Origin of the sequence: Streptomyces incarnatus (assembly GCF_001027185.1) — a bacterium.
Lineage (GTDB): Bacteria > Actinomycetota > Actinomycetes > Streptomycetales > Streptomycetaceae > Streptomyces > Streptomyces puniciscabiei.
The window spans coordinates 4,448,364-4,503,984 of record NZ_CP011497.1 but is presented as its reverse complement, the minus strand read 5'-3'; the positions used below and the strand labels follow the sequence as shown (position 1 = coordinate 4,503,984).

The window sequence follows — 55,621 nt, the reverse complement described above, 5'->3', positions numbered from 1 at the left end:
TCTATCCGCTGGACGACGTCGTCGCGTTCTCCCCCGCGACCCCGCAGATGCGGGCGGTGCAGCAGGGCAGCGGGGTGCTGGAGCCGGACCTGTGGCGGGCGCGCGGCTGGCGGGAGCAGGATCCCGAGCGCACCGGCCGGGCCCTGGAGCTCGGCCTGCATTCCCTGGTGGCCGTGCCGCTGCGGGCGCGGAACGTGTCGCTGGGCGTGGCGAACTTCTACCGGACCCGGGCGTCCCAGGCGTTCGAGCCGGAGGACCTGTCCTTCGCCGAGGAGCTCACCGCGCGGGCGGCCGTGGCCATCGACAACGCCCGCAGGTTCACCCGGGAGCACACGACGGCCGTCACGCTGCAGCGCAGTCTGCTGCCGCGGGGGCAGCCGGAGCAGGACGCGCTGGAGGTGGCCTGGCGGTATCTGCCGGCCGAGGCCGGGGTGGGCGGGGACTGGTTCGACGTCATCCCGCTGCCGGGCTCCCGGGTGGCGCTGGCGATGGGCGATGTCGTCGGTCACGGGCTGCACGCCGCGGCGACGATGGGGCGGCTGCGCACCGCCGTGCACAACTTCTCCGCGCTGGACCTCCCGGTGGACGAGGTGCTCGGGAACCTGGACGACCTGGTCGTCCGCATGGACAACGAGGAATCCGGCAACTCCACCGGCGCCCACCTCGACGGCCGCGAGGGAGAGGGAGAGGGGGTGACCGGGGCGACCTGCCTGTACGCGATCTACGACTCGGTGACGGGGATCTGCACGGTGGCCCGGGCCGGGCACCCCGTCCCGGTGGTGGTCGGCCCGGACGGAACGGTCCACTGCCCCGACGTGCCGCTGTCGGCGCCGCTCGGTCTGGGCGGCTACCCCTTCGAGACCGCCGAGCTGCACCTGCCGGAAGGCGCCCAGCTGGTGCTGTACACCAACGGCCTGGTGGAGGACCGCAGCCGCGACGTCGAGGCCGGACTGAACGCACTGCGCCGGCTACTGGGCGGAGCCCCGGGGCGCACCCCGGACGAGACCTGCCAGGCGGTGATCGACGCCGTGCGACCCGCGCCCCGCGCCGACGACATCGCCCTGCTGGTGGCCCGTACCCGGCTGTTCCCGCGCTCGCACCTGGCCGAGTGGGACGTGCCGCCGGACGCGGCGGTGGTGCCCTCGGTACGGGCGCGGTGCCGGGAGCAACTGGACCGGTGGGGGCTGGAGGAGGTCGCGTTCAGCCTGGAACTGATCGTCAGCGAGCTGGTCACCAACGCGATCCGGTACGGCGCCCCGCCGATCACCGTACGGCTGCTGTACGGGCGCTGCCTGGTGTGCGAGGTCGCGGACGCCAGCAGCACCTCTCCGCGCATGCGGCGCGCGGCCACCACGGACGAGGGCGGCCGGGGCCTGTTCCTGGTCGCGCAGTTCGCCGAGCGCTGGGGCACCCGGTACACCGCCGGCGGCAAGGTCATCTGGGCGGAACGGACCCTCCACGACGGCGCGTCCGCCGCCTCCGCCCACACGCCGGTCGACGTCCTCCTGGAACAGTTCGGCGACCTGTGAGCCGGAGCCCGTCCCGGACATGACGGCGGCCCGCGCCCCCCAGGGTGACGCGGGCCGCCGTCGACGCGGGCCGGTCAGGCCAGCAGCGCCGGGATGGTGCCCTCGTGGGCCTCGCGCAGTTCGGCGAGGGAGAGGGTGAACTCGCCCTGGACCTCCACCGCGTCACCGTCCACGACACCGATCCGGGTGGCCGGCAGGCCCCGCGCACCGCACATGTCGTTGAAGCGGACCTCCTCCGAGCGCGGCACCGCGACGAGGGCGCGGCCCGCCGACTCGGAGAACAGGAAGGTGAACGCGTCCAGGCCGTCCGGGACGACCAGCCGGGCGCCCTTGCCGCCGAGCAGCGCGGACTCCACCACGGCCTGGACGAGACCGCCGTCGGACAGGTCGTGCGCGGAGTCGATCATGCCGTCGCGGGAGGCGGAGATCAGGATCTCGGCCAGCAGCCGCTCGCGCTCCAGGTCGACCTTCGGGGGCAGACCGCCCAGGTGGTCGTGGATCACCTGGGACCAGGCCGAGCCGCCGAACTCCTCGCGGGTGTCGCCGAGGAGGTAGAGCAGCTGGCCCTCCTCCTGGAAGGCGACCGGGGTGCGGCGGGCGACGTCGTCGATCACGCCGAGGACCGCGACCACCGGCGTCGGGTGGATGGCCGCCTCGCCCGTCTGGTTGTAGAGCGAGACGTTGCCGCCGGTCACCGGGGTGCCCAGCTGCTGACAGGCGTCCGCGAGACCGCGCACCGCCTCCGCGAACTGCCACATCACCGCCGGGTCCTCGGGGGAGCCGAAGTTCAGGCAGTCGGAGACCGCGAGGGGCTTGGCACCGGTGGTCGCCACGTTCCGGTAGGCCTCGGCGAGGGCCAGCTGCGCGCCCGTGTACGGGTCGAGCTTGGCGTAGCGGCCGTTGCCGTCCGTGGCGATGGCCACGCCCAGGCCGGTCTCCTCGTCGACGCGGATCATGCCGGAGTCCTCGGGCTGGGCGAGGACGGTGTTGCCCTGCACGAAGTGGTCGTACTGCGAGGTGATCCACTTCTTCGAGGCCTGGTTGGGGGAGCCCACCAGCTTCAGGACCTGGTCCTTCAGCTCCTCGCTCGTCGCCGGGCGCGGCAGCTTGTTCGCGTCGTCCGCCTGCAGCTCGTCCTGCCAGGACGGGCGGGCGTACGGGCGCTCGTACACGGGGCCCTCGTGGGCGACCGTGCGCGGGTCGACGTCCACGATCTTGCCGCCGTGCCAGTAGATCTCCAGCCGGTCGCCGTCCGTCACCTCGCCGATGACGGTGGCGATGACGTCCCACTTGGCGCAGATCTCCAGGAAGCGGTCGACCTTCTCCGGCTCGACCACCGCGCACATGCGTTCCTGCGACTCGCTCATGAGGATCTCCTCGGGCGAGAGCGTGGAGTCGCGCAGCGGTACGTCGTCCAGGGTGACGCGCATGCCGCCGGAGCCGTTGGAGGCCAGCTCGGAGGTGGCGCAGGACAGACCGGCGGCACCGAGGTCCTGGATGCCGACGACCAGCTTCTCCTTGAAGGCCTCCAGGGTGCACTCGATGAGGAGCTTCTCCTGGAAGGGGTCGCCGACCTGGACGGCCGGGCGCTTCGACGGCTTGGCGTCGTCGAAGGTCTCGGACGCCAGGATCGAGGCGCCGCCGATGCCGTCGCCGCCGGTCCGGGCGCCGTACAGGATGACCTTGTTGCCCGCGCCGGAGGCCTTGGCGAGGTGGATGTCCTCGTGCCGCATCACACCGATGGCACCGGCGTTGACCAGCGGGTTGCCCTGGTAGCAGGCGTCGAAGACGACCTCGCCGCCGATGTTGGGCAGGCCCAGGCAGTTGCCGTAGCCGCCGATGCCGGCGACGACGCCCGGCAGGACGCGCTTGGTGTCCGGGTGGTCGGCCGCGCCGAACCGCAGCGGGTCGACCACGGCGACCGGGCGGGCGCCCATCGCGATGATGTCGCGGACGATGCCGCCGACACCCGTGGCCGCGCCCTGGTAGGGCTCGACGTACGACGGGTGGTTGTGCGACTCGACCTTGAAGGTGACCGCGTAACCCTGACCGACGTCGACCACGCCCGCGTTCTCGCCGATGCCGACGAGCAGCGCGTCCGACTGGGGCGCCTTCTCGCCGAACTGGCGCAGGTGGACCTTGGAGGACTTGTACGAGCAGTGCTCGGACCACATGACCGAGTACATGGCGAGCTCGGCACCGGTGGGCCGGCGGCCGAGGATCTCCACGACCCGCTCGTACTCGTCCTTCTTCAGGCCGAGTTCGGCCCAGGGCAGCTCGACGTCGGGGGTCGCGGCCGCGTGCTCGACCGTGTCCAGAGGCGTCCGGCTCATGCGTTGACCAGCTTCTTGAGGATCGAGGTGAAGAAGGGGAGGCCGTCGGTGCGGCCGGTGCCGATGAGCGGCTCCACGGCGTGCTCCGGGTGCGGCATGAGGCCCACGACGTTCCCGGCCTCGTTGGTGATGCCGGCGATGTCGTTGAGCGAGCCGTTCGGGTTGAAGTCCAGATACCGGAAGGCGACCCGGCCCTCGGCCTCCAGCTTGTCCAGGGTGTACCGGTCGGCCACGTACCGGCCGTCCATGTTCTTCAGCGGGATGTGGATCTCCTGGCCGGCGCGGTAGTCGGTGGTCCAGGAGGTCTCCGCGTTCTCCACCCGCAGCTTCTGGTCGCGGCAGATGAAGTGGAGGTGGTCGTTGCCGAGCATGGCGCCCGGGAGCAGGTGGGCCTCGGTGAGGATCTGGAAGCCGTTGCAGATGCCGAGGACCGGGAGTCCGGCCTTCGCCTGCTCGATGAGGGGCTCCATCACCGGCGAGAAGCGGGCGATGGCACCGGCCCGCAGGTAGTCGCCGTAGGAGAAACCACCGCACAGGACGACGGCGTCGACCTGCTTGAGGTCCTTGTCCTTGTGCCAGAGCGCGACGGGTTCGGCCCCGGCGATACGGATCGCACGCTGCGTGTCCCGGTCGTCGAGACTGCCCGGGAAAGTGACGACGCCAATACGAGCGGTCACTTCGCCGCCTCCGCGACTTCCGCGGCCTCTTCCACCTTGACGGTGAAGTCCTCGATCACGGTGTTGGCGAGGAAGGATTCCGCAAGATCGTGGATGCGGGCGAGCGCGGCCTCGTCGACCGGCCCGTCAACTTCCAGTTCGAAACGCTTTCCCTGACGGACGTCCGAGATCCCCGCGAAACCCAGGCGCGGCAGCGCACGCTGGACCGCCTGGCCCTGGGGGTCGAGGATCTCCGGCTTGAGCATGACGTCGACTACGACGCGTGCCACTGGCACTCCCGGTGGTGTGGTGCTGAGCAGGTTCCTGCAGTGCGTCTTCAGACTACCCGCACAAAATTTCTACGCGAGTAGAGTTGTAGGAAACTACGTGAGGCGCATCACGATCGGGTGTCGAAGCCGGACCACCATGAAAAGTTCTGGGAAAGTTCCACGGTCCGCCCCGTTCACCTATTGTCTTCGGACACGCGGACGGATTTAGTCGGGCTTCACTTTGCATTGCCGAGCACTGTACAAATGAATTGGCAATAGCCGATACTCGGCACGTCATCGCCGGTGAGCTGTATCGACGTGCCGCACGAAGGGACCGATATTCGTGGCGCAAAAGGTCGTGGTCACGCTCTTTGACGACATCGACGGCTCGGAAGCGGCGGAAACGATCGCCTTCGGACTCGACGGCAAGTCGTACGAGATCGACCTGAACGAAACCAACGCCAAGAAACTGCGCAAGGCGCTCGCGCCCTACGTCGAGGCCGGCCGCAAGCGGTCGCGGTCCGGCAAGGCGTACAAGCAGACGGAGGTCGCCCCCGACCCGGCGGCCGTCCGCGCCTGGGCCCAGGCCAACAAGATGGACGTGCCCGCCCGCGGACGCATCCCGAAGAAGGTCTACGAGGCGTTCAGCGCCGCGCAGTGAGGCGCGCCGGAGCCGCACGGGCACAACCGGCGAGCACGAGCCCGCGAAGGGGCGGTCCTCAGGGTCCGTCAGAGGACCCTGAGGACCGTGCACTTGGGCATACCGGGCACCAGGGGAAGCCGACTTGCGCGACCCCCCTGCTGATCAGCTAATGTCTGGGACACGCCGAGGGGCGACGCCGAAAGGCGGAAACCCCGAGGAGCGTGCGGGTGTAGTTCAGTAGCAGAACATCCCCCTTCCAGGGGGAAGGCGCAGTGTGCGATTCCTGTCACCCGCTCCGGCACCGGTCGTCACGACCACTCCTGTGGATCAGGTAGGCTGGTGCTCGCACCGATCGGTGGGAGCCGGTCGGGAGCAGTGCGGACGTAGCTCAGTTGGTAGAGCGCAACCTTGCCAAGGTTGAGGTCGCGAGTTCGAGCCTCGTCGTCCGCTCGGGAGAAAGACCCCGGTCCACCGGACCGGGGTCTTTTCGTTGCCCAGCTGCCCCACCGCCCCGCTGCCCGCAGTCCGCAGTCCGGCTGTCCCGCAATCCCGGATCCTCTTCTGACATTTGTCATGCCGGGCGATGACACCGCGCACTGCCGGTCCGGCCCTCCCGCCGGAACGCTGAAGGCATGGACATCGACGAACACGAGCACGTGATCGAGGTCACCGACCTCCGGCGTGTGTACGGGGGCGGGTTCGAGGCCGTACGCGGCATCAGCTTCTCCGTGGCCCGCGGGGAGATCTTCGCGCTGCTGGGCACCAACGGGGCGGGCAAGACGTCCACGGTCGAGCTGCTGGAAGGGCTCGCGGCACCCGCGGGCGGCCGGGTCCGGGTCCTCGGCCGGGACCCCTACCGCGAGCGGGCCGCCGTACGGCCCCGCACCGGCGTCATGCTCCAGGAGGGCGGCTTCCCCTCCGAGCTGACCGTCGCCGAGACCGCCCGCATGTGGGCGGGCTGCATGAGCGGGGCCCGGCCGGAGGCGGAGACGCTGGCCCTGGTGGGCCTCGCCGGAAAGGCCGGCGTACGGGTCAAGCAGCTGTCCGGGGGCGAGCGGCGGCGCCTGGACCTGGCGCTCGCGCTGCTCGGCGACCCCGAGGTGCTGTTCCTGGACGAGCCGACGACCGGGCTCGACGCCGAGGGGCGCCGCGACACCTGGGAACTGGTGCGCCGCCTGCGCGAGTCCGGGACGACCGTGCTGCTCACCACGCACTACCTGGAGGAGGCGGAGGGCCTAGCCGACCGGCTCGCGATCCTGCACGAGGGGCGCATCGCCGCCTCCGGGACCCCGGCCGAGGTCACCGCGGACCGGCCCTCGCGGATCTCCTTCGAGCTGCCCGAGGGCTACTTCCTCGGCGACCTGCCCCCGCTCGCCGACCTCGGCGTCAGCCGGCACGAGACGGCCGGGAGGGTCGTACGGCTGCACACGGCACACCTGCAGCGGACCGCCACCGCGCTGCTGATCTGGGCCGACCGGACCGGACTCGCACTACGGGGCCTCGACATGCGGTCGGCCTCACTGGAGGAGGCGTTCCTCGAGATCGCCCGGGAGCGGGAGGCGGCGGCGTGAACGGGGTGAGCGGGGTGAGCGGGGTCAGCGGGGTGAACGAGGTCAGCGAGGCGAGCGGGGTGAACGGGGTGGACGCAGGAGCGGCGGGTACCGGCGTGAAGGGCCTCACCGGGGTCCGGGCGGGCGGCCGGGGCCGCGGCGGAGTCGCGTGGGCCGCCGTCGGGCGGCGGATGCGGGCGTTGGGGCGGGCCGAGCTGGCCCTGCTCGGGCGCAACCGCGGCGTCGTCCTCACCGCGCTCGTCATGCCGCTCACCCTGCCGTTCAGCGTGCGGCCGGCCCTCGGCCAACTGGACCTGAGGAAGCAGGGGCTGAGCATCGGGGTGGTGACAGTGACCGCCGCGATCGGCTTCTCCTTCCTCTTCGCCGTCTACACCTCCCTGGTCAGCACCTACGTCGCCCGTCGCGAGGAGCTCGTCCTCAAGCGGCTGCGCACCGGCGAACTCACCGACGCCGAGATCCTCACCGGCACCGCCCTGCCCGCCGTCGGCCTCGCCCTCGCCCAGGCCCTGCTGCTGTGCACCGGCTGCGCGGTGCTGCTGCACACCGGCGCGCCCAGGGCGCCGTACCTCATCCTGCTGGGGCTGGTGGCGGGGCTCGTGCTGAGCGCCGCGCTGGCCGCGCTCACCGCGTCCTTCACCCGGAGCGTGGAGAGCGGACAGGTCACCGCGCTGCCCCTGGTGCTGTTCTCCATGATCGGCTCCGGCATGGCGATCCCCACCGAGGTCCTGCCCCACCCGCTCGCCTCCGTCTGCGAACTGCTTCCGCTGTCCCCGGCGATCCGGCTCGTCCGCGCGGGCTGGACCGGCCAGTTGAGCGTCCACGAGACTCTGGGCACGGTGGCGCTCGCGGTGGCCTGGATCATCGTGGCGGTGGGTGGGGTACGGCGGTGGTTCCGGTGGGAGCCGCGGCGCTGAGGAACGAACGGGGGACGCGCGGATGGTGGGACGCATACGGCGCTGGCAGCAGCGGCACTGGGGCGAGCGCAGCAAGGCCGAGCGGGTCGAGCTGTTCAGCGTCGTGACCTGGTACTGCACGGTGTGGTTCATCATGGGCTGCTGGGTGCTTCTGCCGCTGGTCGGCGGCGGTCTCGCCCACCGGCCCGCGGCCTTGGTCCTCGGCGCCCTGCTCGCCCTCCTGGCGGTGCTGCAGTGCGCGCTGTCGAACCGGCTCACCCGGCCCGCGCTCGACCACTACCTGGGCCGCACCGAGCTGCCGGCCGGCACGCACCGCGCGCCGGCCGTCCTGCTGGCGCTGGCCTGCGCCCTGCTCGTGGCGCTCGCCGCACTGGACGCGGCCCAGGCGATGACGGTCCGGTTCGCGATCGGCGGCCTCGTGCTGCCGTACGCGCTGCTGTACGGACTCACGGTCCCGGTCGGGGTGTTCCTGCGCCGGTCGGCGGTGTTCACCGTCCTGCTCACGGTCGCCGTAGGGCTCGCCGATCACGACGGCGTCGGTCTGGTGGCGACCGCCGCGGTGAGCATGTTCCAGGCGGTCTTCGCGCTGCTCGCAGGCCGCTGCGGCGCCTGGACCCTCGCCGTGCTGTGGGAGGCGGAACGCGCCCGTGAGGCCGAGGCCCGGCTCGCCGTCGCCGAGGAGCGGCTGCGGTTCGGGCGGGATCTGCACGACGTGCTGGGGCGGAACCTGTCGGTGATCTCGCTCAAGAGCGAGCTGGCCGTCCAACTGGCCCGGCGGGGGCGGCCGGAGGCCGTGGAGCAGATGATCGAGGTGCAGCGCATCGCGCAGGAGTCCCAGCGCGAGGTACGGGCCGTCGTGCGCGGCTACCGGGAGGCCGACCTCGGGGTCGAACTCGCCGGTGCACAGGGCGTGTTGACGGCCGCCGGGATCGACTGCGAGGTCCGCGTCGCCGAGCCGGCCGGGCTGCCCGCCGACGTGCAGTCCGCCCTCGGCTGGGTGGTGCGCGAGGCGACCACCAACGTGCTGCGGCACGGGGACGCCGGGCGCTGCACGCTGTGTCTGCGGGTGTCGCCGGAGGGGCATGTGGTGCTGACGGTGGAGAACGACGGGCTGGCCGGAACCCCCGACGGGGGTGGGGGTTCCGGGCTCGCCGGACTGCGCGAGCGGCTCGCGGTCGTCGGCGGGACCCTTGAGGCCGGGCCGGTCGACGGGGGACGGTTCCGGGTGGTGGCCCAGGTGCCGCTGGGACGTGACGGCGAGAAAGTGAGCGAAGTCATCTCATGAGCACTCAGGTGCGGCTGTTGCTCGCCGACGACGAGCATCTGATCCGGGGCGCGCTGGCCGCGCTGCTGTCGCTGGAGGACGATCTCCTGGTCGTCGCGGAGGCGGCGAGCGGCCCGGAGGCGCTGGCGATGGCACGGGCCCATGAACCCGATGTGGCCGTGCTGGATCTCCAGATGCCGGGCGCCGACGGTGTGAAGGTCGCCACATCCCTGCGCGCCGAACTGCCCGGCTGCCAGGTGCTGATCGTCACCGGGCACGGGCGGCCCGGCCACCTGAAACGGGCGCTCGCGGCCGGTGTGCGCGGGTTCGTCCCGAAGACGGTCAGCGCCCAGCGGCTCGCCGAGATCATCCGCACGGTGCACACCGGAAGCCGTTATGTGGACCCGGAGTTGGCCGCCGACGCGATCTCCGCCGGGGACTCCCCGCTGACCGCGCGGGAGGCCGAGGTGCTGGAGCTGGCGGCCGACGGCGCGCCGGTCGCGGAGATCGCCGAGCGGGCCGCGCTGTCCCCGGGGACCGTGCGGAACTACCTCTCCTCGGCCGTCACGAAGCTCGGCGCGGAGAACCGTCATGCGGCAGTGCGTCTCGCACGCGAGCGAGGTTGGGTATAGTTGCTCTCGCGCCACGGCGCAACGCGGACGTAGCTCAGTTGGTAGAGCGCAACCTTGCCAAGGTTGAGGTCGCGAGTTCGAGCCTCGTCGTCCGCTCGGGAGAAAGACCCCGGTCCACCGGACCGGGGTCTTTTCATGTCAGCTCCAGCTGAGGCCGGTGAGCCGCTCGTACGCCTCCACGTACTTCTGCCGGGTCGCCCGGACGACCTTCTCGGGCAGCGGCGGCGGGGGCTGCTCGCTCTTGCGGTCCCAGCCGGACTCGGCGGAGGTCAGCCAGTCCCGGACGAACTGCTTGTCGTACGACGGCTGGGCGCGGCCCGGCTGCCACTGGTCGGCCGGCCAGAAGCGGGAGGAGTCCGGGGTGAGGACCTCGTCGGCGAGGACCAGGGAGTCGCCGTCGAAGCCGAACTCGAACTTGGTGTCCGCCAGGATGATCCCCCGGTCCCGGGCGATGTCCCGGGCCCGCGAGTACACGGCCAGGGTGGCCTGGCGCAGCTGGGCGGCGGTGTCGGCGCCGACCTGGCGGGCGACCTCCTCGTAGGAGACGTTCTCGTCGTGCTCGCCGACCTCGGCCTTGGTGGCCGGGGTGAAGATCGGGGCGGGGAGTTCCGAGCCGTCGACGAGGCCTTCGGGGAGGGCGAGGCCGCAGACCGTGCGGGACTCGTTGTACTCCAGCAGGCCGGAGCCGGTGAGGTAGCCGCGGGCCACACACTCCACCGGGACCATCTTCAGGGACTTGCAGACCAGCGTGCGGCCCGCCCAGTCGGCGGGGGCGCCCGCGGGCAGTTCGGTGCTGAGCACATGGTTGGGGGCCAGGTCCCGCAGCTGGTCGAACCACCACAGGGAGAGCTGGGTGAGGACGCGGCCCTTGTCGGGGATCTCCGTGGGCAGCACCCAGTCGTAGGCGGACATGCGGTCGCTGGCGACCATCACGAGGTCGCCCGCCTCGTTCTGGTACAGCTCGCGCACCTTTCCGGTGTGCAGGTGCACCAGGCCCGGAACCTGGATCGGCTCGGGCTTTTCTACGAATCCGGACACGGTTCCTCCCCGTGGTTCTGTCCAATGACCTCGATTCTCCCTTATGGGGACGATCGGATTCGGCCAGGGGGCGGTGGCGGGTGTCCGGTGGCGGCCGGCCGCGGTGTCCGGTGGCGGATGTGGCGGTGTCCGGTGCGGGCGGTGGCGGAGTCCCGGTGGCCGGGTGGCCGGGTCAGTCGCGTTTGCAGATGCGGTCCAGGAGGTTGGCCGTGGCGCGCTGGATGCGGGGGTCCACGTGGCCGGGGCGGTCCAGGGCCGGGGACCAGGCGAAGGTGCCGGAGGCGAACACCCAGGCGCCTGAAGGGGCGCGGTAGAGGGACGTCTCCTGGTGGCGCAGGACGCCGTCGTTGTCGGTGTACGGGGAGTGGGCGAGCAGGATGCGCTCCTCGTGCGCGGGCAGCGGGGTGCGCGGGAAGTACCGGTCGGCCTCGCCGGCGACCAGGCCCTCGATCTCGTCGCCCTCGTGCGCGCCGGTCGCGTCCCACAGCCAGTGGCCCGCGTTGCGGACCACCAGCGGATGCGGCTCGGGCACCCGGCCCGCGTACTGGATGCCGACCAGCTGCTGCTCGGGCCGGTCGATCTCCCGCCACAGCACCGGCTTCCCCGGCCCCTTGCGCTTGCGGCAGGTCAGCAGCCGGTCCGGCACGCCGGAGGGCGAAGGGCCGAGCTCCACCTGCCAGTACATGGTGTTGGCGGAGAGGAAGACCAGCGAGGTGCCCCGGTCGCGGGCGTCCTCCACGGCCCGGCGCATCGGCACCGACCAGTACTCGTCGTGCCCGGGGAAGACCAGGCCCCGGTAGCGGCCGGGGTCGACGCGGCCGGCGTGCAGATCGCGGGCGTCGGCGTAGGCGAGGTCGTAGCCGTAGCGCTCGGCCCAGCGGATGAAGTCGTAGGCGTGCCCGACGTGCAGGGGCAGGCCAGCCCCCGCGTACGGCCGGTCGAAGGAGACCGTGGTCGCCGCGTCCGCCTCGCCGAGCAGCCGGCCCTTGTCGTCCCAGGCGTGGTAGAGGCTGGCGCCGGTGCGGCCGTCCTCCGGGTAGAGGTTGTACGCCTGCCAGGTGATGTCCGGCAGCAGCAGGAGCAGGTCGGCGGGGTGGTCGTCGCGGACCGTGAACGGCACGTGGGAGCGGTAGCCGTCGGCGGTGGTGAGGACGGCCACATAGGCGCCGATGGGCCAGTGGGAGGGCACCTGGAGGCGCCAGGACAGCCACCAGTGGTGGCAGGAGACCGTGCGGTCGGCGGCCAGCGGCGGGGGCTGGACGATGCCGGACAGGCGCGGGCTGGTGGTGATCTTCGCGGCACCGTCGCCGCCGTAGTGGCCGATCCGGTAGATGTCGACGCCGAACTCCTGGGGCGGGTCGACGGTGATGTGGAAGTCGATCGCCTCGCCGGGCGTGACCGCGCCGGTCGCGGTGAAGCCCTTGATCTGGCGGTGCACGTCGTCGGCCGAGCGGGGTCCGGGCACGCGCGGGGCGGCGCCGACCGCTTTCAGCGGCTGCGGGCTCGGGTCGACGTACCAGGGCACGACATGACCGGTGTCGTCGAAGTAGGTCTCGCTGCCGCGCAGCCAGGGCACCGGGCCCTGACCGAAGGGGTCCGTGACGGCGTGCGCGAGCGCTCCGGACTCCCAGCGGCGGATGTGGTCCGAGGCCATGGTCCCTCCCCTCCCTGCCCCCGTGTCGTCCTGTCTCGGTGGTGCTCGCCGTGCTCGCTGTGCTCGGTGGTACGCGCGGTCCCCGGCGTGCTCGGCCGTGCTGTCGTATGTCGCACGCCCTTGCCAGGTGCGTGGTCGCTCCCAGCACATCACATAACGCACGGGCTCGGTCACTACTCGTTGCGAATTGACCTGAACTGGAAGACAGGGCTCCCGTTCCGGGCGGTGTTCCGGGTGGTCCTCGGCCGAGCCGTGCAGGACCCCTGGACGAGCCGTACAGGAGCTCTAGACGAGCCGTACGGGCTTTTCCGGGCGTATCCCGGTCGCGGCCAGCCAGTCGCGCAGCGGGCCCGGGTCCCCCTCCTCGATCAGGCTGAGCACCTTGGGGGTGAGGTCGGCGGCCCGCTCGCCGCCCAGCAGCAGGGAGGGGCCGTCCAGCCAGTCCAGGGCGGGGACCGCGCCGGCGGTGTCGACGGCCGCGCAGCAGACCATCGCCGTGACGTGATCGGTGAGCAGGTCGCGGGGCGTGCGGGGAGGCTGCAGCGGGAAGAGGGGCAGGCCGCCGTCGTCCCACAGGGCGCTCTCGGGGGTTCCGCCGGTGGCGGTCCCGGTGGCGGTCGCACCGGAGGTCGGCGCGCCGGCCTCTTCGCGGGCCAGCTCGGCGGTCAGGCCCGCGGCCAGGGCGGCGCTGCGTTCCGTGCCGGGGTCTTCCGGTGCCGGTTCCGCCTCGGCTTCGCGGGGTGCCTGCGGCGCTTCGGCGTGGGCGGCGTCCGCCTCGGCTTCGCGGGGTGCCTGCGGCGCTTCGGCGTGGGCGGCCTTCGCCTCGGCTTCGCGGGGTGCCTGCGGCGCTTCGGCGTGGGCGGCCTTCGCCTCGGCTTCGCGGGGTGCCTGCGGCGCTTCGGCGTGGGCGGCCTTCGCCTCGGCTTCGCGGGGTGCCTGCGGCGCTTCGGCGTGGGCGGCCTTCGCCTCGGCTTCGCCTTCGGCGTCCGGGTTCCCACCCGCACCACCCGTACTGCTTTCGTCGTCGGGTGCGGGTGGCCCCTGTGGGGCGTCCTCGCCGTCGGCGGCCTGCGGGGCGCGTTGGGCTGCGGGAACTTGCTCGCCGTCGGCGGTCGGCGGGGCGGTCGGTGGGGCGGGTGGGGCTGCGGGAACTTGCTCGCCGTCGGTGGGCTGCGGGTGGTGGTGCGGTGGCTTTGGTGCTGCTGGTCCTGGGGCGGGCTCCGTGAGGTGGTCCAGGATGCGGGCCAGGGTGGGGCCGCCGGGGTCGGGGGTCGTGGGGTCGAGGGAGGGGCGGACGCCCAGGGCGTCGAGGACGCGGTGGAGGCGGGCGGCGTCGGCGCGCCAGGTGCGGTCCACGACCTCCTCCGGGTACGCCTGCCAGTCCACCGGCGCCCAGTCCGGGCCGGACTCCGCGGGGCCGCCGTGGAAGAGGCGGGCGGCGAGGAGGGACGCGGCCTCGTCCACCGCGCCCGGCTCCTCCAGCAGGTCACAGGCGGGGCGCTCGCCGAGGCGGGAGGTGAAGCCCTCGGCCAGGCGGTCGCGCCGGGACAGCTCGGTGAGCGCCGCCACCACGCCCGCGTCCAGCCGCGAGGGCCAGCGGCCCATGCGCCAGGCGGGCAGCGCGACCCTGGTCAGCAGCCGGTCCCAGCCGGCGTAGGCGAGGCCCACCTGCTCCTGGGCGACGATCCGCAGGCCGTAGTCGACGGCCTGGGCCCGCTCGGCCGCCGCCGCGGCGACCCCGCGCTCCATCTGCGTCGCATGCTCCCGGCAGCTACGCAGCAGCAGCCGGGCCACCCAGCCGAGGGCCGCGCACACACCGCGCGCTGCCGGACAGCGGCCCGGTGTCGCGGCGACCGCGACCGCCGCGTCCAGGCCGCGCACGAAACGCCGGGCGGCGGCTATGTCCGGGTGCGCCGAAGGGCCCGTACCGGCGATGACCGGGGCGAGGACCGCGCGCAGCTCGCCGACCCGCATCCACCACAGGAACGGGGAGCCGATGACGAGCACCGGCGCGACGGGCGCGCGACGGCGGCCCGGGCCCGCCAGCTCGTCCTCGCCGGGCGCGGGGCGCGCGGGCGGGCCGTGGGCCGAGTGCGCGCGGTCCTCCAGCCAGCTGTCGCAGTCCGGCGTGAGCGCTATGGCCGAGGGAGCCGGCACGTCCAGCCGGTCCGCGAGGTCGCGCACCATCCGGTACAGATCCGGGGCGGACTCCTCCGGGATCGGCACCGTGGGGCTCATGGCGGGGCGGGCCCGGGCCACGACCAGGGCGATGCCGGCGGCGGCAAGCAGCACCAGCACGGCGAGCACGCCCACGATCCAGCGGGCCACGTCCCAGCCCCGGCCGACGAAGTGGCCGGTGGAGCCGCCGGTCAGCAGGATCACCGCGGCCGCCGCGGGCAGCAGGGCCACGGCCAGCGCCCGGCCCCGGACGCGCAGTACGGCGAGGGCCCGGGAGCGCGCGGCCTGCGCCCCCGCCTCCGCACCGATTCCGGTCACGTCCCGCCCTCACCCCCTCGCTGCCGATGGCGTGCTGTCCTGGTTGTGCTCACTCCCCCACTGTGGCACCCGCCACTGACATCGCAATGCCGGTGGGCCAAGTGCCGGAACGCTTGCGCGGCACCCTAGTTGGGGCCCCGGCCCCCGTCAGCCGTATGGCTGATTGCTCACTCGATGGAATGGCTTTGGTCAGAGGTGGGTGACAGAAAGCAAAGATCAGGCCCCGGATCAGGGATCCGGGGCCTGTGCCGTGTCAGCAAGGGAAGGTCAGGCGTTCGCCGCCTGCGCCGCCGCCTTCGCGGCGATGTCGGTGCGGTGCTGGGAGCCGTCCAGCCGGATCCGGCCCACCGCCCGGTACGCCCGCTCGCGCGCCTCGGTCAGGTCCTTGCCGGTGGCGGTGACGGACAGCACCCGCCCGCCCGCGCTGACGACGGCGTCGCCGTCCCGCTTGGTCCCGGCGTGCAGCACGTACGCGTGCGGGGCGTCCTCGGCGGCGACCTCGTCCAGACCGGTGATCGGGTCGCCGGTGCGCGGGGTGGCGGGGTAGTTGTGCGAGGCGACGACGACGGTGACGGCGGCGTCCTCGCTCCAGCGCAGGGGCGGCAGGTCGGCGAGGTTGCCGGTGGCGGCGGCCAGCAGGAGGCCGGCCAGCGGGGTCTGCAGCCGGGCCAGCACGACCTGGGTCTCGGGGTCGCCGAAGCGCGCGTTGAACTCGATCACCCGGACACCGCGGCTGGTGATCGCCAGGCCCGCGTAGAGCAGACCGGAGAAGGGGGTGCCACGGCGGCGCAGTTCGTCCACGGTCGGCTGCAGCACCGTCTGAAGCACCTCGTCGACCAGCTTCGGCTCCGCCCACGGCAGCGGCGAGTACGCGCCCATGCCGCCGGTGTTCGGGCCCTCGTCGCCGTCCAGGGCGCGCTTGAAGTCCTGGGCGGGCTGGAGCGGCAGGACCGTCTCCCCGTCGGTGATCGCGAAGAGGGACACCTCGGGGCCGTCGAGGAACTCCTCGATGACCACGCGCTCACAGGCGGCGGCGTGGGCCGTGGCGGCCTCGATGTCGTCGGTGACGACGACGCCCTTGCCGGCGGCCAGCCCGTCGTCCTTGACGACGTAGGGGGCGCCGAAGGCGTCCAGGGCCTCGGCCACCTCCTCGGCGGTCGTGCACACGTAGGAGCGGGCGGTCGGCACCCCGGCCGCCGCCATGACGTCCTTGGCGAAGGCCTTGGAGCCCTCCAGCCGGGCGGCCTGCCCGGACGGGCCGAACACCGGGATGCCGGCGGCGCGTACGGCGTCGGCCACACCGGCGACCAGCGGGGCCTCCGGGCCGACGACGACCAGTTCGGCGCCGAGGCCGGCGGCCAGCTCGGCGACCGCCTTGCCGTCGAGCGCGTCGACCGGGTGCAGCTCGGCGACCTCGGCGATGCCGGCGTTGCCGGGGGCGCAGTGCAGCGCGGTGACGTCGGGGTCGAGGGACAGGGAACGGCACAGGGCGTGTTCGCGGGCGCCGCTGCCGATGACGAGGACCTTCACGGGGCCAGCCTAATGGCAAGGTTGCCGAAGGTCGGGGGCCGGGTTTGTTGGGGTTTCCTCCAAAGGGGGTGCGGAAGGGCCCGGAACGGGCTGGTGAGAGCTGCGCGCTGGGACGCCCGTGAGCACCCCCTGCCCGTTACTCGTCGCCCGTTGCTCGTTGCTCGTTACTCGTTCGAGAACTCCTCCACCACCGTCGCCCCCAGCTCCCGCACGATCAGTTCGTGGCCGGAGAGGGCCGACTCGTCCAGGTCCGGGTCGTCGTCCTCGGGGATGTCGTCCTCGGGGGCGACCGGGGGCGGCTCGGGCGCGGCGGCGGGCTGCGGGGCGGGGGTGGCCGCGGCAGGCCGGGCTCCGGGGCCCGGCGACGGTGACCCGGGTGCCTGGGGGGCGGGCTGGGGAGCCGCGGGGCGGGCCGCGGCCGGGGCGCCGTAACCAGCGCCGCCCGCGGCGGGAGCGCCGTAGCCGCCTCCGCCGCCGTAGCCGGAGCCGCCAGTCGGCTGAGGCGCGGAACCGCCGCCGGACGGATCGACGACCGCCTCGATCTTCCACTGGACGTTGAACTGCTCGGCCAGCGCCGCCCGCAGGACGTCCTCGCTGCCGCTGCCGGCGAAGTTGTCCCGGGCACCGGCGTTGACGAAGCCGAGCTGGAGGGTGGTGCCGTCGAAGCCGGTGACCTGCGCGTTCTGGCTGAGCAGGATCCAGGTGAAGCGGCGGCGGTTCTTGACGGCTTCCAGGATGTTCGGCCAGAGCATGCGGGGGTCGAGCCCACCGGCGGGGGCGGCCGCGGGCGGTACCGGAGCCGCGGGGGGCGCCGGGGACGCCGGGGATGCCGGGGCCTGCTGCTGGCCCGGGGCACGGCCGGCGGTCTGCCCCTGGGGCGCGCCGCCCGCTGGTGCCGCTGCCGTGGGCCAGCCACCGGGGCGTCGGCCGCTTCCGGCGGTGGCGGCGGTGGGCCAGGCACCGGGTGCGTTGGTGGCCGGGGTGGAGGGGCCGGCCTGGGCGGAAGGACCGGCCTGGGCGGGGGTGCCGGTAGGCGGCACCTGGGCCTGGGTGGCGGCGGGCGCGAGGGCCGACGGGGTGGCCGGGGCGGCGGCTGCCGGAGCGGGCGCGGGAGTTGCCGGAGTGGCAGGGGCTGTGGGCGCGGGTCCGGCCGGAGCCGGACCACCGGCACTGGGACCGCCAACGCCCGCTCCACCCGCACCGGGGCCACCGGCGCCGGGACCGCCAACGCCCGCTCCACCCGCACCGGGGCCACCGGCGCCGGGACCACCGACGGCCCCGCCGGTGCCGGGGCCACCGGCACCCGGGCCGTTGGAGGCTCGTACGGCCGCGCGGGCCGCCGCCGGGCCGCCGCCGGGCGGTACGGAGGCGGTGGCAGGCGGCAGGGCGGCGCCGCCTCCATGGGCCTCGGGCCCGGGGACGTAACCCATCGCGGGCGCACCGGCGCCGCCCGAGAAGTGGACGCCGCGCTCGAGACGGTCGAGGCGGGCCATCACGGACCGCTCGTCTCCGTAGGCGGCCGGGAGCAGCACGCGCGCGCAGATCAGTTCCAGCTGGAGGCGGGGCGAGGTGGCACCGCGCATCTCCGTCAGGCCCGCGTTGACGAGGTCGGCGGCGCGGCTCAGCTCGGCGGCCCCGAAGGTGGCGGCCTGGGCCCGCATGCGCTCCAGGACGTCGGCCGGGGCGTCGAAGAGCCCCTTCTCCACGGCGTCCGGCACGGCGGCCAGGATCACCAGGTCACGCAGTCGCTCCAGCAGGTCGGCGACGAAGCGGCGCGGGTCGTTGCCGCCCTCGATGATGCGGTCGACGACCTCGAAGGCGGCGGCTCCGTCCCCGGTGGCGAAGGCCTCGACGACGGAGTCGAGAAGAGAGCCGTCGGTGTAGCCGAGGAGGGAGGTGGCCATGGCATACGTCACACCCTCCGCTCCCGCGCCGGCGAGGAGCTGGTCCATCACGGACATGGAGTCACGCACGGAACCGGCACCGGCGCGCACGACGAGGGGCAGCACGCCCTCCTCGACCGGGATGTCCTCCTTGCCGCACACCTCGGCGAGATAGTCCCGCAGGGTGCCGGGCGGCACGAGCCGGAAGGGGTAGTGATGGGTCCGGGACCGGATGGTGCCGATGACCTTCTCGGGCTCGGTGGTCGCGAAGATGAACTTCAGATGCTCGGGCGGCTCCTCGACGACCTTCAGCAGCGCGTTGAAGCCGGCCGACGTGACCATGTGGGCCTCGTCGATGATGTAGATCTTGTACCGGCTGCTCGCGGGTCCGAAGAACGCCTTCTCGCGCAGCTCACGGGCGTCGTCCACACCACCGTGAGAAGCCGCGTCGATCTCGATGACGTCGATCGAGCCGGGGCCGTTCCTGGCGAGGTCCCGGCACGACTGGCACTCGCCGCACGGCGTCGGAGTGGGACCTTGCTCACAGTTCAGACAGCGGGCGAGGATGCGCGCGCTGGTCGTCTTGCCGCAGCCCCGCGGACCACTGAACAGGTACGCGTGATTGACCCGGTTGTTCCGCAGCGCCTGCTGCAGCGGGTCGGTGACATGCTCCTGCCCGATGACCTCGGCAAAGGTCTCCGGGCGATAGCGGCGGTACAGCGCGAGAGACGACACGCATACGAGGTTATAGGCGCCCGCTGACAACCGGCCCCGCCGCAGAACCCGGCCCCGGACCACGGACGCCGCCCCCGGGAACGCAAGGGCCCCCCACGCACCCGCCAGAGCCGACCTACCCTTGCTGCCTTCCGGCCCTGGGGGAGTTCAGTCAGATAGCGCCGCGTGAGGGGCTGCGCCCCACAGTACCCGATCGCGGCCCGCGCTCCGAACCCGATCGCATCCCGCCGGCCGCCCCGATGTCGGCCTGCGGGAACGAGTTCGCGAGCACTCCCCTCGGTCATGTAATGTTTCCGGCGGAGGATTCGCCTAGAGGCCTAGGGCGCACGCTTGGAAAGCGTGTTGGGGGCAACCCCTCACGAGTTCGAATCTCGTATCCTCCGCCAGCTCAGAGGGCCGGACCGCGAAAGCGGTCCGGCCCTCTGGCGTTCGTCCGCCTCAGGGGCACTCTCGAGTGCGGGTACTACGGCGCCGACTTCCGCGGCCACCTCGAAGCCGTAATTCACGCACTGCCAAGGAAGAGCGCGCGTGAGCTACGCGATCCCAATCCTGGGTGGCGAGGGCAGCTCCCGCTGAGGGCCTGGTGACGAAGCGCACACTCGCGTGACCGCGGACGCCTCGCGCGAGGAGATCGCCAGGCGTTCGCCCCGTCCACAGCCTGTGCACACGCTCCCGAACTCGGGGTGCAGGGAACCCCGGGGCGGAACGGGTCATCTCTTATCGCGGCCGACCGTGCCGACCGGTTCCCCGGGCGGGCGGAGGCGTGTGGGAGGGCGGTCAGCCCGAAGCGGTGTACGACATGTACACATCAATTACAGTTGCGCCATGATCACCCCCCTCACTCCACCCGGCCTCCTCGGCGTGCTCGTACGGCGAAAGTCCGGTGCCTGATGGCCACCGCCGTTCGCGCGCAGGAGCCGGGCACCGGCACCACCGCCGCCGCCGAGTCGCCGCGCGTCGCGCGCCGGTGGGACTGGCCGGTGCTGGTGGTATGCGCCGTGTCCGCGCTCGTCGTGGGCCTGCTCTCGCCCGCCGACACCTCGCAGGAGGCCTGGGGACTGGCCGCCGCGGTGGGTTACGGCTGTGCCGCACTGGTCGCGGCGAGGTCGTCCGCACGGTGGGCGCCGGCTCCCGCCGTGGTCGCGGTCGCCGGCGCGATCGTCGTACCCCTGCTGTACCTGACGGTGATCAGCAAGGAGCAGATGGAGGTCGGTGTCGTGGAACGGGCGGCCGATCTGCTGTTCGCCTCCGGAAACCCGTACAACCCCGCGCCGCACGTGGTGCGGGACTTCAATCCCTATCTCCCCGGCATGGCGCTCTTCGGCATCCCGCACATGCTCTTCGGCGACGCTCCCTTCACCAGCGCCCGGTTGTGGTTCCTCGCCGGTTTCCTGGCGGCCGTGGCGGCCGCGATACGGGTGCTGGCAGGCGGCCGGGACGGGGGCGCCGGCCGGATCGGCACCCCGCGCGGAGTCACCGGCACCACGGGCGTGTGGTGGCTGTGCGCCTGTCCCGTCGTCGCCCTGCCGCTCACCATCGGTGGCGTGGACCCGCCGGTCATCGGGCTGATGTGCCTGGCCCTGGCCTTCACCCAGCGGGGCGACGCCGCACGGGCCGGACTGGCCCTGGGCGCGGCGGCCGCGCTGAAGTGGACCGCGTGGCCGGCCATCCCGGTGCTCGTCGCCGTACTGGCGGTGCGCGGCGGGCGGCGGGCCGCGGTCAGGTGCGCGGCGGGAGCCGTGGGCGTCGCCGTGCTCGCCGTGGTGCCGGTGGCCCTGGCGTTCAGCGACGCCTTCTACCGCAACGTCGTCCTCTACCCGTTCGGTCTCGGTCCCACGGCATCCTCCGCGCAGAGCCCCCTGCTGGGCCATCTGATCGCCGTGCTGGTTCCGCACGGCGACGCGGTCACCATGGCGCTCATCGCGCTGAGCGCCGCCGGTGTGGGCCTGTCGCTCCTGATCCGCCCGCCGTCGAGCGCCGTGGCCGGTGCCGACCGGCTGGCACTCGGTCTGATCCTGGCGATCGTGCTGTCCCCGGCCACCCGCATCGGCTACGCCATCTACCCGATCGTCCTGCTGACGTGGCCCCGCTTCACCGCCGCCCTGACCGCGGCGCGCGGCGCGGCGGATGGTGGCCGTGCTTCGACCGCGAGCTGACGGTCGCCTCCCTCGCCGAGAACGCGCAGGCCTCCGGACACGGCGTGCGCCCCGAACGGCCGGCCTTACTGGAAGAGTTGGTGCGTCGGTTCCTCGCCGCCCCCGCCCGGCCTACCGCGCCACCCGCACCGGAGCCGACACCGTCACCTGGTCCAGGTCCGACACCCGGACCGTCGCCTTCATCGTCCAGGTGCCCGGAAGGGGCAGGTCGAAGGAGTCGCTGGACCAGTAGCCGCCGCGGTCGGTGACGCGGGTGTCGAGGGGGCCCAGGCGCTGGGCGGGCAGGGTCAGGGTGATGCGGAGTTCGGGGACCGTGGACAGGCCGCCGTCGGGGCCGTAGACCACCGCCTGGACGGAGGTGCGGCCGACGCGGCCCGGGTCCAGGGTGATCTGGACCTTGCCGTGGCCGCCGGGGGTGCCGACGTCGAAGGGGATCGTGGTGACGGAGGCCATCGGGATGCCGGCCGACGGGGTCGCGCCCTCCGTGGCGTTCTCGGCCGCGCGGCCGGGCACCGTGCTCGTCAGCAGGGTCGTCAGCGCCAGCACCACCAGACCGGCGGCCGCCTCCGCCAGCACCGAGCGGCGCAGGATGTGGACGGGCGGGGGCGGAGCGGGGCGTTCCGGGGGCTGCGGAGCCTGCGCGGGCCGCGTGAGCGGGGGGAACGCGGGGACCGTGGCCGGTTCGGGGACGCGGGCGGTGACCGGCCGGGGTTCCCGGGCCGACCGGGTCGTCCAGGTGCGGGAGCAGGCCGCCGCCAGGAGCAGCACGGTGACCGCCGCGAGTTTGACCAGCAGGGTGCGGCCGTACGCCGTGTCCGAGAGCGCCTGCCAGGAGCCGAGGCCCCGCCAGGACTGGTAGAAGCCGGTGACGACCAGGACCGTCACCGAGGCGAAGGCGAGGCGGGAGAAGCGGGCCACGGTGGCCGGGGAGGTGCGCCGCAGGGTGCGCAGGAGGGCCGCCAGACCGCCCAGCCAGGCCCCCATGGCCAGCAGGTGGAGGGTGGCGGCGGCGATGGCCAGGGGCACCTGGATGCCCACCGAGGCGTGTTCGGCCGCCGTCCAGGTCAGGGCGAGGGGGAGACAGACGGCCCCGGCCACGGTGAGCGTCGTACGGCGCGGGAGCCTTCGGCGGCGGGCCCGCAGGAGCGCCACCCCGGCGCCGGCCCCGAGCATCAGCGCCAGCCGGGCGAGCAGGAGGGCGCCGGGGCGGGTCGTGGCCGTGTGGGTGAGGGAGTTCAGGGAGAGGGTGGGTGCGGTGCCCTCCTCGTAGGGGGTGCGCAGGAGGTACAGCGCGGCCGTCGTGGCGATGAGGGTCCAGGCAGCGGCCAGCACCGGGGTGCGCAGCGGGGCCGCCGTGGGCGGGCGGCAGTACGCCACGAACGCCGCCGTGCCGAGGAGGACGGCCAGGGAGAGGTAGGCGAGGTAGCGGGCGATGTTGTACAGGGCCGCGGTGACGGGGTTCTCCGTGTCGGCGGGCGCCGGGCTCACGGTCGTCGCGGTGCGGGTGCCGACCGAGAAGGTGACCGCGCCGGACACCGGGTGGCTGTCCGCGGACACCACCCGCCAGGCCACCGTGTAGGTGCCGTCGGCGAGCCTGGCGGGGAGGGAGACGCGGGCCGTGTCCGAGCGGCCGGGGGCGTGCTCGGCGGAACCCGTGCGCAGCCGGTGGTTGGCGGGGTCGTAGACGCGGAAGGAGTCGGTGAGCAGGCCCACCGACTCGGTGAAGGTGAGGGTGACGTGCCGGGGGGCCGTGCGCAGCAGGGTTCCGTCGGCGGGGTCGGTCGAGCGCAGGGCCGCGTGGGCGGACGCGGGGGCCGCGGCGGAGAGCAGGAGGAGGAAGAGCCCCGCGCAGAGCAGGGCCAGCCGTCCCGGCCATCGCCGGTGTCGGTCGCGCAGCAGCACTCGTGCCCTCCCTCGCCGCGGGTCCTCCGTATGAGTACGCGCGGACCGGCCGCCCTGCTCACTCACCTGCTCACCACGTCGGCCGGGCCGAGATGCCGCCGTCCACGGTCAGGTCGTGGCCGGTGATCCAGCGCGCGAGCGGCGAGGCCAGGAACACGCAGGCGTCGGCCACGTCCTCGGGGCGGCCGAGCCGGCCGGTGGGGACTGCGGCCAGCCAGCGGCGTACGCCCTCCGGCCAGGCCTCGGCCAGACCCTCCCGGTCGATCAGGCCGGGCGACACGGAGTTGACCCGGATGCCGTCGGGCCCGTACTCCAGGGCCGCCGCGCGGGCGTGCATAACCGCCGCCGCCTTGGCCGCGCCGTAGTGGGCGTGTCCGGGGGCGGGGTGGGCGGCCTCGATGGAGGCGATGTGGGTGATGGTGCCGCCGCCGTGGCCCCGCATATGGGCGGCGGCGGCCTGGGTGCAGGCGAAGACGCTGGTGAGGTCGGTGTCGACGACCGTCCGCCACTCGGCCGCGGTCATGCCGGGCAGGGGCTGGACGGGCTGCACCGCCGCGTTGTTGACGAGGGCGGTGAGCCGGCCGCCGGACCAGTCGGTGACCTCCCGGACCAGGCGCCGGCAGGCCTCCTCGTCCGTCAGGTCCGCCCGGAGTACGACGGCCTCGCCGCCCGACTCCCGGATCCGGGCCGCGACTTCGCCGACCGCGTCCACCGCCGTACGGCAGTGGACGGCCACCGCCGCGCCCTCCTCGGCGAAGCGCAGCGCGATGGCGCGGCCGATGCCGCCGCCCGCGCCGGTCACCAGGGCGGTCTGTCCGCCGAGCAGGTTCAGCGGGCCGCTGTTCATGGGCGGCACAGTCGCGCGATACGGGCGGCCTCGGACGGATAACGCGCCGTCAGGTCGGCCGCGTTCCCGTGTTCGTAGTCCGCGTAGGTGAATCCGGGCGCCATCGTGCAGCCGAAGAGCGTCCACGCGCCGCCCGCCGCCACCCGCGCGCCCATCCAGGTGCGGGCGGGCACGGTGAACTGCACATGCTGGCCGGTCAGCGGGGCGGGGCCGAGGACGGCGGTGCGGGTGGTGCCGTCGGGGGCGAGCAGCAGCAGCTCGAGCGCATCGCCGAGGTGGAAGTGCCAGATCTCGTCGGTGGGCAGGCGGTGCAGGGCGCAGAAGTCGTCCCCGGCGAGCAGGGCGACGATGGCGGAGCCCTCCGGCCGCCCGTCCGGACGCTTCGGCCCCTCCCAGGTCTGCCGGAACAGTCCCCCCTCGCGGGGGATGGGTTCGAGGCCGTAGTGCGCGATCAGATCGTCGGGCGTCATCGTCACCCGGGGAAGGCTACCTGCCGCTCCAGGAAGGCCAGTTGGGCGCGCTTCTCCGGAAGGTACACATCGGGGAGGTCCGCCTCGGGCAGGACGACCGCCGGGCCGCGCACGAAGCCCTGGCGCTCGAAGCGGGCGATCGCCCCGGTGTTGCGCACATCCGGGTCGACCACGAGCCGGCGCCGGTCCAGGGTCCGCAGCGCGTACGTCGTCAGCACGGTCAGCAGCGCCGAAGTCCAGCCGGGGCGCGGACCGCCGGGGCCGGCCGGGGCGAGGAGGACGTGGACGCCGAGGTCGCCGGGGCGGACGTCGTAGCACTCGCCGACCCGGTCCGCGGCCGGCTCGTACGTCTGGAACAGGGCCGCCGGTACGCCGTCCTTGGTGACGAGGTGGGCGTGGTGGGTGTCGAGGCCGGCCATGTGAGCGTAGATCCCGGCGACCTGGTCCCGGGTGAGGCCGCGCATGCCCCAGAAGACGGCGCGTTCCTCGCTCACCCAGCCGTGCACGACGTCCGCGTCGGAGGCCGGGTCGAGGGGGCGGATGCGGACGGTGCCGAAGCCGTCGACGTGCTCTTCGTGGAAGTGGCTGCGGTCGGTCATCGGATCTCCTCGGTGGGGTCGGGGGTGAGCAGGGTCCAGTCGGTGACGACGGGGACCAGTTCTCCCTTGAGCCACAGGGGGAGTTGGTCGTGGTGGTGGGGTGCGCCGGGGACACCGTCGGCGCCGAAGGGGACCACCCAGCGGCTGCCCGCCCGGTCGGCGAGGTCCCAGACGTAACGGGCGGCCGGGCCGCGGGCCGCGCGGTCGGTGAGCCCGGGGACGGCGGAGGTGCACAGCACACAGTCGTGGTCGCCCGCGAGTCCGGGTGCCATCTCCCCCTGTCCTTCCGGCTGTCCTTCCACCTGTCCTTCCACCTGCCCTTCCACCTGTTCTTCCGCCTGCCCTTCCGGCGCTCCTTCCGGGTACGGCAGTGCGCGCCAGGCGGCGAGGCGGTGGGTGCCGGACCAAGTGCCGGCCGGGGGTTCGGCGGCCACTTCCTCCAGGGCGGCGCGGATCGCGGTCGGGCGGTCGACGCCGTACAACTCCTCGGCGGACAGCAGGTGTTCGAGGGCGTAGCCGAGGCGCGGGACGAGGGCCAGCCAGGGGAGCAGGACTTCCGGGTAGGCCGGGGGCTCGGCGAGCGGGGCGAACACCGGGTGGGCGGCGAGCCTTCGTACGACCGCGCCGCGCAGCGCCGCGTAGGCGGCCGCGTCGGTGCTGTCGGCGTCCATGTGCCGGTTCCAGGCGAGCAGACGGTCGCGCAGGCGGGCCGCGGCGGGGGTGAGGCCGTCGAGCGCGGCGAGGTGGTCCAGGAGCGGGGCGGCGGAGGCGAGGTGGGTGTCGGTGTGGATCGCCGGCATGGCGTCGGCGGTCCAGGTGCGGCGCGCGTCGAGGAGGGCGCGGATGCGGTCGGCGCGGTGCGGTGGGGCGAACTCCACGCCGAGGGGCGCGGCGGGGCCGCGCTGGTTGGCCATCACCGCGATGCCGTCCTCGACGGGGGCGTACGGCGTCTCGTGCCAGCCCTGCCAGTCGTGGCCGGGCTGCCAGGCGGGGACCGGGTGGAGGCGGTTGGCCTGCGCGCGGACCGGGACGCGGCCGGCGACGCGGTGGAGGGTGCGGCCGTGGGTGTCGGCGGCCTGCACGACGTTGACGGGCTCGGCCCAGGCGTCCAGGGCGCGGTCGACGTCCCCCACTGTGCGGGCCCTGAGGAGGGGGAGGAGGGCGCTGAAGCCGAGGTCCGAGGTGACGCGGGGCGGGTGACGCAGGGCCAGGGCGGTGTTCTCACCCGGCTCCGGTGGGCTGTCCCCAGCTACGGAATCCGCGGAAGCGGTGATGCGCGCCGCCAGGCCCTCCGGCCCGCCGGCGATCACCGGTCCTCGCTCCGTCTCGATGATCTCGATCTCGACCGGCGGCTCTCCCGCGATCTGCACCGTCTCCGTGTGGCGGGCGGCCCGGTGCCAGTGGCCGTCGGGGCCGAGGGCCTGGACGCCCGCGCCGGTGCGGCGCAGGCGTTCGCGGTAGAGGTCCTGGTAGTCGGCCATGGCGTTGGTGATGGCCCAGGCGACCGCACCGGTGTGGCCGAAGTGCGCGATGCCGGGGACGCCGGGCACGGCCAGGCCGACGACGTCGAACTCGGGGCAGGAGAGGCGGATCTGCTGGTAGACGCCGGGGTCCTCGATGAAGCGGTGTGGGTCGCCGGCGATCAGGGCGTGCCCGGTGGCGGTCCGGGCGCCGGAGACCAGCCAGCCGTTGCTGCCCGCGGTACCGGGGCCGTCCGTGGCGAACAGGCCTACGGCGCCGGGACCGAGGTGCCGTATCGCCTGCTCGCGCCAGAGCTTGGCCGGGAAGCCGGCGAACAGCAGGTGGGTGGCGAGCCAGACGCCGAGCGGGGTCCAGGGCCGCCAGGGGGCCGGGCTGAGACCGGTGCGGGTGAATTCGGGCGCCCGGCGGGCCCCGGACGGCAGGCCCTCGTTGACTCCGTCGACGTACGCCCGGACCCAGTCGGCCGTTTCCGGGTCCCGGCGTTCCAGCGCGGCGAAGCAGCGGCGGGCCGTGTCGTCGAGGCGCGCCCGGCGGGCGAGGACGTCCCAGGAGAGGGCGCCGGCGCCGAGGAAGGCGGCCGAGGTGCCCTGGGAGCGGTGGCGTTCGGCCTCCAGCTGCCAGGCGCGGTCCAGCGCGGTGACCCGGCCCTGGGCGCGGGCCAGTTCGAGGGTGCTGGAGGCCCGTAGATGGGGGATGCCCCAGGCGTCGCGGTAGGTCTCGATGGTCACCCGGAACCCTCTTCTACTTTAGGTTAGCCTTGCCTAACCACTCTGGTGAGGGGATCGTACGCGAGAAGCGGAGGGCCGTCGGACCACCCCGGCTGCGCCGCGCGCGCCGCCGGGCCACCATCGACGCATGGACGTCACCCTGCACCTCGCCCAGGACCGCGACGCCGACGCGCTGCTCGGGCGGTCCCCGCTCGCCGCGCTCACCGGCATGCTGCTCGACCAGCAGGTCCCCATGGAGTGGGCGTTCAAGGGTCCCCGGACCATCGCCGACCGGCTCGGCGCCGGAGCGGCCGGAGACCTCGACGCGCACGACATCGCCGCGATGGACCCGGAGGCCTTCGCCGCGCTGCTCGCCGAGAAGCCGGCCGTGCACCGTTACCCGGGCTCGATGGCCAAGCGCATCCAGCAGCTGTGCCAGTACCTCGTCGAGCACTACGACGGGGACGCGGAGGCGGTCTGGCGGGACGTGCCGACCGGTACCGAGCTGCTGGAACGGCTCGAGGACCTGCCCGGCTTCGGCAAGCAGAAGGCCCAGATCTTCCTCGCGCTGCTCGGCAAGCAGCTCGGCGTCACGCCGAAGGGCTGGCGGGAGGCCGCGGGGGCGTACGGCGAGCGCGAGTCCTTCCGGTCCGTCGCCGACATCACCGGACCGGAGTCGCTGGCCAAGGTCCGGGCGCACAAGCAGGAGATGAAGGCGGCGGCGAAGGCGGCGAAGGGGGGCGGGAAGCAGGGGTGACCTCTGCGGGGTCGGTGCTCTGTGCCGGTGTCACCCGACCGGCCTCTTCCTGGTGGCCGCCCCACCCCCGCCGTTCACAGCATGAACCATGACCGAGGCACCCAGCAGTGGCCCGGAGTGGGGCCGTGAGTACGACGACCGGAATGTGCACGCGACCGCCCCGCCGGGCGAACGGCGGGAGCCCGAGCCGCCGTTCGAGGGGCCGCTGCACGCCCTGTCCCGGGCCGCCTGGCAGGTCGTCCTGGGCACCGGGATCGCCTCACTGATCCTCGGCGTCCTGGTGCTCGTGTGGCCCGGCGCCTCCCTGCTCGCCGCCGGCGTCCTGTTCGGCATCTACCTGGTGATCAGCGGCGTCTTCCAGCTGGTCGCCGCGTTCGGCACGCACCGGGCGACCTCGCTGCGGGTGCTGGCGTTCATCAGCGGCGCCCTGTCGATCCTGCTCGGCCTGTTCTGCTTCCGCGGGCCCATGCAGTCGATCCTGCTGCTCGCCCTGTGGATCGGCATCGGCTGGCTGATCCGCGGGATCACCCAGACCCTGGCCGCCCTGCACGACGCGCGGATGCCGGCCCGGGGCTGGCACATCTTCCTCGGGGTCGTCACCTTCATCGCCGGGATCGTGCTGATCGACTCGCCGTTCCGGTCGGTCGCCGTGCTGACCCTGGTCGCCGGCATCTGGCTGGTCGCGGTGGGCATCGGGGAGATCGTCACCGCGTTCGGCATCCGGGGCCGGGCCAAGGCGGTCCCCCGCACGGTGTGAGCGGCGTCAACCACGGCCCCCGTCCCCTACGCCGTGCGGGCGGATCCCGGGCCCGGCACGCAGCACTCCCCGCACGCGCCGGGGACACACCCGACGTGAGCGGGACCGGGAGCTTCCCCCGCAGCCGTACCTGGCTGCGGGTGCTCGTGCTGCTCCTCGCCCTGTGGGTGCCCGGCGCCCATGTGCAGGCCGAGGCGGCCCCGGCGCTGGGCGCGTCCGCCGGGACCTTCGACCACGACGTCCTCGACACCCTCCTGCGGCCCCCCGCCCAGGCGGTCCACCGGGCCGGCGCACCCGAGCGCCCCGCACCCCTCCCCGACCCGGCGCCCGCCCGGCCGGCGGCACGGCCCCGCTCCGGCACGCCCCGGGTGCCGTACGCCCTGCCCCTGCTCCGCACGGTGGTCCTGCGCTGCTGACTCCACCCGCGTCCCCGCGAAAGGCCGGTCCCAGGTCAGTCAGACGCAAGGAGCAGTACAGCCATGCCCATGGATCCCTACGCCGTCCTGCGCGCCCTGCTGCGCGCCGAGGCCCGGCGGGCGACGGCACCCGAGCCGGAACGCGAGAAGGAAGAACCGCAGCGGCCGCCAGAAGAGCGGGACGACCGCTGAACCGGGCCCGGCGGGGGCGGGCAACCGTCTCCGCCGGGCCGTGCCGAACACCGGACACCGCCGGTCCGCGGTCCGCAGCCGTGCTGGATGCGGTCCACAGCCGTGCCGGATACGGAGGGGGACATCCGTATATGACCCGTTTGCCGCATCTTTTCAAGCGCCGCACTCGGCCGCCATGGCTGCGCCCGGAAGGTCTTGACCGGTAGGCTTTCCGTGTGATCTTCAAGCGCATCGGAAACGGCCGGCCGTACCCCGACCACGGCCGGGAAAGCACCCGGCAGTGGGCGGACGTCGCGCCGCGCCCGGTCCGCCTCGATCAGCTCGTGACCACCAAGCAGCAGCTCGACCTGGAGACCCTGCTGGCGGAGGACTCGACGTTCTACGGCGACCTCTTCGCGCACGTCGTGAAGTGGCAGGGCGACCTCTACCTGGAGGACGGGCTGCACCGCGCGGTCCGCGCCGCCCTCCAGCAGCGCCAGGTGCTGCACGCGCGCGTGCTCGAACTCGACTGACCCGGCGCGACACGGCCCTTGACCCTTGACCCTTTCGGGTTCCGCTGAGCGGCATCGACTGATCATCTAATAGGCAGCGCCGCTCGGGCGCACTACGCTGCGCCCATGAGCATGCTCACTCCCCCTGGCATGGGCGGCCAGTACCGGATCACGGGGGACAAATACCCTCGGATGCGCCCGCCGCGCCGACGCGCCAGGCTCGTGGCCGCGGTGGTGGCGTCCGTCGCCGTGGTCGCCCTGATCGGCTGGGGCACCCTGCAGCTCATCGACGTCTTCACCGGCGGCGCCAAGAAGACCACGACGGCCGGCTCGAAGACCGGCTGCCACACCAGGGCCGATACGGCCGCACAGGTGAAGTCCCTGCCCAAGCCGGGCCAGATCACCGTCAACGTCTACAACGCCACCGCCCGCACCGGGCTGGCCAAGGCCACCGCCGACGAGCTGAAGAAGCGGGGCTTCCGGATCGGCAACGTGGGCAACGCGCCCGGGCAGTACGACAAGAAGGTGAAGACGGCCGGGATCCTCGTCGGCCCGGCCGCCGCGCAGAACACCTCACTGCCGGTGCTGGCGACCCAGCTGGCCGGCGCCGAACAGCGCACCGACACCCGCAAGGGCGCCGACCTCGACCTCATCCTCGGGGACGGCTTCAAGAGCCTGGCCGCGCCGACGGCCGCGGACCAGGCACTGACCAAGCTGACCGCACCCGCACCCGCACCGACGGCAACTACGAAGAAGGGCTGCTGAGAAGCGCCCCGCAAGGGGCGCCCCATGAGCCGCAGGAACTACTCAGCCGCCCCGTAAAGACGATCCCCCGCGTCCCCCAGCCCCGGCACGATGTACCCGTGCTCGTTGAGGTGGTCGTCCACGGCCGCCGTCACCACCGTCACCGGCGTCCCCGCCAGCTCCCGCTCCATGAGCTCGACGCCCTCGGGAGCGGCGAGCAGCACGACGGCGGTGACGTCGTCGGCGCCCCGCTTGATGAGCTCCTGGATCGCCGCGACCAGCGTGCCCCCCGTGGCCAGCATCGGGTCCAGGACGTACACCTGGCGGCCCGAGAGATCCTCCGGCATGCGCGAGGCGTAGGTGGAGGCCTGCAGCGTCTCCTCGTTGCGGATCATGCCCAGGAAGCCCACCTCGGCGGTCGGCAGCAGCCGCACCATGCCGTCCAGCATGCCGAGTCCGGCGCGCAGGATCGGCACGACCAGCGGGCGCGGGCGGGCGAGCTTGACGCCGGTCGTCCCGGCGACCGGCGTCTGGATGTCGACCGCCTCGGTGCGCACGTCCCGCGTGGCCTCGTAGGCGAGCAGGGTGACCAGCTCGTCGGCGAGCCGGCGGAAGGTCGCGGAGTCGGTGCGCTGGTCGCGCAGAGTGGTGAGCTTGTGGGCGACCAGGGGGTGGTCGACGACATGGAGACGCATGCCCCTAACGGTACCCGCGCCGCGGCCCCCACCCGTCCGGCGTACCCGCGACCCGGACCCCGTGCGGACCCGTGCGGCCCTGGCGTCGAAGCGGCCGTCCGAGGGAAAGTGGGAAGGACGGAACTGGGGTGGTGTGACGTGCCCGACCTGCCTGACCTTCCCGAGGACGCGCCCGGGAACGCCGAGGACACCCGGGGTACCGGCGAGCCCGCGATACGCGGTGGCGCCGTACCCGAGACGGACGCCGAGCGCCGGCGCCGGCGCGCCCAGTTCCTGCGTGACCTCGCCGAGGCCCGTGCGCTGCGCGCCCGGGTCCAGCCGCGGCGCGCCAAGGCCGCCCGGCTGCGGCACGTGCTGCGCATGCGGACGTTCCGCTGGTAGACCGACTGGTAGACCGACCGAGGGGAGCGACACTCCTGGGATTCCTCTGGTGGTTCCTTAGGGGCACGACACGGTAAGGAAGTTCTGAGGCGGTTCCGGAGCGAGGAAGATCCGCGCACACAGCGGCGTTTGCGAGGTGGGCGTGCGTGAGTCCCCGGAAAAGCCGCGTACGATCCGCAGGTGGCGGCAACGAACGCGTAAGACACAGGGAGCCGAAGACGTCCCCTGACAGCCATGTTTCTGCCACGATTCCGAGTGGGCGGGGCTCGGAGCCCAAGCCGCCTCCGCCCAAGTACCTCCGCCGGGGGGACCCCCAACCGGCACGCCTATGACCAGTGGGAGAGTCACGGTGTACTTCGCCGCACTGCTCGCGCGCACCGAAGACGGGTGGGAAGCGAGCGACACAGAGCTCGACGATGTGGAGACCCTGTCGGATCTTGCCGACCTGGCCCGGGAAGCCTCTCCCGACGAGGACACGGTGCTCGTGCTGATCGAGCAGGAGGACGCGTGGTTCGGCGTCGTCCGCGTGGACGGCGAGGACGACCCTCGCATCTACGTCTCGGACGCGGCCGCCGCCCAGCGCAGCGCGTACGGCGAGCTGCTGCTCACCGACGAGCTGCTCGGCCGGGAGCCGGGTGCCGACGACGGCCCCGACCTGGACTCCCTGGACCTCGACGGCACGGAGGACGGCGAGTCCGAGTCCGACGAGGACGACGCGGAGGGCGCCGCCGCCGACGCCGTCCCGCACAGCCCGGTGGGCGACAGCCAGATCCTCGACGACCTGGGCATCAGCGAGAAGGAGCTGCGCTCGCTGGACGCCGACGACGCGCTGGGCACCATCGCCGAGGCGCTGGGCGCCTCGGAGGTGCTGGAGACCGTCCGCTGACCGTCCACAACCCGGCCGCCGCCCCCGACCCGGTACGCGACCGCTGGCGGGCCGCGATGCGGCTCGCCCTGGCCGAGGCCGGGCGGGCGGTCCAGGGCGGGGACGTCCCCGTCGGCGCCGTCGTGCTGTCCCCGGACGGTACGACGGTGCTCGCCGTCGGGCACAACGAGCGCGAGGCCACGGGCGATCCCACGGCCCACGCGGAGGTCCTCGCGATCCGGCGGGCCGCCGCCCTGCTCGGGGAGTGGCGGCTGGCCGGCTGCACGCTCGTGGTCACCCTGGAACCGTGCACCATGTGCGCGGGCGCGATCGTCCAGTCCCGCGTCGACCGGGTCGTCTACGGCGCCCGGGACGAGAAGGCGGGCGCGGCGGGCTCGCTGTGGGACGTGATCCGCGACCGGCGGCTCAATCACCGCCCGGAGGTCGTCGAGGGCGTTCTCGCGGCGGAATGCGCGCGCCTCCTCACCGAGTTTTTCCGGGACCGGTGAATACCGATTTCTGAGCACGCCCCGGTGTGCTGTAAGGTCTCCCTCGGTAGCGTGTCCGAGCGGCCGAAGGAGCTCGCCTCGAAAGCGAGTGTGGCGCAAGTCACCGAGGGTTCAAATCCCTCCGCTACCGCTCGAAGAAGGGCCTCGTCGCAAGACGGGGCCCTTCGCGCGTCTGCGGAAGGGGTCCTTCGTGCGGGCCCTTCGCGCGGGCCCTCCTGGTGGGCCCTCCCGGTGGGCCCGGCAATGGACGCGGGGCGGCGGGCGGTTGACCCCGGGAAGAGGCGTGAAGGTTACACTCGCGGCCGGCAGCAGGGGCACACGGACAGGGGAGGCCGCGGTGGCGGTGAATGCCAAGAAGATCGCCGTATACGTGCTCGTGGTCTTCGCGCTGTACGTGATCATCACGGACCCGCCCAAGGCGGCCCACTACGTCCAGATAGTCTTCGAGGGCATATCGGACGCGGCCAAGGCCGTGGGCGACTTCATGACATGGGTCGCCAACGGAGGAAAGAGCTGAGGTACACCCCATGATCCGCCACCTGGTCCTCTTCAAGCTCAACGAGGGCGTCGAGCGCGACGATCCGCGGGTCGTGGCGGGCGTGGAGGCCTTCCGGGCCCTCGGCGGCCGGATCGAGGAGCTGCGCTTCTGGGAGTGCGGCTGGAACATCAGCGACCGGCCGATCGCCTACGACTTCGCGATCAACTCGGCGGTCGAGGACGCCGACGCCCTCAAGCGCTACCTGGAGCACCCGGCCCATCAGGCGGGCGTCGCGCTGTGGCGCGAGTTCGCCACGTGGGTGATCGCCGACTACGAATTCTGACCACTTCAGCCCGGCAGCCCCCCGCCGCAACGGCGGGGGGCTTTCATGCGTCTTGGACCCCATTGGGATCCCCAACTTGTCGGTGTTTGAACACAACACGGGGTTATCGGGTGCTTGCACACAGTGCACATGTCTTGTGATGCTATGACCGCTTTTGACCGATCATTGAGCGACGAAGAGGTGGCGTTGACCGTGTCGGCCAGTACTGCGCCGCCCCAGGAGGAGGCGAGCACCCCCGCCCCCGCTCCCGTGGCTCCCGAGAAGCGGCGCGGTGCCGACACCCGAGCCCTCACCCAGGTGCTCTTCGCCGAGCTGAAGCAGCTCACCCCGGGCACGCCGGAGCACCACCGGGTGCGCGGGGCGCTGATCGAGGCGAACCTCCCGCTCGTGCGCTACGCGGCCGCTCGCTTCCGCTCCCGCAACGAGCCGATGGAGGACGTCGTCCAGGTCGGCACCATCGGCCTGATCAACGCCATCGACCGGTTCGACCCGGACCGGGGCGTGCAGTTCCCGACCTTCGCCATGCCGACCGTGGTCGGCGAGATCAAGCGGTACTTCCGGGACAACGTCCGCACGGTCCACGTACCGCGCCGACTGCACGAGCTGTGGGTGCAGGTCAACAGCGCCACCGAGGACCTCACCACGCTGCACGGCCGCTCCCCCTCCACCGCCGAGATCGCCGAGCGGCTCAGGATCAGCGAGGAGGAGGTGCTCAGCTGCATCGAGGCGGGCCGGTCGTACCACGCCACCTCGCTGGAGGCCGCGCAGGAGGGCGACGGGCTGCCCGGCCTGCTGGACCGGATCGGCTACGACGACCCGGCCCTGGACGGCGTGGAACACCGCGACCTGATCCGGCATCTGCTCGTCCAACTCCCCGAGCGCGAACAGAGAATCCTTCTCCTGCGCTACTACAGCAATCTCACCCAGTCCCAGATCAGCGCGGAACTCGGCGTCTCCCAGATGCACGTCTCCCGGCTCCTCGCCCGCAGCTTCCAGCGGCTGCGCTCGGCGAATCGCATCGACGCGTAGAAGCGCTCGACATCGACACGTAGAAGCGCTCGAGACGGAGCACAGCGGGCGCACGGAAGCACGCCCGGGATCACCCCCTGCATCGCAAACCCGCTCGATGCATCACCACCGAGAGCGAATCGCTCACCAGCGCAGATGCCGACAGTTGAGTCCCGATAAAGCGTCAGACCCCTTCTTTCCAGGGCGGATTCACCTCTCACATGTCGACATGTCTCTACAGCGTGTTGCCGACATGTGACATTCTGCGTGAGACGCGTTTGCCGGGCCTTCGGCGCCGGTATTCAGGTGAAGGCTGCGTTGTCCGAAAGACGGCGCCGCCACGACCGTCCCGCGACCCAAAGGGGGTGGCATGTCCGCAGAACAGGGCAGCTCGAAGGTGCTGACGCCCGCGACCGGCGACGCAGCGCCCAAGGAGCTCGACGCTCTCGACGTCCTCGACGGCATCGAGGGCGTCACGGCCCTCGATGCCGTGCCGGCCCCGCCCGCCCCGGCGGCCGCCGACCTCCCGGCGCCCGCCGCGCTTCCGGCCCCGCCGGCCTCGGGGGACATCGACACCCGCACCCTGTCCCGCTCCCTGTTCCTGCGGCTCGCCGCGCTCGACGAGAACAGTCCCGAGCGGGCCTACGTCCGGGACACCCTGATCGAGCTGAACCTGCCGCTGGTCCGCTACGCGGCCGCGCGCTTCCGCTCCCGCAACGAACCGATGGAGGACATCGTCCAGGTCGGCACCATCGGCCTGATCAAGGCGATCGACCGCTTCGACTGCGAACGGGGCGTGGAGTTCCCGACCTTCGCGATGCCGACGGTGGTCGGCGAGATCAAGCGGTTCTTCCGCGACACGTCCTGGTCGGTGCGGGTCCCGCGCCGCCTGCAGGAGCTGCGCCTGGCCCTCACCAAGGCCAGCGACGAGCTGTCCCAGAAGCTGGACCGCTCCCCGACGGTGACCGAGCTGGCCGCCGTGCTCGGCGTCTCCGAGGAGGACGTGGTCGACGGCCTCGCGGTCGGCAACGCCTACACCGCCTCCTCGCTGGACTCCCCGGCCCCCGAGGACGACGGCGGCGAGGGCTCGCTCGCCGACCGACTCGGCTACGAGGACACGGCGCTGGAGGGCGTGGAGTACCGCGAATCCCTCAAGCCCCTGCTGGCCAAACTCCCGCCCCGGGAGCGCCGGATCATCATGCTGCGCTTCTTCGCCAACATGACCCAGTCCCAGATCGGCGAGGAGGTCGGCATCTCCCAGATGCACGTCTCACGACTGCTGACCCGCACCTTGGCGCAGTTGCGCGAGGGCCTGATCTCGGACTAGCGCTCCGCGGGCCGTGCGGACAGGGCCCCCGCCCGGGGGTTCCTATCTGACGGTACGTCAGTCACCATGGCCCGATGCTTCGTACGACGACATGGACACGTGGCCGCCGAGGCGCCGTTACGGCAGCGTCGGCGGCCGTCGTCGTCCTGGGCGGGGTGCTGGCCGCGTGCGGGGGCGACGGGCCGGGCGGTGGATATGTCGCGGTCGGCTCGGGACAGCGCGGGCCGGGCTCTGTCGGTCCGACGGGGTCCGTGACGCTGGTGCCGCTCGACGGGGCACGGAGCAGCAGCCCGGGCGGCGGTAACTCCCCTGGCCATGCCGCACCTTCACACAACGCCGACGCCTCGGGAACCCCGGAGCGGACCACCACCGAGCCCAGCGGCAACGCCTCCCCCGGTACCCCGGGTCCGGCCGGCAGCGGAGGCGACGTAGGAAACGGCGGCGGTCCGGGCGGTCGTACGACACCACCCGTCGCCTCACCCAGTCCGGCGCCCAGCGGCAGCACGAGCCCCACGCCCGCCGATCTCTCCTGGGGCGCCCCCACGACGAAGCCGGCGGATCAGCGCTGGTGCCAGAAAGTGACCGTCGGCTTCCGCAACTCCGGCGGCACCGCGGTGCGTTCGGGCAGCGTGACCTTCGGGACGCACGTCATCGGCGCGCTCGGCATCGACTGGGGGACGGTCGACTCGACGGTGGACCTCCCGGTGCCGATCGCGCCGGGCGCGCACGAGGACCACACCTGGACCGTGTGCGTCGACGCCTGGCGCGTGCCGCTCGGCATGCACATCGAGACGCGGGACGTGTCCGTCCGGTGGACGTGACCGGTGAAGTGACCGGCGAGGTGGCCGGTGAAGTGATCGACGGGAGCGGTCCTACATCATCGCCAGCCAGGCGACCCCGGCCACCACGGCGAGGGCCACGATGACACCGATGATCACGCCGATGCGCGGGCCGGAGGAGGCCGCGGCCTGCTGCTGGCGGCCCTGGGGGGCCTCGTCCACGAACGCGCGGAACATCTGGGTGCTGCCGGCGGGGTCGTAATTGCCCTGGGGGCCCTGGGTGTTAGCCATGGCCCGAGACCTTAGCGAAGACGGGCCGGGCCGCCCAAGTGGGGGGCCACCGGGACAGACGGGGGCACCTCACCCGCAGCGACCTGCATATTTACAGTTGCAATACTTGCTTTTGCCAAGTTTTTACATGGTCGCCTCCCGTAACTATTTGCCTGCAGCAACCAAACAGGGCTAAGGTTGCCTCAAGCAACGAATCGGGAGGTGTGATGGCCGGGCAGGCGCAGTTCGAAGAGCTGGCGCGTCAGCTCAGCGCCGTCGGAGCCGTGAAACGGGACATGGGGCGGATCCTGCCGCCCGACTGCCCGGCCGGCTCGGCCGCCGTGCTGACCCTGCTCGGCCGCCACGGAGACATGCGCATGAGCAAGCTCGCCGAGCTGCTCGCCGTGGACATGTCGGTCACCAGCCGGCATGTCGCGCACGTCGCCGCGCGCGGCTGGATCGAGCGGCACCCGGACCCGGCGGACAAGCGCTCGCGCATCCTGCGGCTGACGCCCGCCGGCCTGGAGCAGCTCCATGAGCTGTCCCGGCGGACCACGCGGCTGCTCGCCGAGCGGCTCGCCGACTGGACCGACGACGAGGTGGCCCAGCTGATCCGGCTGATGACCCGCCTGCGGGAGTCCTTCGGCGACTGCCGGGCCACCGCGTTCCGGCTCCCCGCCCCCGTACTCGAAGAGACCACCCGTACACCCGCAAACACGTAAGAGAAGGAAGCCCAATGGCAACGACCACACCAGCCGGTGTGCGGGCTCACGCCAAGCACGGGGGAGGCACAGGCCACGCCCCGATGACGCACCGGCAGATCATGGAGGCCCTGTCCGGGCTGCTGCTCGGCATGTTCGTGGCGATCCTGTCGTCCACGATCGTCTCCAACGCCCTGCCGCACATCATCGGCGACCTCGGCGGCGGCCAGTCCGCCTACACCTGGGTGGTCACCGCCGCCCTGCTGTCGATGACCGCGGCCACTCCCCTGTGGGGCAAGCTCGCCGACCTGTACAGCAAGAAGGCGCTCGTCCAGATAGCCCTCGTCATCTACGTCGTCGCCTCCATGGCGGCCGGCCTGTCGCAGAACCCCGGCATGCTCATCACCTTCCGGGTCTTCCAGGGCATCGGCGTCGGCGGTCTGTCCGCCCTGGCGCAGATCGTCATGGCGGCGATGATCTCCCCGCGTGAGCGCGGCCGTTACTCCGGCTACCTGGGCGCCACCTTCGCCGTCGCCACCGTCGGCGGCCCGCTGCTCGGCGGTGTCATCACCGACACCTCCTGGCTGGGCTGGCGCTGGTGCTTCTACGTCGGTGTCCCCTTCGCGATCATCGCGCTGATCATGCTGCAGAAGACCCTGCACCTGCCCGTGGTCAAGCGGGAGGTCAAGGTCGACTGGGGCGGCGCCACCCTCATCTCCGCCGCCGTCTCCCTGCTGCTGATCTGGGTCACCTTCGCCGGAGACAAGTACGACTGGATCTCCTGGCAGACCTACGCGATGGTCGGCGGTTCGATCGTGCTCGGCGCGCTCTTCGTGCTCGTCGAGGCCAAGGCCAGCGAGCCGATCATCCCGCTGCGCCTGTTCCGCAACCGCACCATCACGCTGGCGTCGCTGGCCTCGCTGTTCGTCGGTGTCGCGATGTTCACCGGCACGGTGTTCTTCAGCCAGTACTTCCAGCTGGCCCGCGACAAGTCCCCGACGATGTCGGGCGTCATGACCATCCCGATGATCGGCGGTCTGTTCGTCTCCTCCACCGTCTCGGGTCAGTTCATCACCCGCACCGGCCGCTGGAAGGCCTGGCTGGTCAGCGGTGGCGTCCTCGTCACGGCCGGCCTGGTGCTGCTCGGCGGCATCCGGTACGACACCGACTACTGGAAGATGGCCATCTTCATGGCGCTGCTGGGTCTCGGCATCGGCATGATGATGCAGAACCTGGTGCTCGCCACGCAGAACCAGGTGGCCCCCTCCGACCTCGGCTCGGCCAGCTCCACGGTCACCTTCTTCCGCTCCCTCGGCGGTGCGGTCGGCGTCTCCGCCCTGGGTGCCGTGATGTCCCGCCGGATCACGCACTACGTCCAGGACGGCGTCGCCGCCCTGAGCCCCAAGTACCAGGCGGCCCTGGCCGGCAGCTCCGGCTCGACCGACAGCATCCCGGACATGAACAAGCTCCCGGCGCCCATCCGGACGCTGCTGGAGAGCGCCTACGGCCACGGCATCGCGGACGTCTTCTTCATCGCCGGCTGCCTCGCCGCGGCCGCCTTCCTGATCACGCTGTTCATCAAGGAGGTCCCCCTGAAGACCAAGGGCGCGCTCGCACAGGCCGCCGAAGGCGAGGCTCCGGCCGAGGTCCCGGCCGAGGCCGCCCCCGCCACGGAGGCCGCCGCCGAGGCTCCGGCCCCGGAACGGGTGCCCAGCTGGGCCACCCCCGTCGTGCCGGACACCTCCGGGGCCGCGGCCACCGCCGCCCAGCCGGCGGCGACCGCCGTCGCCACCCTCGCCGAGCCCGGCACCGGTGGCCCGGGCGGCACCCCCGTGCACGGCTTCGTCCGCGGCGCCGAGAGCGCCCCGGTCCCGCAGGCCGCGGTCACCCTGATCTCGCTGTCCGGCCGCCAGCTGGGCCGCGCGGTGGCCCAGGCCGACGGCTCCTACTCCGTCGACGCCCCGGGCACGGGGTCGTACGTCCTGATCGCCTCCGCCGACGGCTACCAGCCGCAGGCCTCCACCGTCGTGGTGGGCGAGGAGCCGCTGTCCTACGACATCCTGCTCAGCGGCACCAGCGGGCTGACCGGTGTGGTCCGGGCCGCGGGCAGCGCGCTGCCGGTCAAGGACGCGATGGTGATCGTCACCGACGTGCGCGGCGACCTGCTGGCCACCGCCGCCACCGGGGAGCAGGGCGACTTCGCCTTCACCGACCTGGTGCCGGGCACGGTGACCATGGCGGTCAACGCGAGCGGGTTCCGGCCGCGCGCCGTGCCCGTCGAGATCGGCGCCACCGGCCTCACCCGGATCGAGATCGACCTGGACGCCGGCGCCCGCCTCCAGGGTGTCGTCCGGGCCCCGCACGGTCCGCTGGCCGACGCCCGGGTGACGCTCGTCGACCAGGCGGGGAACGTGGTCGGCACCGCCACCACCGGGTCGGACGGGGCGTACGCCTTCACCGACCTGGACAGCGGCGAGTACACGGTCATCGCCACGGGTTACCCGCCGGTGGCGACGGCCCTGACCGTGGCCGGCCCCGGTGTCGACGGCCACCACATCGAACTCGCCCACCCCGGCGAGTAGTTCGGCTCCGGCCCGTGGTGGGGATGCGTTCCAGGCGGAGCGCACCCCGGCCACGGGCCGGTTCGCACACGACCAGTTCGCAAGGCTTTGCAGGGAGAAACGGGATGGGACTGACCGCGAAGATCCGTACGCGGGACGGGTGGGCCGTGTCGCACGCGGTCGTCACGGTGACCGACATGACCGGTACGCAGGTGCTGCGCGCCGAGGCGGACACCGAGGGAGCCGTACGGGACGCCACCGAGCTGGCGCCGGGGGCGTACACGGTGATCGTGACGGCCGTCGGGTACGCGCCCGCGGCCTCCTCCGCGATCGTGACCGCGAGCGGCCGGGCCGAGGTCGGCACGGTCACGCTGGCCCGGCAGGGCGGCACCGAACTGCCGCCGCCCGGGCCCTGGACCATCGACCCGGTGCACTCCTCGGTCGCCGCGGTCGCGCAGCACCTGGGGATCTCCAGCGTGCACGGCCGGTTCACCGAGTTCGGCGGCACGATCGAGATCGCACCGGACGACGTCACCAAGTCCCGCGTCGAGGCGGTCATCAAGGCCGCGTCCATCGACACGGGCAACGGCATGCGCGACGGGCATCTGAAGTCCGCGGACTTCCTCGACGTCGAGCAGCACCCGGAGATCACCTACCGCTCCACGGGCGTGACGGCGGCCGGCTCCGACCGCTGGACGGTCCACGGCGACCTGTCCATGCACGGCGTGGTCCGGCCGGTCGACCTCGACCTCGCCTACCTCGGCACCGGCGCCGACCCGTGGGGCGGCACGCGCGCCGCGTTCCGCGCGACGGCCGAACTGCACCGCGAGGACTTCGCGATGAACTACAACCAGGTGCTCCAGGCCGGCATCGCCGCGATCGGTACGACGCTGAGGGTGGAGCTGGACATCCAGGCGGTGCAGGGCGACTCGCTGCCCCAGGCGTAGGCACAGCGGGGTCAGCCACAGGGGCGCGCACTGCCCCTAGGCTGCCCCCATGGCACCGAACATCGCTACCAGCACCCGTGTGTCGCTGGACGAGCTGCTGGACTTCGTACGACCCCGGCACCGGGCCCTGCTGATCACCCGCCGCGCCGACGGCGGGCCGCAGGCCTCCCCGCTGACCTGCGGCGTGGACGACTCGGGCCGGATCGTCGTCTCCACCTACCCCGAGCGGGCCAAGACCCGCAACGCCAAGCGCGATCCCCGTGTCAGCGTGCTCGTCCTGAGCGACGAGTGGAACGGCCCCTGGGTCCAGATCGACGGCACGGCCGAGGTCATCGACACCCCCGACTCGGTGGAACCCCTGGTCGAGTACTACCGCAACATCGCCGGCGAACACCCCGACTGGGACGAATACCGCGCCGCCATGGTCAAGCAGGGCAAGTCCCTCATCCGAGTGACACCCGAACGCTGGGGGCCGGTGGCCACCGGGGGATTCCCGGCGCGGCTGGTGGAGGGGCCGTAGTGCCGCAGCCGCACTGGAGGCACGCGAGAGGCGGTGACCTTGGCGGTCACCGCCTCTCCCGGGGTACGAACCGTCAGCCGCTCGTCCTCTGCGTGAGGTCGTAGAAGGTGGCCGAACCGGCCGTCACCTTCTTGAAGTTGCTCTCGACCCACGAGCTGATCTGCGAGGAGCTGCCGCTGCTGCTGCCGCCCATGGCGCCCATGCCCCCGCCGGCGATGAAGTAGTGGATCTTCCCTTCCGCCACGTACGTCTTGAACTGCGCCAGCGTGGGGGACGGGTCGGTGCCGTTGAAGCCGCCGATCGCCATCACCGGGTCACCGGTGGCGAGCTGGTAGCTGGCCGCGTTCTGCGAACCGATGGACGCGGCCACCCAGGTGTACGTCGAGGCGTCCTTCTCCAGCAGCTGCTTGGCGGCCGAGGAGACGTTCGCGCCGTTCAGCAGGCCACCGGCGCCGCCGCCGCCCATACCGCCCATGCCGCCCTCGCCCGTCCGGCCGGCGCCGGGGAAACCGTTGCCGTTCCGGCCCTGGCCCTGCGTGGTGCCGTTGCCCTGCTGCTGGTTCTGGCCCCCGCCCGGCATACCTCCGCCGAAGCCGCCGCCCGGGAAGCCGTTGCTGTTCTGCTGACCCTGGCCGTTCTGACCGTTCCGGCCCTGCTGCCCCGGCAGCGCGCCGCCGAAGCCGCCGCCGCCCGGGAAGCCGTTGCCGCCGGGCCCCCGGCCACCGCCGAAGCCCATCGTGCTCGCGCCCGCCGGACCGGCCGTCGGGATGGAGCCGGTGTGCGCGGAGTTCACCGTGCTGAGGGTGTACGCCGCCGGACCGGCGAGCGCGGCCACCAGACCCACCGCCGCCGCCCCGAGGGCCGGCCGCCGGGAGATCCGCCCGGCGAAGATCAGGCCCAGCGCGGCCGCCATGCCTCCGGCCAGTACCAGCCACTTCAGCCAGGGGAGATAGGTCGAGGTGCGGTTGAGCAGCACGTACCCCCAGGCAGCGGCGGCCACCACCGACGCGGCGAGGGTGATCGACGCCCAGGTCTCCCCGCGCCGCTCCCACAGCAGCCCGGCGCCCATGCCGACGACGGCCGCCAGGTAGGGGGCCAGGGCCACCGTGTAGTACTGGTGGAAGATGCCCGCCATGTAGCTGAAGACCACCATGGTCATCAGCAGTGAGCCGCCCCAGACCAGGAACGAGGCCCGCGTCACGGACGTACGGCGCAGCTTCCGGGTCGCCCACAGGCCCGCGGCCAGCAGGATCAGCGCGGCCGGGAGCAGCCAGGAGATCTGGCTGCCGATCTCGGAGTTGAACATCCGGTCCCAGCCGGTCGCGCCCCAGCGGCCCGTCCCACCCGCGCCGCCACCGCCGCCGACGCTGCCGGTCTCGTCGCCGTTGATGCGGCCGAGGCCGTTGTAGCCGAAGGTCAGCTCCAGGAAGCTGTTGTTCTGCGAACCACCGATGTAGGGACGGGAGGAGGCCGGCCACAGCTCGACGATCGCGACCCACCAGCCGCCGGAGACGACCAACGCGGCCGTGGCGAGGGCCAGTTGACCGAGCCGCTTCCTCAGCGCGACCGGTCCGCAGACGGCGTACACGATCGCCAGCGGCGGCAGGATCAGGAAGGCCTGCAGCGTCTTGGCGAGGAAGGCGAACCCGATCGCCACGCCGGCCCACACCAGCCACCTGGTGCGGCCGTCCTCCACCGCCCGTACGACGAAGTAGCAGGCCAGCGCCATCAGCAGGGCCAGCATCGCGTCCGGGTTGTTGAACCGGAACATCAGCGCGGCGACCGGGGTGAGCGCGAGCACCGCGCCGGCGATCAGACCGGCGGCCGGGCTGAACCGGCGCCGTACGGCCGCGTGGACGACCGCCACCGTGCCGACGCCCATGAGGGCCTCGGGAGTGAGGATCGCCCACGAGTTCAGGCCGAAGATCCGGACCGACAGCTCCATCGGCCACAGGAACGCCGACGGCTTGTCGACGGTGATGGCGTTGCCCGCGTCCAGCGAGCCGAAGAAGAACGCCTTCCAGGACGTGCTGCCGGCCTGTACGGCCGCCGAGTAGAAGGAGTTGGCGTAACCGGAGGCGCTGAGGTTGCAGAGGTAGAGCACGAGGGTGGCGGCCAGCAGGCCGAGGAAGGCCGGGCGCACCCAGCGCGGATCCTCCGGGCGGCCGCGCCACAGTCTGCGGGGAAACGGCCCCCTGGGCTCACCGGCCCGGTGCGCGCGCACCGGTTCGGCGTGCACAGGGTGCGGGTGCGGGTGCGGGCTCGGGTTCCGGTTCGGGGGAGCGCTCGGGGGCGGCCCCCAGTCGGTCGTACCGCTCTGCCAGGTGGTCGCGGGGTCGTACTGGGTGGTCATCGGGGATCCCCCGGGTCGGTGTCGTGAGGGCGCACCGGCTGCAGTCGCATGGTGGCGTCCCTCCAGCTGCCGTCCGCGGCTTCACCGGCGCGGACCTGGGTGGCCGCCGGACGCGGCCGCTGGTACGGCACCGGGCGCTGGGGCAGCGGTGCGTACGGCGCGGCCGTGCCGTACGGCGCGGCCGTGCCGTACGGCGCGGCCGTGCCGTACGGCGCGGCCGTGCCGTACGGCGGGGTCGTGCCGTACGGCGGGGTCGTGCTCGTGCTGTAGGTCGGCGAGGACAGGGTGTGGGAGGCGACGGCCGTCGGGCCGGCGTCGGACTCGCCGCGGTCCGGGAAGACCCAGGCGCGGAAGAGCAGGAACCGCAGCACGGTCGCGGCGAGGTTGGCGGCGATGAGCACCGCCAGTTCGGTGGAGTGCGCGGGGCTGGAGCCGGCCGCGTTCAGGGCGGCCAGCGAGCCGCTGGTCAGGGCGAGTCCGATGCCGAAGACGACCAGGCCCTGCGCCTGGTGCCGTACGGCGCCGCCCCGGCCGCGCACCCCGAAGGTGAGCCGGCGGTTGGCGGCCGTGTTGGCGACCGCGGAGACCAGCAGGGCCAGCGCGTTGGCGATCTGGGAGCCGGAGAACTGCCGGAAGACGCTGTAGAGGAGGAGGTAGAAGAGGGTGGACAGGCCGCCGACGACGCAGAAGCCGACGAGCTGGCGGGCCAGTCCCCTGGGCACGTTGGTCAGGTCGCGGTCACGCGGGTCGTCGCCGAAGGGCCGGGTGAGCCGGTCCAGCGGCAGCGAGCCGGTGGCGAGCGCCTTGCCGACCCGCCACACGCCCTTGAGGTCGTCGGTCGCGGTCTTCACGATGTGCACGGTGGAGTCGGGGTCGTCGACCCAGTCGACCGGCACCTCGTGGATCCTGAGGCCCGCCCGCTCGGCGAGCACCAGCATCTCGGTGTCGAAGAACCAGCCGGTGTCCTCCACCAGCGGCAGCAGCACCTGCGCCACATCGCGCCGGATGGCCTTGAAGCCGCACTGGGCGTCGGAGAAGCGGGCCTGGAGCGAGCCGCGCAGGATCAGGTTGTAGGCGCGGCTGATGAACTCCCGCTTGGGACCGCGCACGACCCGGGAGGTCCGGGCGAGCCGGGAGCCGATCGCGAGGTCCGAGTGGCCGGAGATCAGCGGCGCCACCAGCGGCAGCAGGGCGTTGAGGTCGGTGGACAGGTCGACGTCCATGTAGGCGAGGATCGGCGCCTCGGCCGCGGACCACACGGTGCGCAGTGCCCGCCCCCGGCCCTTCTGCTCCAGGCGGAAGGTGGTGACCTCGGGGAGCTCCGCCTCCAGCCGCGCGGCCACCTGCGGGGTGGTGTCCGTGGACGCGTTGTCCGCGATGGTGATGCGGAAGGCGTACGGGAAGGTGCGCGTGAGGTGCTCGTGCAGTCTGCGGACGCACGGCTGGAGGTCCTTCTCCTCGTTGTAGACGGGGATCACTACGTCCAGGACAGGCGTACCGGCGTCTCCGGCCGGGAGGTGCTCCCGCGCCGGCAGGGTGCCGGGAGAAGAGTCGGTTCGCATGGAACCGACTCAACTCAAGCGCCCTGTCGCACCCATGTGGCGGCACTGTGCTGTGCCTGTGAGTGCGATTGCCAGTTGGTTTCGGGCGCGGGCCGCGGCACGGCAGGGGTGAGCGCGGGCAGGTGCACGGTGAACACCGTCCGGCCCGGAACGCTGTCCACGGTGACGGCACCGCCGTGCGCGGCCGCGACCGCCTGCACGATGGCGAGCCCCAGGCCCGTGGATCCGGTGGCCCGGGAGCGGGCGGAGTCCCCCCGGGCGAACCGCTCGAAGACGTGCGGCAACAGATCCTCCGGGATCCCCTGCCCGTTGTCCTCGACGTCCACGCACATCCACGGCCCGCGTCGCTGCACGCGCGCGGTGACGGTCGTACCGGGCGGGGTGTGCTTGCGCGCGTTGCCGAGCAGGTTGACGAGCACCTGCTGGATCCGTGCCGCGTCCGCCGACACCAGCGCGGGTTCGTCGGGCAGATCGAGCCGCCAGTTGTGGTCCAGGCCGGCCGCGCGGGAGTCGCTGACGGTGTCCACGACCAGCGGGACGAGATCGGTCTGCTCGAACTGCAGGGGCCGTCCGGCATCGAGGCGGGCGAGGAGGAGGAGGTCCTCGACGAGGAGGGTCATCCGGCCCGCCTCCGACTCGATCCGCCCCAGCGCGTGCCGGGTGTCGGGCCCGACCTGCTCCCGCCCGCGCCTGGTCAGCTCGGCGTACCCGCGGATGGAGGCCAGGGGTGTGCGGAGCTCATGACTGGCGTCGGCGACGAACTGCCGTACCCGCATCTCGCTCTGCTGCCGGGCGTGCAGGGCGCCGTGCACATGGTCGAGCATCCGGTTCAGCGCGGCACCGACCTGACCGACCTCGGTGTGCGGGTCGCACTCCGACTCCGGGACCCGTTCGCTGAGGTTCACCTCGCCGGAGTGCAGGGGGAGTTCGGAGACCCGGGTGGCGGTGGCGGCGACCTTGCGCAGGGGGCGGGTGGCGACGCCGACGAGCACGTATCCGGCGATACCGGCGGCGACGAGACCGGCGGCGGTGACGCTGATCTCGACGAGGATCAGGGTGTTGATCGTGCTGTCGACACCGGAGGTCGGTACGGCGACGTAGAAGGAGCCGTTGTCACCCGTCCGGTACTCGACCCGGTACTCACCCACACCGGGTATGTCGACGGTCTGCTGCTTCCCGTCCACCTGCGGGACGGATGCGAGCGCGGCGCGCTGCGCCCGGTTCAGCGACTTCGGGTTCATCTCCAGGTCGCTGCTGGACTTCACACCCCGCTCGGCGTCGGTGATGACGCCGTTCTCGACCTTGGCCGCGATGGTGCCCTGCGGCTGCGGACCCCTGGTGACGAAGTCGCTGAGTTCCGGCGGGTGTGCCTTGAGTTTCTGCCCGTCCGGCAGGACGCCGCCCGTCGGCTGCCGGCCCGGCGGCCCGAAGGCGCCCGAAGCACGCGAGGCGACCTCGTTGAGCTGCCCGTTCAGCTGGTCGTACAGATGCGAGCGCAGCGCCAGCGTCGTCACCGTGCCGATCACCGCGCACACGACGGCGATCAGCACCACCGACGCGACGACGAGCCGGGTCCGCAGGGTGCGCGGCTGCCCGGCTCGTCGCTTCTGCCGCCGCTGCGGACGCCGCCGCGGACCCGGCCGCCGCCGCCCGCTCATGACGCGGCGGGCTTGATCAGGTAACCGGCACCGCGCCGGGTGTGGATCATCGGCTCACGACCGGCGTCTATCTTCCGCCGCAGATAGGAGATGTACAGCTCGACGACGTTGGCCTGCCCGCCGAAGTCGTACGACCACACCCGGTCCAGGATCTGCGCCTTGCTGAGCACGCGCCGCGGATTGCGCATGAGGAAGCGCAGCAGCTCGAACTCGGTGGCGGTGAGGTGGATGGACTCCCCGGCCCGCGACACCTCGTGGCTGTCCTCGTCGAGCGTCAGGTCCCCGACCACGAGCACGGAGTCGGACCGCCGGTCGGCGGCCCCGGACCGGCGGATGAGTCCCCGCAGCCGCGCCACGACCTCCTCCAGGCTGAACGGCTTGGTGACGTAGTCGTCGCCACCGGCGGTGAGCCCGGCGATACGGTCCTCCACCGCGTCCTTGGCGGTCAGGAAGAGCACGGGCACGTCCGGCAGCTCGCGCCGCAGCCGCCCGAGGACGGTCAGCCCGTCCATGTCGGGCAGCATCATGTCCAGCACGACGGCGTCGGGCCGGAACTCACGGGCGGTCTGGATGGCTCCCTGTCCGTCCCCCACACTCCTGATCTGCCAGCCCTCGTAACGCAGAGCCATGCTCAGCAGTTCGGTGATCGACAACTCGTCGTCCACCACAAGCACCCGGACGGGGCTCCCGTCCGGCCTCAGCAGTTCGGTGCGCCCCTGGGGCGAGGTCGTGGTCATGGTGGACACCTTGTCGGGGTCCTATGAGAAGAGGCTTTCCCCCATCTGTGATTTGCCTGAGAAACACACAGGCGGCTCTCAGGCAGCCCCTGGGAAACGCTCACTCCCGCGGCTCGCTCCCGCGGCTCACTCCCGCGCGAAGGCGTGCGTGTGCTCGACCCTGGCGATGTGGATCGCGTACCGCTCGTACCAGCGCTCCCGCCCGCGCCGCTTGGCCGCGAGGTGCGCCGGGTGGTCCCGCCACCGCTCGATCCCGGCGAGGTCCCGGAAGTAGGCCACGGAGATCGCGAGTCCGCCGGGGGTGTGGGCGAAGTCCTCACCGAGGAAGCCGGGGACTTCGCGGACGAGACGGGAGAGGTGTTCGGCGGTGCGCCGGTATCCGTCGGGGTCGTCGTCGGTACGGGTGGAGGTGAAGACGACGGCGTAATAAGGGGGTTCGGGAAGGGCCATGCCAACCACCGTCCGCCACGGCCTGTTCGAGCGTCCATGCCCCTTGCCGAAAGGGATCCGTACGGGATCCGAGTCTTTACCCGTGCCGCCCTGGCCTCGGACTTCTCAGAACAGCCCCTCCTGTGGTCGCGCGAACTCCCGGACGGGGAAGGTGAGTCCGGCAGCCTCGGGAGCGGCCGGCGGTACCAGCTGCCAGCCGGTCATCAGCCGTGTGTCGAGCACGACCACCCCGCGCCCGCCGACCGCCAGATGCAGATCGGGCCCGGCGGCCGCGACCAGCTCACCGCTCACACCGCCACCCGGGACGAGCTCCACCACCTCCCCGAGGGCGGCCGGAACACCGGCGAGCCCGAACACCCCGACATGGTCGGTCACTTCGCAAGGCTCCGGCCGCAGGGATTCGGGCCATCCGCTGAGCGCCACGGCCCGCGCATGCAGCTCCCGCACCTGAGCCGCACGCTCCTCCCCGGTCCCGGGCAGCACCGACCGCACCGCGCGCTTCTCGGCGTACGGAATCCGGTCCGGCACCTGCAGCGCGGCCCGCAGCAGCTCCTCGGTGCGCCGGGCGGCCATCAGCGGGCCGGTGCCGAGCCAGCTGAAACAGACGGCGCCCTGTTCCAGCAGGCGGGCGGAGCCCCGCTCGACCGCGGTGATCCCGACCTTCACCATCCCGGGCCCGAACCACGCCAGGTACACCCGGTACGGCCGCGGGTCGTCGGCGATCGTGTCGGCGGCCACCGAGTGCGCCCGGTCCAGCCGCGCGCACTCCTCGCACCGGGCTCCTGTGCTCCGCCCCGGCACGGCAGCACGGGTGGGACAGGCATGCCCGCGCGCCCCCACACATTCCCGGGCGCTCCCCTCCGGCACGGCGAAGCCGACCCGCTTCCCCCACGGCAGCGCACTGCGCCGCCCGCCGTCCCAGACCAGCACGGGGCCGTCCGGCGACCAGCGCAGTCCCGAGCATTTCCATACCTGTGCCATCACTCTTGAGGGTAGGAGGTGGGTCTGACAACGGGTTCGGGGCGGCGAAGACGCGTAGGGTGAGCGAAGGCCCGAAGCCGCAACCTCTTTTTGCGACTTCGGGCCTTCTCAGCAGGGATTCCTCCCAAGAGCTACGGCAGCACGTACACCGGCATCCCACCCGCCGCGACCCCCGCCTGCCGCATACAGCCACGCTTGATCAGCATGCGCACACAGTCATGGACCCGGTCGAACGGAGCCGACTCCGGCTTCGTGCAATCGTTGACCAACCGGATCAAGCCTTGGAGATTCACGAGATTCATGTCTCGGCGCCACTCCCGACCTGCGGGAATGCTGAGACTGTGCTTCTGGAGCACACTCTCGGCACGGTCGAAGTTGGTCGCGTCGGCCACATTGCGCAGAGCGGATCCCACGTGCGCGTACCCCAGGTGCTTGCACACGTCGACTGCCGGAAACCAGTGAGTACCGTCGGGCATGGTCAGCCTCCGCAGCCGCACACCTGTAGCCCCGTACACGAAGTCACTGATCTCGATCGCGTCCCGCCTCTGCGCCACCGGCTGCTCCGAGGGCGTGTCATTCTGCTCGTACATCGAGCATCACCTCCGTCCCGCAACCTAGGGACGGCGAACACCAACTGCCGTTCGTCGAAAGCACATTCACTCGATAGGTGACAGAGGTATCGATTCGGCAGCCGAGGGCCGGCCAGCCCCCACAGTCACCACCACACCCCTCCGCCCACGACCAGCGGCAGCGAGGCGGTGCACACTCCCACCCCCGCCCCACCGCTTCCCGCCGTCGCGATGCTGAAGCCGGTCCAGCCGGCGACCGTGTGACCCTCGTCGTACAGACTCATACCGCGCCTCCGGGAACGAGCCAGAGATTCCCTCACCAGCTAAGAAGTTCCGTAGACCGAATATCTCACGAGCCAAGGGATTCCGAAAGATGCAGGGCACGCCGCGACCACCCGCCACTCCGGCCCAGGCGCTGTCGGCGATGGACCACCTCATCGCCGCCCACCTGATCGGACAGCAGGAGCTGGCCCGGCGCCTGGGCCTGAACGTCACGGACCTGACCTGTTTCGCCTTCGTCCTGGAGGCCGGCGACGATCTGCTGACGGCCGGCGATCTCGCTGCCCGCGCCCATGTCACCACCGGCGCGGTGACCGGCATCCTCAACCGCCTGGAACGCGCCGGCTACGTCGCCCGCCGCCCCGACCCCACCGACCGCCGCCGGGTCCGCGTGGCCGCCGTACCGGATGCCGTCACCCGCGTGGAGGCGGTGTACGGGGGCCACTACGAACGTCTGACGGCCCTGTTCTCCGACTACTCCGCCGAGGAACTGGCCGTCATCACCGACTGGTTCACCAGGGCCACCGCCCTGGCGCACGAATACCTGGAGAAGCTGAACCGGAACGACCCCGACGAGGAGTGCTGACCGACGGTCAACGGGTTCAGCGCAGCGCGGGAGACGGCCCGCGGCCAGGTGCCGGAGCGACCGTCGTGCGCGGAACTAGGCCGCCTTGGGCCGCGCCGCGCGCACGCCCGAGGGGGACTCCTGTTCGTCGTCGAGCGGGAAGGTCTCGTCCTCCCCGAAGTCAGGGGCCTGGAAGGGGTTGGTCGCCGGAGGCGGCGATGCCGCGGTGCGGCAGCGGGGTTGCCCTTCAAGGGCGGAGAACAGCGACGTCAGGTCGATGGGAGGACTCTCTTTCGTTGCAGGTCCCGCGAGGGACCTGGTGTGCCGTGACCGGGCACAGCGGTGCTACAGCTTGGTCATCTTGGCGTACGGGCTCAAGATCCGCATCTGCGCCGAGCCGAAATCCACGAGCGCCGCGATCCCGTCCTCGATGCCGACCACTCGGCCAAGGCCGTACACGTCGTGTGTGACCTTGTCGCCCACGGCGAAGTACTTGGGAGCCGGTGCGACCGGCGCTTTGAAGGGGCTGGTCGGCAGGTGACGCTTCGGCGCAGCAGGCTTTGTCATGGCTCAGTATGACCCCACATGCGGCCCGTTTGCTGTGGCCGTGGGCACAGATCCGGAACGGGAACACCCGCTCACGCCGCTGACCTGCAGTTTCGAGGAGGTGTCCCCCTGAAACGTCAGAGGCCCCGGATCTCTCCGGGGCCTCTGCTCTGTGCGCACTCGGCAGGATTCGAACCTGCAACCTTCTGATCCGTAGTCAGATGCTCTATCCGTTAAGCTACGAGTGCTTGTTCTTTAGTTTTTGCCTCCGTTTCGGCCCTTTCGGCCCGCCCCGGCGACAGGAAGAACATTACATGACCGCCGCCGACATGTGAAATCCGATTGGCACACCCCTTGTGACCTGCGGAAACGTCCGCAGGGAGGCTGAGGGGCGACGGAGGGCGGGAACGCCGAAGCCCCGGTCCTGGGGACCGGGGCTTCGGGATCGGTGCGGAGGCGGAGGGATTTGAACCCTCGATGGGCTTTAAGGCCCAAACCGCATTAGCAGTGCGGCGCCATAGACCGGACTAGGCGACGCCTCCAGCACAACCGCTCACGCGAGCGCGCGAGTGGTGCGTGCAGATGATGACACAGCCACGCGGCCTGTCACCAATCGACCCCCACGGTACTAGGCAGTCGGGTCGCAGGGCAAAGGGCTTCCGTCCGGCGCGGCGCAGACGCAACGTCCGGGCGGCCAAGGCGTTGGGCAGGGCATGGTTTCTCCTCTTCAGCGGGGTCCGGGGCGCAGGACCCGGCGGCCGGGGCATGTGCATGGCGGGGGCGCGGGCGCCCTCGCCGAGGCGCCCGTCCTGGCCGCCCAGTCCGCCGTGGCCGCCCTGTCCGCCGTGGCCGCTTTGTCCGCCGTGGCCGCCCTGGCCGGCCTCTCCGCCGTGCCCGCCGTCGCCGCGCCCGCCGTGCCGCCGCCCGTGCGGCCCGAGGACCGGCCCGGTGATCACCTCACCGTCGTCGTACGGCATGCCGGGGCCGGGCGGGACCGGACGTACGAGCTGTTCTGTCATCCGGCCGGCGGGAGCCATCCGGACGCGGCGGAGGCCTGCCGGATGCTGGACGAGCGCACACGGTGGGGGCGGGACCTCTTCGCCCCCGTGGCGCCCGGCACCGACTGCACCATGCTCTACGGCGGACCGGCCACCGCCCGGGTGACCGGCACCTGGGCCGGACGCAGCGTCGACGCCGCCTACGACCGCAGCGACGGATGCGAGACCGGGCGGTGGGACCGGATGGTGCCCCTGCTGCCGAGGTCGGGCCCGGCGGCGTACGACCAGTAAGCCCCGGTACGACCAGTAAGCCCAGCAAGCCCGGTAAGCCCATGTGAGGGCGCGGCCGGGGTCTGGGTTGGCGGGAGGGCCCCGCCCGCTGGTAGGAGGGCCCCGCCCGGAGGGCCCCGCCCCGCCCCAGCCGGCCACCTGGCGCACAGGCCTCCGTACACGCTTCCCCCAGTGAAATCAACGCTCGCGTAAAAGTCCCGCGAAGGTCTCGGGGAGCCGGCGGGGGTGGTCGGCGGGTGGTGGCCGGTTCGGTGTCACTTCGTCGTGGGACCTCCCTCGCATCCGGCGTCGCGAGCGCAACGTGTGCGCTTAGACTCCCTCGCGTGACACGTCGCGGGCCGGTTGGCAAGATGGCCCGAGCGGTCGGCAAGGTGCGGTAACAGGGAGGAAGGCGTCTCGTGAGCAGCAGGCCATCCCGAGGCGCTGCTCGCCTCGCAGCCATACTCGACGCGCTGCCGGACGCGTTGGTCCTGGTCAACGCCAACGGAACCGTCGTCAACGCCAACACCATCGCGCTCGAGGCGTTCGAGGCACCCGGTACGGCTCTCGTGGGGCGCGGGCTGCTCGATCTGCTGCCCGATTTCGACTCGCGGCTGATCCCCGGGTCCATGCGGCGGCCCGATCACATGGATCCGCGCGGGCGGACCAAGCCGACGCGGATGGTCGCGCGGCGGACCGACGGGTCCGAGTTCCCCGTCGAGGTCACGAGCGCGAATCTGGAGAACGGGCAGCAGGCGTACGACGGTTACGGATACACCGGTGACGAGCTGCTGATGATCGTCGTCCGGGACCTCTCCGGAACCGTCGACACCGAGGCCGAGCTGGCGCGCTCGCAGCGGCAGACCGAGATGATCCTGCGGGCCGCCTCGGAAGGTGTGGTGGGGACGGACACCGACGGGCGGATCGTGCTCGTCAATCCGGCGGCCGCCCAGATACTGGGTTACCGGGCCGGGGAGCTCGGCGGCAAGGAACTGCACGCGCTCGTGCTGCACTCGCGCGCCGACGGGTCGCCGTTCCCGTACGACGAGTCGCCACTCGCCGACACCCTGCGCTCCGGGCGCAAGCACCGGGTGCGCGGGCAGGTGCTGTGGTCCAAGGGGGACGAGAAGGTCTCCGTCGATCTGACCACCGCGCCCGTGCGGGACGGGGACCAGCTCGTCGGCGCCGTGATGACCTTCACCGACCGGCGGCCGTACGAGACCCTCTCCGAGGAGAAGGCCGCGCTGGAGAAGGCGCACGCGGAGGAGGTCGAGCGGCTCACCGAGGAGCACGCCTCCGATCTGACCGCGCTGCGCCAGCAGCACGTCACCGAGGTCGAGGAGCTGCGGGAGAAGCACGCCGAGGAGCTCGCGGCCGGCGAGGAGCGGTACGCCGCGCTCGCCGAGCGGGAGAAGGACCGGCACGAGGCGCTCGCCGGGCGGCACGAACAGTTGCTGACCCTGCTCGGGCAGTCGCTGCGCGGGCCGCTGGAGGAGCTGCGGCGCGAGCTGGCGGCCCTGGCCGCCGACGACGCCGGGCAGCTGTGGCCCGAGGCCAACCAGGTACTGCACCACCTGAGCGCCGGGTACTCCCGGATCACCACCCTCATCGACAACGTCCTCGGCTACCAGCGGCTGGACGCGGGCGCCGAGGACATCACCCGTACGAAGGTGCTGCTGGACGCCGTCGTCGCCGCCGGTGTGGACGGGGCCGTCGAGCTGATCGGCCCGGGGCGGGTGCAGTTCGCCGTGCACGCGCCGCCCATCGAGGCCGAGGTCGACCCGCAGCGGCTCGCCACCGCGCTCGCCCACCTGGTGGCGGACGTCGCCGGTGTCGACGCCACCGGCAACTCGCCCGTCTCCGCGGGCGGTTACCTGGACAACACGGTCGTGGTCGCGGCCGCGCAGCGCGGTGAGGTCGCGCGGATCGAGGTGCGCGGGCCGTACGCCGGGGGCGACCCGGTGCACGAGCCGATCGTGCGCGGGATCGTGCGGGCCCACGGCGGCGTGCTGCAGACGCACGAGGTGCCGGGCATGAGCGGCAGCGCGTACGTGCTGGAGGTGCCGCTCGGCGGTGGCGCCGGGACGGTCGACGGGGTGGCCGCGGGGCAGGCGCCCGCCGCCGAGCTCCCGGCCGCCGCGCCGGACGCGGGCGGGACGGGCTCCGGCGCCGGTGCGGTGGCCGTACTCGAGGCCGGTGCCGCCGAACAGGCCGCCGGTGGGCGGCGGCGGGCCCGGCGGTCCTCCACCGACGCCTTCCTGGAGAGTGACGTTTCGGGTGCCGGTCAGGCCGGTGACGCCGACGGGCCCGCGCCGACCGGGCGCCGCCGCCGGCGCGCCGCCGCGCCCGCCGACGAGACCGGCTCGGTCCCGGCCGAGGGCGCGGAGGCCGCGTCCGGGGGTACCGGACGACGCCGTGGCCGGCCCGCCGAGAGCGGCACCGGTGCGGGTGTCGGCGAGGGCGTGAGCGAGGGCGCGGTGGTGACCGCGGCCGAGCATGCCGCGGGGGCCGCCGCCTCCGGTACGGGACTCGGTTCCGCCGTTCCGCCGCAGGGCGTGCCCGCGCCCACGGGCCGGCGTGCCCGGCCCGCCTCCGGCGCCCC

At 72.5% G+C, this 55,621-nt stretch carries 50 protein-coding genes, 7 tRNA genes, 1 other RNA gene and 2 pseudogenes (1 of these 60 running past the window's edge); 33 read left to right on the top strand and 27 right to left on the bottom strand.

Annotated features, from left to right (window positions below; all coding sequences use genetic code 11):
- Positions 1–1,529 carry the 3' portion of a SpoIIE family protein phosphatase gene (locus ABB07_RS20200; RefSeq protein WP_244189779.1) on the top strand. The gene continues 1,111 nt to the left of window position 1, outside the view, so the window shows 1,529 of its 2,640 coding nt (coding positions 1,112–2,640); its start codon lies off the left edge, out of view; the stop codon is at positions 1,527–1,529.
- Positions 1,530–1,603: 74 nt separating this feature from the next.
- Here ABB07_RS20200 and purL read toward each other — a convergent pair whose 3' ends face one another.
- The 3 genes from purL to purS are packed head-to-tail and all read right to left on the bottom strand — an operon-like array spanning position 1,604 to position 4,808.
- Positions 1,604–3,862, bottom strand: coding sequence for a phosphoribosylformylglycinamidine synthase subunit PurL (gene purL, locus ABB07_RS20195; protein WP_208900014.1), 2,259 nt, complete (start codon positions 3,860–3,862; stop codon positions 1,604–1,606).
- The gene (gene purQ / locus ABB07_RS20190; RefSeq protein WP_208900013.1) at positions 3,859–4,539 is read right to left on the bottom strand and encodes a phosphoribosylformylglycinamidine synthase subunit PurQ; all 681 of its coding nucleotides are present in this window, start codon (positions 4,537–4,539) and stop codon (positions 3,859–3,861) included. The genes purL and purQ overlap by 4 nt, the downstream gene beginning before the upstream one ends.
- Positions 4,536–4,808 carry a phosphoribosylformylglycinamidine synthase subunit PurS gene (gene purS, locus ABB07_RS20185; protein WP_208900012.1) on the bottom strand — a complete coding sequence of 91 codons (273 nt, stop codon included), beginning with the start codon at positions 4,806–4,808 and terminating at the stop codon, positions 4,536–4,538. Before purS ends, purQ begins: the two co-directional genes overlap by 4 nt.
- 322 nt (positions 4,809–5,130) lie before the next feature.
- Here purS and ABB07_RS20180 point away from each other — a divergent pair, with 322 nt between their 5' ends.
- The 8 genes from ABB07_RS20180 (at position 5,131) to ABB07_RS20145 (ending at position 9,907) form a co-directional block, all read left to right on the top strand.
- Positions 5,131–5,448: a histone-like nucleoid-structuring protein Lsr2 gene (locus ABB07_RS20180; protein ID WP_031164632.1), complete on the top strand. Its 318-nt coding sequence runs from the start codon at positions 5,131–5,133 to the stop codon at positions 5,446–5,448.
- Positions 5,449–5,653: 205 nt separating this feature from the next.
- A tRNA-Gly gene (locus ABB07_RS20175) sits at positions 5,654–5,725 on the top strand.
- An 82-nt stretch (positions 5,726–5,807) separates the two neighbouring features.
- Positions 5,808–5,880 (top strand) — tRNA-Gly (locus ABB07_RS20170).
- A 182-nt stretch (positions 5,881–6,062) separates the two neighbouring features.
- A complete protein-coding gene (locus ABB07_RS20165) occupies positions 6,063–7,001 on the top strand; it encodes an ABC transporter ATP-binding protein (RefSeq protein WP_208900011.1) in 939 nt (312 codons plus the stop codon).
- 170 nt (positions 7,002–7,171) lie between these two features.
- A complete protein-coding gene (locus tag ABB07_RS20160) occupies positions 7,172–7,915 on the top strand; it encodes an ABC transporter permease (protein WP_208903537.1) in 744 nt (247 codons plus the stop codon).
- A gap of 22 nt (positions 7,916–7,937) precedes the next feature.
- The gene (locus ABB07_RS20155; RefSeq protein WP_208900010.1) at positions 7,938–9,200 is read left to right on the top strand and encodes a sensor histidine kinase; all 1,263 of its coding nucleotides are present in this window, start codon (positions 7,938–7,940) and stop codon (positions 9,198–9,200) included.
- Complete coding sequence (locus ABB07_RS20150) at positions 9,197–9,811, top strand: response regulator transcription factor (protein ID WP_208900009.1); 615 nt, start codon at positions 9,197–9,199, stop codon at positions 9,809–9,811. The genes ABB07_RS20155 and ABB07_RS20150 overlap by 4 nt, the downstream gene beginning before the upstream one ends.
- A 23-nt stretch (positions 9,812–9,834) precedes the next feature.
- A tRNA-Gly gene (locus ABB07_RS20145) sits at positions 9,835–9,907 on the top strand.
- Positions 9,908–9,949: 42 nt separating this feature from the next.
- Here ABB07_RS20145 and ABB07_RS20140 read toward each other — a convergent pair.
- The 6 genes from ABB07_RS20140 to ffs form a co-directional block, all read right to left on the bottom strand.
- Entirely contained in the window at positions 9,950–10,849 is a 900-nt protein-coding gene (locus ABB07_RS20140) for a phosphoribosylaminoimidazolesuccinocarboxamide synthase (protein WP_208900008.1), read from the bottom strand.
- A gap of 172 nt (positions 10,850–11,021) precedes the next feature.
- Positions 11,022–12,503 carry a N,N-dimethylformamidase beta subunit family domain-containing protein gene (locus ABB07_RS20135; RefSeq protein WP_208900007.1) on the bottom strand — a complete coding sequence of 494 codons (1,482 nt, stop codon included), beginning with the start codon at positions 12,501–12,503 and terminating at the stop codon, positions 11,022–11,024.
- Positions 12,504–12,788: 285 nt separating this feature from the next.
- Entirely contained in the window at positions 12,789–14,999 is a 2,211-nt protein-coding gene (locus ABB07_RS20130) for a M48 family metalloprotease (protein ID WP_208900006.1), read from the bottom strand.
- A gap of 267 nt (positions 15,000–15,266) precedes the next feature.
- Positions 15,267–16,529: a phosphoribosylamine--glycine ligase gene (gene purD / locus ABB07_RS20125; RefSeq protein ID WP_208900005.1), complete on the bottom strand. Its 1,263-nt coding sequence runs from the start codon at positions 16,527–16,529 to the stop codon at positions 15,267–15,269.
- A 164-nt stretch (positions 16,530–16,693) separates the two neighbouring features.
- Entirely contained in the window at positions 16,694–19,147 is a 2,454-nt protein-coding gene (locus tag ABB07_RS20120; RefSeq protein WP_208900004.1) for a DNA polymerase III subunit gamma and tau, read from the bottom strand.
- 82 nt (positions 19,148–19,229) lie between these two features.
- An RNA gene (gene ffs, locus ABB07_RS20115) (signal recognition particle sRNA small type) lies at positions 19,230–19,324 on the bottom strand.
- 121 nt (positions 19,325–19,445) lie between these two features.
- Between ffs and ABB07_RS20110 the strand changes: the two genes are divergently transcribed.
- Both ABB07_RS20110 and ABB07_RS20105 read left to right on the top strand, forming a co-directional pair.
- Positions 19,446–19,533: transfer RNA gene (locus ABB07_RS20110), tRNA-Ser, on the top strand.
- 504 nt (positions 19,534–20,037) lie between these two features.
- Positions 20,038–21,303 (top strand): glycosyltransferase 87 family protein, encoded by a 1,266-nt coding sequence (locus tag ABB07_RS20105; protein ID WP_208900003.1) that lies wholly within the window; start codon positions 20,038–20,040, stop codon positions 21,301–21,303.
- Positions 21,304–21,414: 111 nt separating this feature from the next.
- Here the strand turns inward: ABB07_RS20105 and ABB07_RS20100 are convergent, their stop codons facing one another.
- The 5 genes from ABB07_RS20100 to ABB07_RS20080 all read right to left on the bottom strand — a co-directional run bounded on the left by ABB07_RS20100 (position 21,415) and on the right by ABB07_RS20080 (position 27,331).
- A complete protein-coding gene (locus tag ABB07_RS20100) occupies positions 21,415–23,205 on the bottom strand; it encodes a copper resistance CopC/CopD family protein (protein ID WP_244189436.1) in 1,791 nt (596 codons plus the stop codon).
- A gap of 70 nt (positions 23,206–23,275) precedes the next feature.
- Entirely contained in the window at positions 23,276–24,052 is a 777-nt protein-coding gene (locus ABB07_RS20095) for an SDR family NAD(P)-dependent oxidoreductase (RefSeq protein WP_208900002.1), read from the bottom strand.
- The gene (locus tag ABB07_RS20090; protein WP_208903535.1) at positions 24,049–24,522 is read right to left on the bottom strand and encodes a cupin domain-containing protein; all 474 of its coding nucleotides are present in this window, start codon (positions 24,520–24,522) and stop codon (positions 24,049–24,051) included. Before ABB07_RS20090 ends, ABB07_RS20095 begins: the two co-directional genes overlap by 4 nt.
- 2 nt (positions 24,523–24,524) lie before the next feature.
- A complete protein-coding gene (locus tag ABB07_RS20085; RefSeq protein ID WP_208900001.1) occupies positions 24,525–25,121 on the bottom strand; it encodes a GNAT family N-acetyltransferase in 597 nt (198 codons plus the stop codon).
- Positions 25,118–27,331 (bottom strand): penicillin acylase family protein, encoded by a 2,214-nt coding sequence (locus ABB07_RS20080; protein WP_208900000.1) that lies wholly within the window; start codon positions 27,329–27,331, stop codon positions 25,118–25,120. Before ABB07_RS20080 ends, ABB07_RS20085 begins: the two co-directional genes overlap by 4 nt.
- 127 nt (positions 27,332–27,458) lie before the next feature.
- On the opposite strand from ABB07_RS20080, the gene ABB07_RS20075 reads away from it, so the two are divergent.
- The 6 genes from ABB07_RS20075 (at position 27,459) to ABB07_RS20055 (ending at position 30,688) form a co-directional block, all read left to right on the top strand.
- The gene (locus tag ABB07_RS20075) at positions 27,459–28,067 is read left to right on the top strand and encodes an HhH-GPD-type base excision DNA repair protein (RefSeq protein ID WP_208899999.1); all 609 of its coding nucleotides are present in this window, start codon (positions 27,459–27,461) and stop codon (positions 28,065–28,067) included.
- 88 nt (positions 28,068–28,155) lie between these two features.
- Complete coding sequence (locus tag ABB07_RS20070) at positions 28,156–28,824, top strand: HdeD family acid-resistance protein (protein ID WP_208899998.1); 669 nt, start codon at positions 28,156–28,158, stop codon at positions 28,822–28,824.
- Positions 28,825–28,919: 95 nt separating this feature from the next.
- Positions 28,920–29,240 carry a hypothetical protein gene (locus tag ABB07_RS20065; RefSeq protein ID WP_244189435.1) on the top strand — a complete coding sequence of 107 codons (321 nt, stop codon included), beginning with the start codon at positions 28,920–28,922 and terminating at the stop codon, positions 29,238–29,240.
- A 63-nt stretch (positions 29,241–29,303) separates the two neighbouring features.
- On the top strand, positions 29,304–29,432 hold the full coding sequence (locus ABB07_RS41555) for a hypothetical protein (RefSeq protein ID WP_279617395.1): 129 nt from the start codon (positions 29,304–29,306) through the stop codon (positions 29,430–29,432).
- A gap of 215 nt (positions 29,433–29,647) precedes the next feature.
- Positions 29,648–29,944, top strand: coding sequence for a type II toxin-antitoxin system VapB family antitoxin (locus ABB07_RS20060; protein WP_004943146.1), 297 nt, complete (start codon positions 29,648–29,650; stop codon positions 29,942–29,944).
- A 111-nt stretch (positions 29,945–30,055) separates the two neighbouring features.
- A complete protein-coding gene (locus ABB07_RS20055; protein ID WP_425264816.1) occupies positions 30,056–30,688 on the top strand; it encodes a LytR C-terminal domain-containing protein in 633 nt (210 codons plus the stop codon).
- Between the two features lie 38 nt (positions 30,689–30,726).
- On the opposite strand, the gene upp is transcribed toward ABB07_RS20055, so the two are convergent.
- A complete protein-coding gene (gene upp, locus ABB07_RS20050) occupies positions 30,727–31,362 on the bottom strand; it encodes a uracil phosphoribosyltransferase (protein WP_208899997.1) in 636 nt (211 codons plus the stop codon).
- Positions 31,363–31,509: 147 nt separating this feature from the next.
- Between upp and ABB07_RS20045 the strand changes: the two genes are divergently transcribed.
- The 9 genes from ABB07_RS20045 to ABB07_RS41765 all read left to right on the top strand — a co-directional run bounded on the left by ABB07_RS20045 (position 31,510) and on the right by ABB07_RS41765 (position 37,094).
- Complete coding sequence (locus ABB07_RS20045) at positions 31,510–31,743, top strand: hypothetical protein (protein WP_425264815.1); 234 nt, start codon at positions 31,510–31,512, stop codon at positions 31,741–31,743.
- 349 nt (positions 31,744–32,092) lie between these two features.
- Complete coding sequence (locus ABB07_RS20040) at positions 32,093–32,629, top strand: tRNA adenosine deaminase-associated protein (protein ID WP_208903532.1); 537 nt, start codon at positions 32,093–32,095, stop codon at positions 32,627–32,629.
- Between the two features lie 56 nt (positions 32,630–32,685).
- On the top strand, positions 32,686–33,117 hold the full coding sequence (gene tadA / locus ABB07_RS20035) for a tRNA adenosine(34) deaminase TadA (protein ID WP_208899996.1): 432 nt from the start codon (positions 32,686–32,688) through the stop codon (positions 33,115–33,117).
- A gap of 45 nt (positions 33,118–33,162) precedes the next feature.
- Positions 33,163–33,247: transfer RNA gene (locus tag ABB07_RS20030), tRNA-Ser, on the top strand.
- A gap of 207 nt (positions 33,248–33,454) precedes the next feature.
- The gene (locus ABB07_RS20025; protein ID WP_055708362.1) at positions 33,455–33,634 is read left to right on the top strand and encodes a hypothetical protein; all 180 of its coding nucleotides are present in this window, start codon (positions 33,455–33,457) and stop codon (positions 33,632–33,634) included.
- A 10-nt stretch (positions 33,635–33,644) separates the two neighbouring features.
- Positions 33,645–33,938, top strand: coding sequence for a Dabb family protein (locus ABB07_RS20020; protein WP_208899995.1), 294 nt, complete (start codon positions 33,645–33,647; stop codon positions 33,936–33,938).
- Positions 33,939–34,082: 144 nt separating this feature from the next.
- Entirely contained in the window at positions 34,083–34,967 is an 885-nt protein-coding gene (locus ABB07_RS20015) for an RNA polymerase sigma factor SigF (protein WP_208899994.1), read from the top strand.
- A gap of 349 nt (positions 34,968–35,316) precedes the next feature.
- Positions 35,317–36,273 (top strand): RNA polymerase sigma factor SigF, encoded by a 957-nt coding sequence (locus tag ABB07_RS20010; RefSeq protein WP_208899993.1) that lies wholly within the window; start codon positions 35,317–35,319, stop codon positions 36,271–36,273.
- Positions 36,274–36,851: 578 nt separating this feature from the next.
- Positions 36,852–37,094, top strand: a complete 243-nt coding sequence (locus ABB07_RS41765; protein ID WP_341845890.1) for a hypothetical protein — start codon at positions 36,852–36,854, stop codon at positions 37,092–37,094.
- Positions 37,095–37,145: 51 nt separating this feature from the next.
- On the opposite strand, the gene ABB07_RS20000 is transcribed toward ABB07_RS41765, so the two are convergent.
- Entirely contained in the window at positions 37,146–37,343 is a 198-nt protein-coding gene (locus tag ABB07_RS20000) for a hypothetical protein (protein ID WP_208899991.1), read from the bottom strand.
- Between the two features lie 206 nt (positions 37,344–37,549).
- On the opposite strand from ABB07_RS20000, the gene ABB07_RS19995 reads away from it, so the two are divergent.
- From ABB07_RS19995 to ABB07_RS19980, 4 genes are all read left to right on the top strand, one after another.
- On the top strand, positions 37,550–38,044 hold the full coding sequence (locus ABB07_RS19995) for a MarR family winged helix-turn-helix transcriptional regulator (protein WP_208899990.1): 495 nt from the start codon (positions 37,550–37,552) through the stop codon (positions 38,042–38,044).
- A gap of 83 nt (positions 38,045–38,127) precedes the next feature.
- Positions 38,128–40,605, top strand: a complete 2,478-nt coding sequence (locus ABB07_RS19990; RefSeq protein WP_482269300.1) for an MFS transporter — start codon at positions 38,128–38,130, stop codon at positions 40,603–40,605.
- A gap of 104 nt (positions 40,606–40,709) precedes the next feature.
- Positions 40,710–41,531 carry a YceI family protein gene (locus ABB07_RS19985; protein WP_208899988.1) on the top strand — a complete coding sequence of 274 codons (822 nt, stop codon included), beginning with the start codon at positions 40,710–40,712 and terminating at the stop codon, positions 41,529–41,531.
- Between the two features lie 49 nt (positions 41,532–41,580).
- Entirely contained in the window at positions 41,581–42,051 is a 471-nt protein-coding gene (locus tag ABB07_RS19980; protein WP_208899987.1) for a PPOX class F420-dependent oxidoreductase, read from the top strand.
- A 73-nt stretch (positions 42,052–42,124) separates the two neighbouring features.
- Here ABB07_RS19980 and ABB07_RS19975 read toward each other — a convergent pair whose 3' ends face one another.
- From ABB07_RS19975 to ABB07_RS19940, 8 genes and pseudogenes are all read right to left on the bottom strand, one after another.
- Positions 42,125–44,404: an ArnT family glycosyltransferase gene (locus ABB07_RS19975; RefSeq protein WP_208899986.1), complete on the bottom strand. Its 2,280-nt coding sequence runs from the start codon at positions 44,402–44,404 to the stop codon at positions 42,125–42,127.
- Positions 44,401–45,966 (bottom strand): glycosyltransferase, encoded by a 1,566-nt coding sequence (locus ABB07_RS19970; protein WP_208899985.1) that lies wholly within the window; start codon positions 45,964–45,966, stop codon positions 44,401–44,403. The genes ABB07_RS19975 and ABB07_RS19970 overlap by 4 nt, the downstream gene beginning before the upstream one ends.
- Positions 45,967–45,980: 14 nt before the next feature.
- Complete coding sequence (locus tag ABB07_RS19965; protein ID WP_208899984.1) at positions 45,981–47,624, bottom strand: sensor histidine kinase; 1,644 nt, start codon at positions 47,622–47,624, stop codon at positions 45,981–45,983.
- Entirely contained in the window at positions 47,621–48,361 is a 741-nt protein-coding gene (locus ABB07_RS19960; protein ID WP_244189434.1) for a response regulator transcription factor, read from the bottom strand. The genes ABB07_RS19965 and ABB07_RS19960 overlap by 4 nt, the downstream gene beginning before the upstream one ends.
- A 126-nt stretch (positions 48,362–48,487) precedes the next feature.
- Positions 48,488–48,811 carry an antibiotic biosynthesis monooxygenase family protein gene (locus tag ABB07_RS19955; RefSeq protein ID WP_208899983.1) on the bottom strand — a complete coding sequence of 108 codons (324 nt, stop codon included), beginning with the start codon at positions 48,809–48,811 and terminating at the stop codon, positions 48,488–48,490.
- Between the two features lie 105 nt (positions 48,812–48,916).
- Positions 48,917–49,792: a DUF2797 domain-containing protein gene (locus tag ABB07_RS19950; protein ID WP_208899982.1), complete on the bottom strand. Its 876-nt coding sequence runs from the start codon at positions 49,790–49,792 to the stop codon at positions 48,917–48,919.
- A gap of 230 nt (positions 49,793–50,022) precedes the next feature.
- Positions 50,023–50,382: pseudogene (locus tag ABB07_RS19945) on the bottom strand (BRO-N domain-containing protein); the annotation flags it as partial.
- Positions 50,383–50,522: 140 nt separating this feature from the next.
- Positions 50,523–50,645 (bottom strand): annotated as a pseudogene (locus ABB07_RS19940) (HGxxPAAW family protein); the annotation flags it as partial.
- A gap of 89 nt (positions 50,646–50,734) precedes the next feature.
- Here ABB07_RS19940 and ABB07_RS19935 point away from each other — a divergent pair.
- On the top strand, positions 50,735–51,226 hold the full coding sequence (locus ABB07_RS19935) for a MarR family winged helix-turn-helix transcriptional regulator (RefSeq protein WP_208899981.1): 492 nt from the start codon (positions 50,735–50,737) through the stop codon (positions 51,224–51,226).
- Between the two features lie 324 nt (positions 51,227–51,550).
- Here ABB07_RS19935 and ABB07_RS19930 read toward each other — a convergent pair whose 3' ends face one another.
- From ABB07_RS19930 to ABB07_RS19920, 3 genes are all read right to left on the bottom strand, one after another.
- Complete coding sequence (locus ABB07_RS19930) at positions 51,551–51,772, bottom strand: hypothetical protein (RefSeq protein WP_208899980.1); 222 nt, start codon at positions 51,770–51,772, stop codon at positions 51,551–51,553.
- Between the two features lie 154 nt (positions 51,773–51,926).
- Positions 51,927–51,999 (bottom strand) — tRNA-Arg (locus ABB07_RS19925).
- Positions 52,000–52,202: 203 nt separating this feature from the next.
- Positions 52,203–52,293, bottom strand: a tRNA-Ser gene (locus tag ABB07_RS19920).
- 171 nt (positions 52,294–52,464) lie between these two features.
- Here ABB07_RS19920 and ABB07_RS19915 point away from each other — a divergent pair.
- A complete protein-coding gene (locus tag ABB07_RS19915) occupies positions 52,465–53,040 on the top strand; it encodes an SSI family serine proteinase inhibitor (RefSeq protein WP_208899979.1) in 576 nt (191 codons plus the stop codon).
- 398 nt (positions 53,041–53,438) lie between these two features.
- A partial coding sequence (locus tag ABB07_RS40905) for a PAS domain-containing protein (RefSeq protein WP_244189432.1) occupies positions 53,439–55,621 on the top strand: 2,183 nt, incomplete at its 3' end.

Bases quoted from the DNA above. Each gene is read 5' to 3' on its own strand.
- purL (WP_208900014.1), bottom strand. From the start codon at position 3,862: ATGAGCCGGACGCCTCTGGACACGGTCGAGCACGCGGCCGCGACCCCC.
- ABB07_RS20165 (WP_208900011.1), top strand. From the start codon at position 6,063: ATGGACATCGACGAACACGAGCACGTGATCGAGGTCACCGACCTCCGG.
- ABB07_RS20160 (WP_208903537.1), top strand. From the start codon at position 7,172: ATGCGGGCGTTGGGGCGGGCCGAGCTGGCCCTGCTCGGGCGCAACCGC.
- ABB07_RS20155 (WP_208900010.1), top strand. From the start codon at position 7,938: ATGGTGGGACGCATACGGCGCTGGCAGCAGCGGCACTGGGGCGAGCGC.
- ABB07_RS20150 (WP_208900009.1), top strand. From the start codon at position 9,197: ATGAGCACTCAGGTGCGGCTGTTGCTCGCCGACGACGAGCATCTGATC.
- ABB07_RS20135 (WP_208900007.1), bottom strand. From the start codon at position 12,503: ATGGCCTCGGACCACATCCGCCGCTGGGAGTCCGGAGCGCTCGCGCAC.
- ABB07_RS20105 (WP_208900003.1), top strand. From the start codon at position 20,038: ATGGCCACCGCCGTTCGCGCGCAGGAGCCGGGCACCGGCACCACCGCC.
- ABB07_RS20095 (WP_208900002.1), bottom strand. From the start codon at position 24,052: ATGAACAGCGGCCCGCTGAACCTGCTCGGCGGACAGACCGCCCTGGTG.
- ABB07_RS20090 (WP_208903535.1), bottom strand. From the start codon at position 24,522: ATGACGCCCGACGATCTGATCGCGCACTACGGCCTCGAACCCATCCCC.
- ABB07_RS20085 (WP_208900001.1), bottom strand. From the start codon at position 25,121: ATGACCGACCGCAGCCACTTCCACGAAGAGCACGTCGACGGCTTCGGC.
- ABB07_RS20075 (WP_208899999.1), top strand. From the start codon at position 27,459: ATGGACGTCACCCTGCACCTCGCCCAGGACCGCGACGCCGACGCGCTG.
- ABB07_RS20070 (WP_208899998.1), top strand. From the start codon at position 28,156: ATGACCGAGGCACCCAGCAGTGGCCCGGAGTGGGGCCGTGAGTACGAC.
- ABB07_RS41555 (WP_279617395.1), top strand. From the start codon at position 29,304: ATGCCCATGGATCCCTACGCCGTCCTGCGCGCCCTGCTGCGCGCCGAG.
- ABB07_RS20055 (WP_425264816.1), top strand. From the start codon at position 30,056: ATGCTCACTCCCCCTGGCATGGGCGGCCAGTACCGGATCACGGGGGAC.
- upp (WP_208899997.1), bottom strand. From the start codon at position 31,362: ATGCGTCTCCATGTCGTCGACCACCCCCTGGTCGCCCACAAGCTCACC.
- tadA (WP_208899996.1), top strand. From the start codon at position 32,686: ATGCGGCTCGCCCTGGCCGAGGCCGGGCGGGCGGTCCAGGGCGGGGAC.
- ABB07_RS20020 (WP_208899995.1), top strand. From the start codon at position 33,645: ATGATCCGCCACCTGGTCCTCTTCAAGCTCAACGAGGGCGTCGAGCGC.
- ABB07_RS20015 (WP_208899994.1), top strand. From the start codon at position 34,083: ATGACCGCTTTTGACCGATCATTGAGCGACGAAGAGGTGGCGTTGACC.
- ABB07_RS20010 (WP_208899993.1), top strand. From the start codon at position 35,317: ATGTCCGCAGAACAGGGCAGCTCGAAGGTGCTGACGCCCGCGACCGGC.
- ABB07_RS20000 (WP_208899991.1), bottom strand. From the start codon at position 37,343: ATGGCTAACACCCAGGGCCCCCAGGGCAATTACGACCCCGCCGGCAGC.
- ABB07_RS19995 (WP_208899990.1), top strand. From the start codon at position 37,550: ATGGCCGGGCAGGCGCAGTTCGAAGAGCTGGCGCGTCAGCTCAGCGCC.
- ABB07_RS19990 (WP_482269300.1), top strand. From the start codon at position 38,128: ATGACGCACCGGCAGATCATGGAGGCCCTGTCCGGGCTGCTGCTCGGC.
- ABB07_RS19985 (WP_208899988.1), top strand. From the start codon at position 40,710: ATGGGACTGACCGCGAAGATCCGTACGCGGGACGGGTGGGCCGTGTCG.
- ABB07_RS19980 (WP_208899987.1), top strand. From the start codon at position 41,581: ATGGCACCGAACATCGCTACCAGCACCCGTGTGTCGCTGGACGAGCTG.
- ABB07_RS19975 (WP_208899986.1), bottom strand. From the start codon at position 44,404: ATGACCACCCAGTACGACCCCGCGACCACCTGGCAGAGCGGTACGACC.
- ABB07_RS19970 (WP_208899985.1), bottom strand. From the start codon at position 45,966: ATGCGAACCGACTCTTCTCCCGGCACCCTGCCGGCGCGGGAGCACCTC.
- ABB07_RS19965 (WP_208899984.1), bottom strand. From the start codon at position 47,624: ATGAGCGGGCGGCGGCGGCCGGGTCCGCGGCGGCGTCCGCAGCGGCGG.
- ABB07_RS19960 (WP_244189434.1), bottom strand. From the start codon at position 48,361: ATGACCACGACCTCGCCCCAGGGGCGCACCGAACTGCTGAGGCCGGAC.
- ABB07_RS19955 (WP_208899983.1), bottom strand. From the start codon at position 48,811: ATGGCCCTTCCCGAACCCCCTTATTACGCCGTCGTCTTCACCTCCACC.
- ABB07_RS19950 (WP_208899982.1), bottom strand. From the start codon at position 49,792: ATGGCACAGGTATGGAAATGCTCGGGACTGCGCTGGTCGCCGGACGGC.
- ABB07_RS19935 (WP_208899981.1), top strand. From the start codon at position 50,735: ATGCAGGGCACGCCGCGACCACCCGCCACTCCGGCCCAGGCGCTGTCG.
- ABB07_RS19930 (WP_208899980.1), bottom strand. From the start codon at position 51,772: ATGACAAAGCCTGCTGCGCCGAAGCGTCACCTGCCGACCAGCCCCTTC.
- ABB07_RS19915 (WP_208899979.1), top strand. From the start codon at position 52,465: ATGGTTTCTCCTCTTCAGCGGGGTCCGGGGCGCAGGACCCGGCGGCCG.